At 68.0% G+C, this 53364-nt stretch carries 74 protein-coding genes (2 of these 74 cut by a window edge); 58 read left to right on the top strand and 16 right to left on the bottom strand.

What is annotated here, in order from left to right; all coding sequences use genetic code 11:
* From ACIBKY_RS03300 to ACIBKY_RS03320, 5 genes are all read left to right on the top strand, one after another.
* Nucleotides 1-184: the 3' end of a fibronectin type III domain-containing protein gene (locus ACIBKY_RS03300; RefSeq protein WP_397094000.1), read on the top strand. It extends 2462 nt beyond the left edge of the window; 184 of the gene's 2646 nt are visible here — the last part of the coding sequence; its start codon lies beyond the left edge, outside the window; the stop codon is at nt 182-184.
* A gap of 72 nt (nt 185-256) precedes the next feature.
* Nucleotides 257-2827 (top strand): fibronectin type III domain-containing protein, encoded by a 2571-nt coding sequence (locus ACIBKY_RS03305; protein WP_397094002.1) that lies wholly within the window; start codon nt 257-259, stop codon nt 2825-2827.
* Between the two features lie 11 nt (nt 2828-2838).
* On the top strand, nt 2839-3258 hold the full coding sequence (locus ACIBKY_RS03310; RefSeq protein ID WP_397094004.1) for a hypothetical protein: 420 nt from the start codon (nt 2839-2841) through the stop codon (nt 3256-3258).
* A 458-nt stretch (nt 3259-3716) separates the two neighbouring features.
* Nucleotides 3717-4043 (top strand): hypothetical protein, encoded by a 327-nt coding sequence (locus ACIBKY_RS03315; protein WP_397094006.1) that lies wholly within the window; start codon nt 3717-3719, stop codon nt 4041-4043.
* A gap of 81 nt (nt 4044-4124) precedes the next feature.
* Nucleotides 4125-4472 carry a hypothetical protein gene (locus tag ACIBKY_RS03320; protein WP_397094008.1) on the top strand — a complete coding sequence of 116 codons (348 nt, stop codon included), beginning with the start codon at nt 4125-4127 and terminating at the stop codon, nt 4470-4472.
* Nucleotides 4473-4647: 175 nt separating this feature from the next.
* Here ACIBKY_RS03320 and ACIBKY_RS03325 read toward each other — a convergent pair whose 3' ends face one another.
* Nucleotides 4648-5169, bottom strand: a complete 522-nt coding sequence (locus ACIBKY_RS03325) for a hypothetical protein (protein WP_397094009.1) — start codon at nt 5167-5169, stop codon at nt 4648-4650.
* Between the two features lie 320 nt (nt 5170-5489).
* On the opposite strand from ACIBKY_RS03325, the gene ACIBKY_RS03330 reads away from it, so the two are divergent.
* The 23 genes from ACIBKY_RS03330 to ACIBKY_RS03440 all read left to right on the top strand — a co-directional run bounded on the left by ACIBKY_RS03330 (nt 5490) and on the right by ACIBKY_RS03440 (nt 18676).
* A complete protein-coding gene (locus tag ACIBKY_RS03330; protein WP_397094011.1) occupies nt 5490-6701 on the top strand; it encodes an AAA family ATPase in 1212 nt (403 codons plus the stop codon).
* On the top strand, nt 6698-7288 hold the full coding sequence (locus ACIBKY_RS03335) for a hypothetical protein (RefSeq protein WP_397094012.1): 591 nt from the start codon (nt 6698-6700) through the stop codon (nt 7286-7288). Before ACIBKY_RS03330 ends, ACIBKY_RS03335 begins: the two co-directional genes overlap by 4 nt.
* The gene (locus ACIBKY_RS03340) at nt 7285-7533 is read left to right on the top strand and encodes a WhiB family transcriptional regulator (protein ID WP_397094013.1); all 249 of its coding nucleotides are present in this window, start codon (nt 7285-7287) and stop codon (nt 7531-7533) included. Before ACIBKY_RS03335 ends, ACIBKY_RS03340 begins: the two co-directional genes overlap by 4 nt.
* A complete protein-coding gene (locus tag ACIBKY_RS03345; RefSeq protein WP_397094014.1) occupies nt 7530-7868 on the top strand; it encodes a hypothetical protein in 339 nt (112 codons plus the stop codon). Before ACIBKY_RS03340 ends, ACIBKY_RS03345 begins: the two co-directional genes overlap by 4 nt.
* 458 nt (nt 7869-8326) lie before the next feature.
* The gene (locus ACIBKY_RS03350) at nt 8327-9343 is read left to right on the top strand and encodes a hypothetical protein (protein ID WP_397094015.1); all 1017 of its coding nucleotides are present in this window, start codon (nt 8327-8329) and stop codon (nt 9341-9343) included.
* Entirely contained in the window at nt 9340-10080 is a 741-nt protein-coding gene (locus ACIBKY_RS03355; protein ID WP_397094017.1) for an ATP-binding protein, read from the top strand. Before ACIBKY_RS03350 ends, ACIBKY_RS03355 begins: the two co-directional genes overlap by 4 nt.
* Nucleotides 10074-10646, top strand: coding sequence for an XF1762 family protein (locus ACIBKY_RS03360; protein WP_397094018.1), 573 nt, complete (start codon nt 10074-10076; stop codon nt 10644-10646). Before ACIBKY_RS03355 ends, ACIBKY_RS03360 begins: the two co-directional genes overlap by 7 nt.
* Nucleotides 10643-11215 carry a hypothetical protein gene (locus ACIBKY_RS03365; protein ID WP_397094020.1) on the top strand — a complete coding sequence of 191 codons (573 nt, stop codon included), beginning with the start codon at nt 10643-10645 and terminating at the stop codon, nt 11213-11215. The genes ACIBKY_RS03360 and ACIBKY_RS03365 overlap by 4 nt, the downstream gene beginning before the upstream one ends.
* A complete protein-coding gene (locus ACIBKY_RS03370) occupies nt 11212-11373 on the top strand; it encodes a hypothetical protein (RefSeq protein WP_397094021.1) in 162 nt (53 codons plus the stop codon). The genes ACIBKY_RS03365 and ACIBKY_RS03370 overlap by 4 nt, the downstream gene beginning before the upstream one ends.
* On the top strand, nt 11370-11843 hold the full coding sequence (locus ACIBKY_RS03375; RefSeq protein ID WP_397094023.1) for a hypothetical protein: 474 nt from the start codon (nt 11370-11372) through the stop codon (nt 11841-11843). The genes ACIBKY_RS03370 and ACIBKY_RS03375 overlap by 4 nt, the downstream gene beginning before the upstream one ends.
* A gap of 121 nt (nt 11844-11964) precedes the next feature.
* Entirely contained in the window at nt 11965-12324 is a 360-nt protein-coding gene (locus ACIBKY_RS03380) for a hypothetical protein (RefSeq protein WP_397094024.1), read from the top strand.
* 74 nt (nt 12325-12398) lie between these two features.
* Complete coding sequence (locus ACIBKY_RS03385; RefSeq protein WP_397094026.1) at nt 12399-12779, top strand: hypothetical protein; 381 nt, start codon at nt 12399-12401, stop codon at nt 12777-12779.
* Nucleotides 12780-12781: 2 nt separating this feature from the next.
* Nucleotides 12782-13840, top strand: coding sequence for a phosphoadenosine phosphosulfate reductase family protein (locus ACIBKY_RS03390; protein ID WP_397094027.1), 1059 nt, complete (start codon nt 12782-12784; stop codon nt 13838-13840).
* A gap of 37 nt (nt 13841-13877) precedes the next feature.
* On the top strand, nt 13878-14501 hold the full coding sequence (locus ACIBKY_RS03395) for a hypothetical protein (RefSeq protein ID WP_397094029.1): 624 nt from the start codon (nt 13878-13880) through the stop codon (nt 14499-14501).
* Nucleotides 14502-14560: 59 nt separating this feature from the next.
* The gene (locus ACIBKY_RS03400; protein ID WP_397094031.1) at nt 14561-15259 is read left to right on the top strand and encodes a hypothetical protein; all 699 of its coding nucleotides are present in this window, start codon (nt 14561-14563) and stop codon (nt 15257-15259) included.
* A complete protein-coding gene (locus ACIBKY_RS03405) occupies nt 15226-15576 on the top strand; it encodes a hypothetical protein (RefSeq protein ID WP_397094032.1) in 351 nt (116 codons plus the stop codon). The genes ACIBKY_RS03400 and ACIBKY_RS03405 overlap by 34 nt, the downstream gene beginning before the upstream one ends.
* Nucleotides 15573-16259, top strand: coding sequence for a histone-like nucleoid-structuring protein Lsr2 (locus ACIBKY_RS03410; protein ID WP_397094034.1), 687 nt, complete (start codon nt 15573-15575; stop codon nt 16257-16259). The genes ACIBKY_RS03405 and ACIBKY_RS03410 overlap by 4 nt, the downstream gene beginning before the upstream one ends.
* Before the next feature lie 200 nt (nt 16260-16459).
* Nucleotides 16460-16702: a hypothetical protein gene (locus tag ACIBKY_RS03415; protein ID WP_397094036.1), complete on the top strand. Its 243-nt coding sequence runs from the start codon at nt 16460-16462 to the stop codon at nt 16700-16702.
* Nucleotides 16699-16959 carry a hypothetical protein gene (locus ACIBKY_RS03420; protein WP_397094037.1) on the top strand — a complete coding sequence of 87 codons (261 nt, stop codon included), beginning with the start codon at nt 16699-16701 and terminating at the stop codon, nt 16957-16959. The genes ACIBKY_RS03415 and ACIBKY_RS03420 overlap by 4 nt, the downstream gene beginning before the upstream one ends.
* 80 nt (nt 16960-17039) lie before the next feature.
* A complete protein-coding gene (locus ACIBKY_RS03425; RefSeq protein WP_397094039.1) occupies nt 17040-17636 on the top strand; it encodes a helix-turn-helix domain-containing protein in 597 nt (198 codons plus the stop codon).
* Nucleotides 17637-17649: 13 nt separating this feature from the next.
* Nucleotides 17650-17802: a hypothetical protein gene (locus ACIBKY_RS03430; protein ID WP_397094040.1), complete on the top strand. Its 153-nt coding sequence runs from the start codon at nt 17650-17652 to the stop codon at nt 17800-17802.
* Complete coding sequence (locus tag ACIBKY_RS03435; protein WP_397094041.1) at nt 17799-18134, top strand: hypothetical protein; 336 nt, start codon at nt 17799-17801, stop codon at nt 18132-18134. Before ACIBKY_RS03430 ends, ACIBKY_RS03435 begins: the two co-directional genes overlap by 4 nt.
* A gap of 8 nt (nt 18135-18142) precedes the next feature.
* On the top strand, nt 18143-18676 hold the full coding sequence (locus ACIBKY_RS03440; protein WP_397094042.1) for a hypothetical protein: 534 nt from the start codon (nt 18143-18145) through the stop codon (nt 18674-18676).
* Between the two features lie 434 nt (nt 18677-19110).
* Here ACIBKY_RS03440 and ACIBKY_RS03445 read toward each other — a convergent pair whose 3' ends face one another.
* From ACIBKY_RS03445 to ACIBKY_RS03460, 4 genes are all read right to left on the bottom strand, one after another.
* The gene (locus tag ACIBKY_RS03445; protein ID WP_397094044.1) at nt 19111-19494 is read right to left on the bottom strand and encodes a hypothetical protein; all 384 of its coding nucleotides are present in this window, start codon (nt 19492-19494) and stop codon (nt 19111-19113) included.
* A 102-nt stretch (nt 19495-19596) separates the two neighbouring features.
* Nucleotides 19597-19932, bottom strand: a complete 336-nt coding sequence (locus ACIBKY_RS03450) for a hypothetical protein (RefSeq protein WP_397094046.1) — start codon at nt 19930-19932, stop codon at nt 19597-19599.
* Nucleotides 19933-20018: 86 nt separating this feature from the next.
* Nucleotides 20019-20357: a DUF3846 domain-containing protein gene (locus ACIBKY_RS03455; protein WP_397094048.1), complete on the bottom strand. Its 339-nt coding sequence runs from the start codon at nt 20355-20357 to the stop codon at nt 20019-20021.
* Between the two features lie 68 nt (nt 20358-20425).
* Nucleotides 20426-20986 carry a hypothetical protein gene (locus ACIBKY_RS03460; protein WP_397094050.1) on the bottom strand — a complete coding sequence of 187 codons (561 nt, stop codon included), beginning with the start codon at nt 20984-20986 and terminating at the stop codon, nt 20426-20428.
* A 194-nt stretch (nt 20987-21180) separates the two neighbouring features.
* On the opposite strand from ACIBKY_RS03460, the gene ACIBKY_RS03465 reads away from it, so the two are divergent.
* The 6 genes from ACIBKY_RS03465 to ACIBKY_RS03490 all read left to right on the top strand — a co-directional run bounded on the left by ACIBKY_RS03465 (nt 21181) and on the right by ACIBKY_RS03490 (nt 24573).
* A complete protein-coding gene (locus ACIBKY_RS03465) occupies nt 21181-22068 on the top strand; it encodes a hypothetical protein (RefSeq protein ID WP_397094052.1) in 888 nt (295 codons plus the stop codon).
* 79 nt (nt 22069-22147) lie between these two features.
* Entirely contained in the window at nt 22148-22303 is a 156-nt protein-coding gene (locus ACIBKY_RS03470; protein ID WP_397094054.1) for a hypothetical protein, read from the top strand.
* A 9-nt stretch (nt 22304-22312) separates the two neighbouring features.
* Entirely contained in the window at nt 22313-22564 is a 252-nt protein-coding gene (locus ACIBKY_RS03475) for a hypothetical protein (protein WP_397094056.1), read from the top strand.
* 142 nt (nt 22565-22706) lie between these two features.
* Nucleotides 22707-23315, top strand: coding sequence for a hypothetical protein (locus ACIBKY_RS03480; RefSeq protein ID WP_397094058.1), 609 nt, complete (start codon nt 22707-22709; stop codon nt 23313-23315).
* A 58-nt stretch (nt 23316-23373) separates the two neighbouring features.
* Nucleotides 23374-23667, top strand: coding sequence for a hypothetical protein (locus ACIBKY_RS03485; protein ID WP_397094060.1), 294 nt, complete (start codon nt 23374-23376; stop codon nt 23665-23667).
* A 66-nt stretch (nt 23668-23733) separates the two neighbouring features.
* Nucleotides 23734-24573 (top strand): hypothetical protein, encoded by an 840-nt coding sequence (locus ACIBKY_RS03490; RefSeq protein WP_397094061.1) that lies wholly within the window; start codon nt 23734-23736, stop codon nt 24571-24573.
* A 57-nt stretch (nt 24574-24630) separates the two neighbouring features.
* Here ACIBKY_RS03490 and ACIBKY_RS03495 read toward each other — a convergent pair whose 3' ends face one another.
* Entirely contained in the window at nt 24631-24774 is a 144-nt protein-coding gene (locus ACIBKY_RS03495; RefSeq protein ID WP_397094063.1) for a hypothetical protein, read from the bottom strand.
* Between the two features lie 18 nt (nt 24775-24792).
* Here ACIBKY_RS03495 and ACIBKY_RS03500 point away from each other — a divergent pair, with 18 nt between their 5' ends.
* Nucleotides 24793-26136 carry a hypothetical protein gene (locus ACIBKY_RS03500; protein WP_397094065.1) on the top strand — a complete coding sequence of 448 codons (1344 nt, stop codon included), beginning with the start codon at nt 24793-24795 and terminating at the stop codon, nt 26134-26136.
* A gap of 91 nt (nt 26137-26227) precedes the next feature.
* The gene (locus ACIBKY_RS03505; protein ID WP_397094067.1) at nt 26228-27043 is read left to right on the top strand and encodes an N-acetylmuramoyl-L-alanine amidase; all 816 of its coding nucleotides are present in this window, start codon (nt 26228-26230) and stop codon (nt 27041-27043) included.
* Between the two features lie 76 nt (nt 27044-27119).
* Here ACIBKY_RS03505 and ACIBKY_RS03510 read toward each other — a convergent pair whose 3' ends face one another.
* The 5 genes from ACIBKY_RS03510 to ACIBKY_RS03530 form a co-directional block, all read right to left on the bottom strand.
* On the bottom strand, nt 27120-28718 hold the full coding sequence (locus tag ACIBKY_RS03510) for a helix-turn-helix domain-containing protein (protein ID WP_397094069.1): 1599 nt from the start codon (nt 28716-28718) through the stop codon (nt 27120-27122).
* Nucleotides 28719-28723: 5 nt separating this feature from the next.
* Complete coding sequence (locus tag ACIBKY_RS03515; RefSeq protein ID WP_397094071.1) at nt 28724-29806, bottom strand: DUF917 domain-containing protein; 1083 nt, start codon at nt 29804-29806, stop codon at nt 28724-28726.
* Nucleotides 29807-29810: 4 nt separating this feature from the next.
* Complete coding sequence (locus tag ACIBKY_RS03520; protein WP_397094072.1) at nt 29811-30917, bottom strand: DUF917 domain-containing protein; 1107 nt, start codon at nt 30915-30917, stop codon at nt 29811-29813.
* A complete protein-coding gene (locus ACIBKY_RS03525) occupies nt 30902-32488 on the bottom strand; it encodes a hydantoinase/oxoprolinase N-terminal domain-containing protein (protein WP_397094074.1) in 1587 nt (528 codons plus the stop codon). Before ACIBKY_RS03525 ends, ACIBKY_RS03520 begins: the two co-directional genes overlap by 16 nt.
* 85 nt (nt 32489-32573) lie before the next feature.
* On the bottom strand, nt 32574-33881 hold the full coding sequence (locus tag ACIBKY_RS03530) for a purine-cytosine permease family protein (protein WP_397094076.1): 1308 nt from the start codon (nt 33879-33881) through the stop codon (nt 32574-32576).
* A 598-nt stretch (nt 33882-34479) separates the two neighbouring features.
* Between ACIBKY_RS03530 and ACIBKY_RS03535 the strand changes: the two genes are divergently transcribed.
* From ACIBKY_RS03535 to ACIBKY_RS03585, 11 genes are all read left to right on the top strand, one after another.
* Entirely contained in the window at nt 34480-36009 is a 1530-nt protein-coding gene (locus ACIBKY_RS03535; RefSeq protein WP_397094078.1) for a hypothetical protein, read from the top strand.
* Nucleotides 36010-36296: 287 nt separating this feature from the next.
* Entirely contained in the window at nt 36297-36641 is a 345-nt protein-coding gene (locus tag ACIBKY_RS03540) for a DUF6504 family protein (RefSeq protein WP_397094080.1), read from the top strand.
* A 682-nt stretch (nt 36642-37323) separates the two neighbouring features.
* Nucleotides 37324-37947: a hypothetical protein gene (locus tag ACIBKY_RS03545; protein ID WP_397094081.1), complete on the top strand. Its 624-nt coding sequence runs from the start codon at nt 37324-37326 to the stop codon at nt 37945-37947.
* 118 nt (nt 37948-38065) lie between these two features.
* Nucleotides 38066-38290 carry a hypothetical protein gene (locus ACIBKY_RS03550; RefSeq protein WP_397094082.1) on the top strand — a complete coding sequence of 75 codons (225 nt, stop codon included), beginning with the start codon at nt 38066-38068 and terminating at the stop codon, nt 38288-38290.
* A 110-nt stretch (nt 38291-38400) separates the two neighbouring features.
* A complete protein-coding gene (locus ACIBKY_RS03555) occupies nt 38401-38724 on the top strand; it encodes a hypothetical protein (RefSeq protein ID WP_397094083.1) in 324 nt (107 codons plus the stop codon).
* A gap of 54 nt (nt 38725-38778) precedes the next feature.
* Nucleotides 38779-39255 (top strand): hypothetical protein, encoded by a 477-nt coding sequence (locus ACIBKY_RS03560; protein WP_397094085.1) that lies wholly within the window; start codon nt 38779-38781, stop codon nt 39253-39255.
* A gap of 158 nt (nt 39256-39413) precedes the next feature.
* The gene (locus ACIBKY_RS03565; protein ID WP_397094087.1) at nt 39414-39749 is read left to right on the top strand and encodes a hypothetical protein; all 336 of its coding nucleotides are present in this window, start codon (nt 39414-39416) and stop codon (nt 39747-39749) included.
* A complete protein-coding gene (locus ACIBKY_RS03570; protein ID WP_397094088.1) occupies nt 39749-40081 on the top strand; it encodes a hypothetical protein in 333 nt (110 codons plus the stop codon). The genes ACIBKY_RS03565 and ACIBKY_RS03570 overlap by 1 nt, the downstream gene beginning before the upstream one ends.
* A gap of 594 nt (nt 40082-40675) precedes the next feature.
* On the top strand, nt 40676-41173 hold the full coding sequence (locus ACIBKY_RS03575; RefSeq protein WP_397094089.1) for a hypothetical protein: 498 nt from the start codon (nt 40676-40678) through the stop codon (nt 41171-41173).
* Nucleotides 41173-41634, top strand: coding sequence for a hypothetical protein (locus tag ACIBKY_RS03580; protein WP_397094091.1), 462 nt, complete (start codon nt 41173-41175; stop codon nt 41632-41634). Before ACIBKY_RS03575 ends, ACIBKY_RS03580 begins: the two co-directional genes overlap by 1 nt.
* Nucleotides 41621-42679 carry a tyrosine-type recombinase/integrase gene (locus ACIBKY_RS03585; RefSeq protein ID WP_397094093.1) on the top strand — a complete coding sequence of 353 codons (1059 nt, stop codon included), beginning with the start codon at nt 41621-41623 and terminating at the stop codon, nt 42677-42679. Before ACIBKY_RS03580 ends, ACIBKY_RS03585 begins: the two co-directional genes overlap by 14 nt.
* Nucleotides 42680-42718: 39 nt before the next feature.
* Here the strand turns inward: ACIBKY_RS03585 and ACIBKY_RS03590 are convergent, their stop codons facing one another.
* Both ACIBKY_RS03590 and ACIBKY_RS03595 read right to left on the bottom strand, forming a co-directional pair.
* Nucleotides 42719-43456, bottom strand: a complete 738-nt coding sequence (locus ACIBKY_RS03590; RefSeq protein ID WP_397094095.1) for a hypothetical protein — start codon at nt 43454-43456, stop codon at nt 42719-42721.
* Nucleotides 43453-43806, bottom strand: coding sequence for a PadR family transcriptional regulator (locus ACIBKY_RS03595; RefSeq protein WP_397094096.1), 354 nt, complete (start codon nt 43804-43806; stop codon nt 43453-43455). Before ACIBKY_RS03595 ends, ACIBKY_RS03590 begins: the two co-directional genes overlap by 4 nt.
* A gap of 126 nt (nt 43807-43932) precedes the next feature.
* Here ACIBKY_RS03595 and ACIBKY_RS03600 point away from each other — a divergent pair, with 126 nt between their 5' ends.
* Nucleotides 43933-44121, top strand: a complete 189-nt coding sequence (locus tag ACIBKY_RS03600; RefSeq protein WP_397094098.1) for a hypothetical protein — start codon at nt 43933-43935, stop codon at nt 44119-44121.
* Nucleotides 44122-44134: 13 nt separating this feature from the next.
* On the opposite strand, the gene ACIBKY_RS03605 is transcribed toward ACIBKY_RS03600, so the two are convergent.
* A complete protein-coding gene (locus ACIBKY_RS03605) occupies nt 44135-44926 on the bottom strand; it encodes a helix-turn-helix domain-containing protein (RefSeq protein WP_397094100.1) in 792 nt (263 codons plus the stop codon).
* 236 nt (nt 44927-45162) lie between these two features.
* On the opposite strand from ACIBKY_RS03605, the gene ACIBKY_RS03610 reads away from it, so the two are divergent.
* The 6 genes from ACIBKY_RS03610 to ACIBKY_RS03635 are packed head-to-tail and all read left to right on the top strand — an operon-like array spanning nt 45163 to nt 48627.
* The gene (locus tag ACIBKY_RS03610) at nt 45163-45471 is read left to right on the top strand and encodes a hypothetical protein (protein WP_397094102.1); all 309 of its coding nucleotides are present in this window, start codon (nt 45163-45165) and stop codon (nt 45469-45471) included.
* A complete protein-coding gene (locus tag ACIBKY_RS03615) occupies nt 45468-45776 on the top strand; it encodes a hypothetical protein (RefSeq protein ID WP_397094103.1) in 309 nt (102 codons plus the stop codon). The genes ACIBKY_RS03610 and ACIBKY_RS03615 overlap by 4 nt, the downstream gene beginning before the upstream one ends.
* A complete protein-coding gene (locus tag ACIBKY_RS03620; RefSeq protein ID WP_397094105.1) occupies nt 45773-46318 on the top strand; it encodes a DUF6221 family protein in 546 nt (181 codons plus the stop codon). Before ACIBKY_RS03615 ends, ACIBKY_RS03620 begins: the two co-directional genes overlap by 4 nt.
* On the top strand, nt 46315-46962 hold the full coding sequence (locus ACIBKY_RS03625; RefSeq protein WP_397094107.1) for a hypothetical protein: 648 nt from the start codon (nt 46315-46317) through the stop codon (nt 46960-46962). The genes ACIBKY_RS03620 and ACIBKY_RS03625 overlap by 4 nt, the downstream gene beginning before the upstream one ends.
* A complete protein-coding gene (locus ACIBKY_RS03630; protein WP_397094108.1) occupies nt 46952-47077 on the top strand; it encodes a hypothetical protein in 126 nt (41 codons plus the stop codon). Before ACIBKY_RS03625 ends, ACIBKY_RS03630 begins: the two co-directional genes overlap by 11 nt.
* Complete coding sequence (locus ACIBKY_RS03635; RefSeq protein WP_397094110.1) at nt 47074-48627, top strand: hypothetical protein; 1554 nt, start codon at nt 47074-47076, stop codon at nt 48625-48627. Before ACIBKY_RS03630 ends, ACIBKY_RS03635 begins: the two co-directional genes overlap by 4 nt.
* A gap of 119 nt (nt 48628-48746) precedes the next feature.
* On the opposite strand, the gene ACIBKY_RS03640 is transcribed toward ACIBKY_RS03635, so the two are convergent.
* Nucleotides 48747-49259, bottom strand: coding sequence for a hypothetical protein (locus ACIBKY_RS03640; protein ID WP_397094112.1), 513 nt, complete (start codon nt 49257-49259; stop codon nt 48747-48749).
* 171 nt (nt 49260-49430) lie between these two features.
* Here ACIBKY_RS03640 and ACIBKY_RS03645 point away from each other — a divergent pair, with 171 nt between their 5' ends.
* From ACIBKY_RS03645 to ACIBKY_RS03660, 4 genes are read left to right on the top strand one after another with little or no spacing between them, the layout of a single operon-like run.
* Nucleotides 49431-49799: a hypothetical protein gene (locus tag ACIBKY_RS03645; RefSeq protein WP_397094113.1), complete on the top strand. Its 369-nt coding sequence runs from the start codon at nt 49431-49433 to the stop codon at nt 49797-49799.
* Nucleotides 49796-50182, top strand: a complete 387-nt coding sequence (locus ACIBKY_RS03650) for a hypothetical protein (RefSeq protein WP_397094114.1) — start codon at nt 49796-49798, stop codon at nt 50180-50182. Before ACIBKY_RS03645 ends, ACIBKY_RS03650 begins: the two co-directional genes overlap by 4 nt.
* 20 nt (nt 50183-50202) lie before the next feature.
* A complete protein-coding gene (locus ACIBKY_RS03655; RefSeq protein WP_397094115.1) occupies nt 50203-51369 on the top strand; it encodes a hypothetical protein in 1167 nt (388 codons plus the stop codon).
* A complete protein-coding gene (locus ACIBKY_RS03660; RefSeq protein WP_397094117.1) occupies nt 51369-52376 on the top strand; it encodes a carbohydrate binding domain-containing protein in 1008 nt (335 codons plus the stop codon). The genes ACIBKY_RS03655 and ACIBKY_RS03660 overlap by 1 nt, the downstream gene beginning before the upstream one ends.
* A gap of 249 nt (nt 52377-52625) precedes the next feature.
* Here the strand turns inward: ACIBKY_RS03660 and ACIBKY_RS03665 are convergent, their stop codons facing one another.
* Nucleotides 52626-53364, bottom strand: the 3' portion of a protein-coding gene (locus tag ACIBKY_RS03665; protein ID WP_397094118.1) for a CPBP family intramembrane glutamic endopeptidase. 281 nt of this gene lie beyond the right edge of the window; the window shows 739 of its 1020 coding nt (coding positions 282-1020); the start codon falls outside the window, past its right edge — the gene reads right to left on this strand; the stop codon is at nt 52626-52628.

The following is a 53364-nucleotide window of genomic DNA, read 5'->3' on the forward strand; positions in this document are numbered from 1 at the left end:
CCTGGCGCACGTCCCACCGGAGGTGTGGCCTGGGCCGCGTCCTGGCCGCAGCGCGCTGGCTCACCTGCCGGCCTGGTTCCACCTGATCCCCGGTATCAACACCATCACGCTGACCGGCTCGCCGGTGACGGGGGAGAGCGGCACGCCCCGGCTGGTGATCGAGGCTTTCGACGCCTGGAGTTGACGAGCGCGGACGGTAGCCCCACGGGCCGGGCATGGTGCCGGTCTCATCGCGACGCCGGCCACGGGGGTTTCTATGTCGCTGGTCAGGATGGCGACGCCGTACACGACGCAATCGCCGTCAAATTCGCATACGTACAACTTCGGCAGCGTCAGCTACGGCAACCGCATCGTGCTGATCGTCAACAGCTACGCCAGCGTGCTCACCGTCTCGGGCGACTACTCCCCGCACGAGCATACGATCCACACGCTCGGCATCCGCCTCTACAGCAAGGTCTCTTACGGCGGCGAATCCTCGGTCACCGTGACCACATCCGACTCCACGGACCGGATCTTCATCTGGATGTTCGAACTGTCGGGTGCGGAGGAGTACTACGGCAGCGACACCGGCCTGACCTCCTCGTCTGCGGTCGTCAACGTCTCGTCGCTGCCAGCCGGGTGTACTGCCATCCTCGGCGTGTCGGCGTACCTTCAGGGCAGCGGCTCCGACAACTCGTCCGCGAACTGGCCGCCGGGGTTTGACCACAAGGGCTACACGTTCCGTGACTGGACTGATGGGGCAGCTCGGCGCGCGTGGGCGTCCGCGGCAGTCAAGGACGGCGCAGCCGACTTCGTAGCCTTCACTTGGCCGCTCGTCACGGGATTGCCGTCCACCTGGCCGAACTATGCGTGGGTGGCTGGCGTGTGGGGGCCGACCCCGGACGAGGAACCCCCGAGCGTGCCGGGGAACCTGAGGTTGACGGCCATGACGCCTACGAGCGTGACGGTCACGTGGGATGCGGCCACGGACAGCGGTACTGGCGTGACTGGGTACGGCACGTACAAGAACGGGGTGAAGGATGGCGGCGACCAGTCCGGCCGTACCCGCAAGTTCTCAGGGCTGACGCCCGGGGTGCCGGTCACGATCGACGTGGACGCAGTCGATGGCAAGGACAACCGCAGCGAGAAGGCCAGCATCACTCTGACCCCTGTCAACGACACCACGCCACCCGTGACTCCGGTCGTACGGGTGACGGCACTGGGTGCAGGAACCATCACGGTGGGCTGGGAGCAGCCGTACGACCAGACCCCGATCACCGGGTACGGGGTCTACTTGAACGGGCAGAAGCAAGGAGCAGACCAGACGGCTCGCATCAGGGCCTTTACAGGGCTGACGCCGGGTGGCCTCTACACGGTCGGGGTGGACGCCAAGGACCTCCTCTCCAACAGGTCAGCGATCGGGACGAAGACGGTGAAGGCCCAGGCGGACACAGCGCCGCCGGCCCTGCCCGGGACAGTGCGGCTGGTCGCGGTCACGCAGACCGCGGTCACCGTCACGTGGGATCCGTCGAGCGACGACAACGTGGGCCTCGACGGATACGGGCTCTATCTGGGGGCGGCGCGGATCGCCCAGGTTGGTCCGACGAGTCAGGTGTTCACCTTCACCCAGCTCACCCCAGGGATCACCTACAGCCTGAGCGTGGACGCGGTGGACGAACTCGGCAACCGGTCCGCCAGAGTGCCGTTGTCCGCGACCACTCTGACGGACTCCAGCGGGGCAGCTCCGCCGTACGAGTATGTGTTGTACGACTGGTCCAGCCACCGCCCGCTCGACAGCCTGCCGCTTCAGAACGTGACCTTCGAGCTGGCACTCGGCGGCGCCGGCTCGCTGACCGCCGAGATCCCTTTGTACGACGAGGACTACACGATCGGCCGGGTCGAAGCCGCTACCCGCAGCGAGCGCACGATGCTGCTGATCTACCGCGGGGAACGGTTCGTCGGCGGCGGCCGCGTCGTGGACCCGACCGACTACGACTCCGAGACCGGCATCCTGCGGATCAGCGTCGAGGACGTGATCGGGATCTACAGCCGGCGTTTCATCCCCTTCACGGGGCCGCGCACGGGCACCCTGGCGCACTCGGAAATCGATTGGATCCTCGACCAGACCGGCGCTGCCGCAGACAAGAGATGGCTGGTCACCAGTGGCGTGCCCGGTACGGTGCAGGTGGATCGCGAGTACCGGCAAGAGGACTTCTCCCGGGCCGGGGACACGGTGAGCGATGTCGCCGCGGCGCCGGGGGGATTCGAGTGGTGGACGAAGCCGGCGTGGGACCCTGTGGACGACAGGCCCAGATTCGAGCTCCGCAGGGTCAATCGGGATGCGCCGCCGTCGTCCGCGCTGACGTTGGAGTACCCGGGCAACGTGAAGAGGTTCAGGCGGTCCACGCGGCCGGGCCTTGCCACGGTCGTGTTCGGCAAACTGGCGCTCAGCGAGGGCGGAGTGCTGATCGAGAAGGTTGTGCGTGACGACCTGCACGCGGCTGGCTGGCCCAAGCTGGAGCAGGCGTACACGTTCGAGGGCTTGACGTCACCGCAGGCGCTGAAGAACGAGACGCAGCGGGCGGCGGACGCCTCGAAGGGCGCCAGGATGGTGTTCGAGTTCGAGCTGGTGCCGGGCAACTCGGTCCGCTGGTGGGAATGGGAGCTCGGCGCGAACGTGCCGGTGATCATCCAGCACGACCATCTGTACCCGGAGCGGCCGGATGGGGTGCCGGGCCTTGACCGCGAGATGAAGATCATCAGCGTCCGGGTGCAGCCTGATACGGACGAGGGCGAGCTGGTGACGGTGACGACTGCGGAGCTCACGACCGCGGTGGACGAGCAGTAGGGGGCGGCGCAGTGTCGCAGATCAAGGCGGGTGACCAGCGGCTGCACGACCTGGTCGCCCTGGTGAAGGACCTTCAGGGGCGTGTCAAGAAGCTCGAATTGCAGATCGGGATGCGGGGCGTCACGTTCTCGACGCAGGTCACATCGGTGTCGGGCACGACATTCGAGGTGGTCGCCTGGTCGGTGTTTCCTCGGAGCGGTAGTTCGCTCGCGGTGGATGTGACGGTGGGGGGTGCGCTGGAGGTGCAACTCGCTGTGGACGGTGTGGCGATCGGCACGAGGACGGCGACGGCAGCTGGCACGGTCACCGTGTCGGGTTTCCTGGCGGATGGGTGGAAGTTCGGAGATCGGAAGCGGGTCGAGGTCCGGGCCCGCCGCACGTCAGGCTCTGGTTCGGTGGCGGTGACTGTGCTGGGCGCATGGCACCGCTGATCTGATGCCCAGACAGTGTGAGGAAGGTGCTCGCGTTGCTTAGTCTGGCGCGACCCAACGGCACAAACGCTACCGTCCGCCGTAAGTTGGCGCGCAACACACCTTACAGCGCAAGCTTTTTTGTGTGGTTGGCGAGCGGTCAGCGGACCAGGTCGCGGCGCAAGCCCCAGCGACGGCTGCCGCTCCTAGGAGTACCTGGTGCAGTGCCGGCGCCTCGGTGAAGTTGGAGGCGACGCTGAACAGCATCGTTGCGCCGGACAACGCGATGACTGGGCGGCGACCGTGGTGGAGCATCCGGACCCGTCCCTGCCGAGCTCGCCCTCGCATGGTGAGAGCTTACGTCCCGCCCGTGGGCGGTGTGCGTCACCAGCACATGCGAGCTGGGGTCGGACGGTACTCCATCGGCTACGGCAGCATGCGCGCTCGACAGGCAGAGACGAACGGGTGCGGGGGCAGTCATGGCGGAGCAGGAGCCGACCACGGGGGAACTGTCGCGGCTGATCCAGCGGGTTGAGGGCCGGATCGACGCGCTTGGGACCGAGATTCGCGACCTCGCAGCGGAGTGGCGGGGGCAAATCGCGTCGGGTGCGCTGGTATCTCAGCGGGTGGGGCAACTCGAATCCAGCCAGAGCGATCAGGAGTCGCGGCTGCGGCTGGTTGAGCAGGACCTGTCCGGCCGGCGTGAGGCGGCGGAGAAGAGTCGTCGGGCGAATATGTGGATTGCTACGGGCATCACGGTCTGCGGCCTGATCATCACGCTGATCTTCAACCTGATGGGGAAGTGAACTGGGAGCGGACGGTAGCTCGGTCAGGTCGGCATTCTCCCGGTCGTCGATGAACGACGACCCCCGATGGAGGGCAGAGCGATGTCCGATTTCCTCAAGAGTCACCTGCGCACGTACGTGCCGATCTGGGTGGCCGCGGCCGCGGCGATTCTCGGGTCGAAGGGCCTGGATCTGGACGTGGACGCGGCGACCACGGTCGTCACGGGCCTGGCGATCAGCGGCTACTACACGCTGGCGCGGCTGCTGGAGAAGGTGCCGTCTCTGGCGTGGCTGGGCAAGTTCCTGCTGAGCGTCGGCTTCGTGGCGGGTCCGGCGTACGGCTCGGCGGCGAACTCCGGTTCGGCGCCGGATGGTCCGGCGGAGTCGCCGGCGGCTGAGCGGGAGCCGTACACGGGCTACGAGTATCTGCGGGATGACCGTAAGGGCTAAACTCGGCGGCTGGAAGCTTCGAGGAGGCCCTTGCTGGGTCTCCTGGGTTTCCTTCCGGTGGTACGCCGTCTCTCGGTTCGGGTGGCAGTCGCGTAGAGGCCGCTCCTCGCGCTTGTCGTGAAGCCTGTTTCGGGGGGCGGCGTACTCATGTCCGGGGCTGCCCCGTGCCGGCTGACTATAGGTGGGCTGTGACTGGGTTGGGGGTGGCGGCGCCGGCTGGGTCGCCGGGCTGCCCGGAGGCGTAGGCCTTGTACCAGTCGTCGAGTTCCAGTGCGACTTTTCCGGGGTGGGGGTCGCCTAGCCCGGGGACGGGCGCGACGCAGGTCTCGGCCAGGACTCGCCAGACGCCGTTCTCGCCGTTCGTGTCGGCCAGGTGGGTGAGGTCGCAGTGCTTGAACTGGTCAAGGACCTGAGCGATGGGTAGTCGGAGCTTCCCGGCGATGGTCTCCCACGAGGTGCCGTTCATGCGTTCGACGGTGATCGCGCGGTGGAGGTTCTCCAGTGCCATCCGCTGTGCGTGGAGCGCGTGCTCGATCATGTCCCCGGGGGCGGCGTGGGCGTCGTCCCGGGTGGTGACCTTGCTGGCTGCGTGGTCGGCGATCTCCTTGGCGACGTTGCTGTAGCCGACGCGGGCTGTTTGGCGGCCGTTCAGATCGGGGGCAACGCGTATCGCAAGGTGGTCGGGGTTTTGTGACACGGGGCGGGACCTCCGAGGTTGGGGAAGCTGCGGGGGCTCCTAAGACGGCTCAAGGGTAGAGCCTTCGGCACAACTTTAGGGCCGGGTGTCGGCTTTTCCCAGGGCGCTGTGATCAAACCGGAGGCTTGTGGTGTGCCGCATGGAGGACTAATCTGACTAAAGATGCAGTATTGTTCTTTGATGTGCAGCCGGATTCGGACGGTAAGTCGAGTGGGACGGTTTCATGCGTCCCACCCGCTGGCCGGTCTGGTCGGCACGTCAGCCGCAGTCGGATCAGGGGAGCGGCCCCGGCTTCGACTGCACTTCCGGAAGGACTCACCGTGAGCAACCTCGCTTTCGAGGCTCCACGGCGCGCGGCGTTCAAGTCGCGCGTCGTCGTTCAGGGCCCGCCAGGGTCCGGCCTGACGTGGACCTCGCTGCGAATGGCGCAGGGCATGGGCGGGCTGGTTGGTGTCGTAGACGCCAACCGTGGCGCCGCCGCGCTGTACGCCGAGCACTTCGACTTCGTTCACCTGCCCATGCACTCGGGCAAGCCGAACCTGCTGATCGAGGCGCTCGCCGTGGCCGCTGAGCAGCAGATCGCCACGCTGATCGTGGACTCCGGCACGGCGTTCTGGTCGGGCCGGGGCGGACTGGTGTGGCAGGTGGATCACCTGACCATGACCAAGTACAACGGCAACAACAACCGGGCATGGGGTGAGACGCGCCAGCTTGAGCAGGACCTGTTCGACGCCCTGTTGTCCTTCCCGGGACACCTCATCGTGACGCTGCGCACTCAGACGGACTACCAGGTGCAGGACCTGGGCGAGGGCCGGTTGGCCGTGGTCAAGTACGGCACGAAGCCGGACCAGCGCAACAACTTCGACGCCGATTTCCACTTCACGCTGTCGCTGGACATGGCGCACGCAGGCACCGTGACCAAGTCGCGGGTGCTGGACGTTCCGCCCGGCGTAGTGATCGAGGAGCCGGGTGAGGATCTCGGCAAGGCGATCTCCGAGTGGCTGGGAAGGGGGGAGCCGCTGCCGGACGTGATCGGCATTCGCGACAAGGCGCTCGACCCGTCCATGACCCCTGACGACCTGCGCGAACTTCACCGCCTGGCGGGCGCGGCCAACCTGTTGCGGGCGGCGGTCCTCGACCAGCATGACCAGGTGATGGCGCTCGGTGCGCTGATCTTCCGGGAAGGGGAGCAGGCGGCGAAGGAGAACCGCAGGCCAGCCCGCCGGACGGCCGCTTCGGAGCAGCCCACTTCGCAAGTCGGTGAAGTGGATGACGCCTTGCCGACACCGGAGTACGTGCCTGACGACAAGACGTTCGTGGCGCAATGGGCGCACTGCGTCGCGGTCATCGCCCAGGGCCCAGACGCGGCCGAGGACCTCAACACGGTCGAGGCCAATCTCCGTCAGGAGAAAGCGGACGGACAGGTTAGCCAAACCGACTACGCCCACCTGTACCGGCTGATCGAGCAGCGCCGCGCCAGCCTGGGCCTGCCATACGGGCAGCCCCCGAACGTTACGGCGGGTGCGGCATGACCGGCGTCGAGCAGGCCACAGCCGACACCGCGCCCGCTGTGGAGGACCGTGAGGCCGCGTCCAGCCTGTACTTGGCGGGACGCTTGCTGGAGTCGATCGCCAAGGCACTGATCGTGCTCGGCGACGACGGGCTGACGTCCACCACGTCGGACGGTAAGCCCGTCATGCCGGTCGATGACCGGCAGAGCGGCTACATCGGCGGCACCCGCCTCGGCTTCACCCAGATGAACGACGGCAAGACCACCGCCGAGCTCGCCGCCGACGATCCGCGCCTGGTGGCGTGGGCGTCGAAGTCTCCCCACTACCAGCACAACGTACTGACGTTGCAGATCTTGGCCCCCGCCGTGGTTGCCGAGATCAAGAAGCACGCGCTGAAGGCTGGCGCGCCCGTAGACCGGCACGGGGAGGTAGTGCCCGGTCTGAGCCTCAAGAAGGGCGACCCTACCCCGTTCAAGCATCTCGACAAGCAACTCGTCGCCGAAGTCCTCGCGCCTGAGCGTATCCGCGCTTTGGCGCATGCCCTGCTGACCGGTCTGGCCACCCTGCCGGGCCTGCCGACGACCGACACGGAAGGGACACCGCGATGAGCTGGATGGACCGTGCCGCCTGCCGTGACGTCGATCCGGAGATCTTCTTCCCCCTCTCGGCTCCGGACACCGAGGCCGGGCAGGCAGCGGAGGTCAAGGCCAAGGGCGTCTGCGGAAGCTGCCGCGTCCGGGAAGAGTGCCTGGGCCGGGCGTTCCGCCTCAGCGCCGTTCACGGCGTCTGGGGCGGACTGGGCGAGCGGGAGCGGCGCAAGGGCGGGAGCGCAGTTCAGGAGAGTGCGTCGTGAAGTGGGGGGACCGCATCTCCTTCGTGCGGTGCCTGAAGGTCGGAAAGATCCGATACGCCACGCGACGCGCCGCCCGCCGGGTCGTGCGACGCGCGCACCGAGGGGAGGGCAAGCACACCTATCGGTGTGATTCCTGCGAGGGCATCCACATCGGCGGCGCGATGGACGTCTCCGGCGCTCGCCGGCCGTGGCTGCGTTGCCAGACGGACACCGCTCCGGTGTTCGACGAGCAGAGCGGCGCGCAGGCATACGCCGACCGGCTGGGTGCTGACGAGTGCGTGGTTGCGCCGTGCGCGGACCACTGGCATGTGTGCCCCGCCCCAGCCGTCGCGTGACATAGATCACATCCGTCCTGCTCGGTCGTAGGCAGACGTAAGCGTCCGGCTCTTGGTGGGGTGCGTGATCTCCCCCGGAGGCGTGGTCCGCGACGAGGCCACCGCTCGATCAACGCTTTCTGCGAGCGGGCATGCCCGCGTGGACCGCGCCCCGGGGGATCACCCACCCCCTGGGAGGACTCACGTGACCTCTGACCTCGACTCGCCCCACCTTCACCACCCCAGCGGCTTCGGTGACCATGCCCGCCGTCCTTCACCCACAACGGCGGCCCCGCGCGGAGCCGCCGTCGCAGCCAGGCAGAGCGCGCCAACGCTCTGACGGCCCTGGATGCCCCCTAGCCACCTTCCACAGCAACGCAAGGAGGCGTCATGAGCGTACTCAACGCTGCGCCCCAGTCAGCAGCGCGAGCACTGCTGACGATGCCTCCTCGTCCTTCCGGCCGGGAGGCCCACGCACGATGAGCACCAACCAGAAATCCCCGGGCGCGGCCCAATCCGTCATCCGGCGTGGCCGCATGCGCGCCGACCGCTTCGTCCAGGTATCAAACGATCTCGCCCGTGACCGCAGGCTCTCCCGCCGTGCACGCGGCCTGTTCGTCGAGCTCGCTTCTCACCAGGAGGGATGGCAGACGAGCATCGCCGCGCTCGTCGAACTCGGGCCCGAGGGCGTGCACGCCATCCGCGGCGCCGTCGAGGAGTTGGAAAAGTACGGCTATCTCGTCCGTACCCAGCACCGCGACCCAGCGACCGGGCGGCTCGGCGAGACCGACTATTGGATCACCGACTGCCCGGAGGAGTACCAGGCGGCCAGCGCGGAGCCGTCGTCAGAAAATCGCACAACGGACGACGCCACGGATCTCCCCAGTTCGGAGCCGCCGTCAGGTTTTCCGATGTCGGCTGAGCCGCACGCGGATGAACCGCGTGCGGAAGATCGCACGCATAAGAAGACCAACCCTCAGAAGACCAATGAAAGAAACCAGGAGATGCCTCCTTCGTCGGCATCTCCTGCGGGCAAGGCGCAGCAGCAGGACCTTCTCGGCGTCGAGACGCCGCCAACCGAGTCGCCGAACCAGACCGCGCAGTCGTCGAAGGCGAAGAAGGAACGCACGCCCGAAGAGCAACTCCGGTTCGACCTTGCCAACGAGGTCGCGACCGCCTGGTGGGAGCGCTGCGACACGCTGAACCTGCCCAACATCCGACGCGGCCGCACCAGCGCCTTTCCCGGCCTCCGCCAGATGGTGGAAAGCGCCCTCGCAGGCGGATGCTCCGTCAACGAAATCAAGTGGGCACTCGACGACATACGCGAGCGGTTCCCGACCGTCAAGCGGCTGGAGAACGCCATCGCCCGCCGCCGCGGCGTCGCCGCCCCCCAAAAAGGCGGCGGCCGCCCCGTCAACAATCGCCACCTCCAGGCCGTGCCGGAAGGCTCCGCACAGGCCGAGCAGCAGGACGAACGCAGGGAGATGTTCGGATGAGCGCCATCGCCGTCCCGGTCAAGGACCCCATGGAGCGGATCATGGCCCGCATGCCCGCCAGGGTGCGGGAAGCGTGGGAAGCCGAAGGCCGCCCGACCGCCCGCTACGAGGACGATCCCGCCGACGTTCGCGCCGAAGTCCGCGCCCGCCGCCGCGAGACCTGGCAGAGCAACGTCCCCGCCGAGTTCGCCGACGCCCACATCGACAAGCTCAAACCCACCCAGGACGCGGACGGGCGCGTCTCCGGCTGGCTCTCGTCCGGCGCGTCCAAGCTGCTGCTCGTCGGCGACGTCGGCACCGGCAAGACCTGGACCGGGTTCGCCGTCGCCAACGCCGCCGTCCAGGCGGCCGACCCGGCATGGGTGCAGTACTACCGGGTGCCCGACCTCATCCGCGCACTACAGCCGTCGTCCGGCCGGGAGGACATCACCTACCGGTTCGCCACCGAGTGCGACATGCTCTTTCTCGACGACTTCGGCGCCGAGATGGTCACCGACTGGCGGCTGGAACAGCTCTGGCGGATCATCGACCACCGCACCGCGGAGCGAACGCGGCTGGTCGTCAACACGAACCTGCCCTACGACAGCATGGGCTTCACGGATACGCCCGAGCACCTCCGGCCCGTCCACCCCAACCTCGTAGACACCTACGGCGCGCGCATCATCGATCGCCTCATCCACGGCGCGATCACCGTCCGCTACACGGGCCCCTCCCTCCGCCGGAGCGCACGATGGTGACCGCAACCCCGACCGCCCCCGCCCACCCGGCGGGGGCCGCCCCCACTGAGATCGTGCTGCGCTTCGTGCCCGTCAACTTTCGGCAGGCGTGCGCCTTCGTCAATACCTGGCATCGCCACTTGCGGCCGCCCCGCGGTCACGTGTTCTCGATCGGCGTGGCCGGAACCACTACCCGAACCCTGCACGGCGTCGCCATCGTCGGCAGGCCAGTTGCCCGGATGTACGACAACGGCCACACGCTGGAGATCACCCGCTCGGCCACGGACGGCACCCCCAACGTGGGAAGCATGCTGTTCGGCCGCGCCCGGACAATCACCTACGGCCTCGGCTTCGACCGGCTGATCACCTACAACCACGCCACCATCCACGGCCCCCTCTGCCCGAACTCCTGCACGCACGGCTCCTGCGAAGCGGTCCGGCTCGGCGAGTCCGGCTCCAGCCTGCGCGGGGCCGGATGGCGGATCATCGCCCAGCGCCCACCGCACGCCGGATGGGATCGGCCCTCCCGCCCCCGCGACACCTACGGCAGCGAAGGTGTCGCCCGCACCCTGTGGGAGCCGTCATGACCGGCCGCCGCAAGCACCAGCAGGCCGCCGCCCGGCAACAGCTCGAACACGACATCGCCGCCGGCCGTCTCAAGCCGATCCCGCAACGGATCACCCGGGCCCTCGACTTCCATGGGCTGTACGGCCCTGAGGTGGACCGGGCGCTCGGCGGCGAGGAACCCATGGTGGACGAGTGGGAGGAAGGCACCCGCAGCCCGACCCCGGAACAGATCAAGCTGCTCGCCGAGCTCACCGATTTCCCCCTCCGCTTCTTCTACACCCCCATGCCCGAACTCACGGGAACCACGTTCGTCTGCAGCCGAAGCGGCCCGCAGAAAGGCTGTGAACGCGTGCCACTCCAGACACCCGCCTCGGCGCCCACCGCCCAGCCACCTCGTGGCGTGGCCGTCACCCAGCGCCCTGCCAAGGGGACGCCCGGCTTCTGGTGCCGCATCCCCAGATGCCCCCTGCGCGGCCGCCGCCAGCCCGCACCCACCAACCAAGCAGCCGACGCCGGTTGGTACCGCCACTACCTCGACTTCCACTACTCGCCGCCCACCCCCGCCGCCCCCGACTGGAACGCATCATGACCATCCGGCACTTCACCTTCTGGGCAGGCTGGGCGGTCACCGCCGCCGCCTTCGCCCTCGTCGCCACGACCGGCGCCAGCCCATGGCTGATCCCCTCCGTGATGCTCGCCTGGCTCGCCGCGCTCGCCGCGGCTCGAATCTGCGAGCACCAGCCGTGACCAGCCGACCGGCCTCGCCCCTGTGCCCGGCCTGCGCCGGTCAATACCCGGACGCGATCGACGATCCCAACCTCATCTGCCAGTGCGGCACCCATTGGCAGACCCCCAGCCAGGAGAACACCATGCCGATCATCGACCGCGATACCCGCGACGCGCGGATCATCGAGCTCTACCAGGACGACGACACGCCCGTGAAGGACATCGCCGCCCAGTTCAAGCTCACCACCGCACGTATTTCGCAGATCGCCGCAGCCGCCGAGATCCCTCTCAGGCGTCCCCAGAATCGCCCCAAGAACATCGCCGTATCACAAGTGATCATCGACCACGATGCGGGCCTCACGGTGGCGGAGATCGCTGCGAATCATCACGTCAGCGACTCCACCATTCGCCGCTACCTGAAGCAGCGGGGTTTGCGCGCCAACCCGCCCGTTCGCCGCAGCAGACCACCCGCTTCGCCGATCGCGGCCTAGCGATCCGATCGAGGCGAGACGTAAGCCGTTGCTGTCCGACATCCTCCCGGCCAACCGACACCGCCGGGAGGACTCACGTGTCCGCACCACAGCCAAGCCACTGCCATCCCGAGCCGGCATCGTGACGCCCGGAACCGCGCTGGCCCTCTACGTGCTCGGCACCAACGTCGCGCTGATTCTCTTGCTCCGCTCTCGAATCCGCGCCCGCCGGCGCATCGACGCGCTTCGGGTCGCCCAGGCCGAAGCACGGTTGCAGGCGATCGAGGCAGACCAGGAGACCAAGCGCCTTGCCGGCCAGATGGCACGCCTGCGTCAGGCTCTCGCGCCGATCGCGACCCGCGCACGAACGGGCCAGGATCTCGTCATCGCCCGAAAGGATCTGGCGATTGTGGCTGTGCTTGTCGAGCACGACGGCCAAGAGGCGGACGCTCTCGTCGCGCTGGAGGACTCCTTCAACCAAAACCCTTATAGACATCTCTAAAGATGCTTGCTAATGTACTAATCAAGCAACGGGGAGTGAGCGGCACTTCTAGTTGTTTCGGAAGGAATCCACCTGTGAGCATGGAATTCGCCTATGCGGGACACCTCGCCGCCGAACTTGAGTTCGTCGGCTTCCCGCCCGGCTTCATCGACCCCGGCCACATCGAGACCGGCCACCCGCACCTGCGCACCTACCGGGGCAGACACGCAGAGATCCTCGTCAACGAGGAGACCGGCGACGTGCGTATCTCCCGCCTCGCCGACGACGCCACCGAGGACATCGGCATGCCGTGGGCCTACAGCGCGGAGTTCCCGGGCGACATCAGCGTGTTCGCGATCATCTACCTGTCCCTCCTCGCCGAACACAGGCAGATCAGCCGTCCCAGTGGGGAGGACTACACCGAGATCAGCCCGATCATGCAGCGGTTCCGGGCCGAATTCGTGAGCGCCGCCTAACCATGCAACTCACGCTCGACGCGCCGGAGTTCGCTCCGGCGCCTCCCGCCTTCATCAGCCTGCGCGCCTACGACCTGATCGTCATCAACAGCAGCGCAGGCAAGGACTCCATGGCGCTGCTCGCACACGTAGCCAAGATCATCAATGAGCAGGGCTACGCGGGCCGCGTCGTCGTGCTCCACAACGACCTCGGCAAGACGCCCTCGGGGGAGCCGATCGAGTGGCCAGGTGTGGCCGCGCTAGCCCGCGAGCACGCGGCCAAGTACGGGTTCGAGTTCTATGTCCGCACCCGCGACCTCGGCGGATTGTGGCACCAACTCGTCCACGAGCGGCTCAACTGGCCGTCTAGTTCGGCGCGCTGGTGCACCTCCGACCAGAAGACGTCCCAAGGGATGAAGCTCGTTACCGAACTAGTCACTGAAGTGCGCAACCACTTGGGCATCATCCACCGGCCGGTCCAGGTGCTGTATGCGCTCGGCATCCGAGGAGAGGAATCCGACCGGCGCGCAGGCATGGACGTCCTGGCCGTGGACACCTCGCACTCCAGCGGCAACCGCACCATCCACCGCTGGCACCCGATCCGCGACTGGACGATCACGCAGGTGTGGGCCCAGATCAAGGAGGCAGGGCTGCGTCCCCACGCCGCCTACTCCTGGGGGATGAGCCGGTTGTCCTGCTCATTCTGCGTCCTCGCCTCCACTGAGGACCTGCTCATCGCCACCACCCGCCGCCCCGAATTGCACGCCGAACTGGCACAGGCCGAGAAGCGGATTGGACACAGCTTCAAGACGGACCTGTCCCTCGCCGAGATGCGGGCCGCGCTCGACGCTGCCGAACTCGAAACCGCCGCCCCGGCCGACGCCGAGCAGGCCCGCCAGAAGGTCTACCAGCTCGCCTACGCCCGCATCGAGATCATCCAGCGTCGCCGCCACGAAAAGAGCCTCTCCAAGGAGAAGCCCGTCCCCATGTGGTCGCCCGAGCGCATCGCCGCCAAGGCCACCGCCGAGACCAGCCGCACCATGGCCGCCGCACGCCGCGCGCTGCTGGCTCTGGCCGCCTAACCCACCTGCCTGCCCCGCCCCGCCCGGAGAATCCGCCGTGATCGACACCCGCCCCATCACCCTCACGGACGCCCAATGGGATCTCGTCCTCACCACCGCCAACCTCGCCCCGAACTTCTCCGTCCAGGAGTTCGACGACGTCCAGGCGGTCCTTATCCGCGCCCACAACGCGCTCCGCCACGACCTGCCCGAAGACGACGAGCGCCGCATCGACGCCATCACCAACGTGTCCCTCTGGTGCGTCGCCGACTCCCGCAACGACGACTTCCTCCTCAGCGTGACCCTCGCCCCTGGCTGCACCCTCCAGTCCGACCTCATCGACCTGGTGGACCTCAAGGAGACCACCAGCACCACCACCGGCTGGGCCGCCATCCGCGCAGTCCTCACCCGGTTGATCACCGACCGCAACGCGATCTGCGAGGCGTTCGCGAACGTCGCCCTCGAATTCGATGGCCTGACCGGCTACGCCGAGCACCGTGGGGTCGATGCGGAAGACCTGTTCGAGGTCCTCCACGACACCGCCGCCGCGCATGCCAGCGACATGAACAACAGCGGCCTCGACTCCCAGATCCCGTACCTGATCGAGCAGAACGGGCGCAGGGCCACCCGCGACCTCATCGACGAACTCGCCGACAGCCACGCCGACGACGCAACCAACTGACAGCTCGCCCGGGGCGGCACCACCTGCCGCCCCGCCGCCCTTACCCCGGAGAACACCCCGTGACCATCACCGTCACCGGCCCGGCCGCGCTGCTCCACACCAGCGGAGCACGCTTCAAGGCCCTGACCCGCGCCGTCCTCGCCTTCGTCGCCGAACGCGAGGACGCCACCGCCCCGGCCCCCATCACGCATCTGCACATCGAGGCCGTCAACAACGAACTCCTGCTCATTGGCACTGACCGCAAAACTCTCGCCATCGTCCGGCAGCCGCTCACCGCCGCGTCTGCGAAATTCGCCGCCCGCGTTGCCGTGCCCGCCGATACGATCGCCTGCCATCTCGACGACATCGAGGACAAGACACGCGTCTCCCTCGCCATCGAACCGACAAAGATCACACTCGCCTACGCGCGCACCGAGGCCCACATCCCGGCCCACCCCAGCGAACTGCCCTGGCGCAGCGCAATCACCGACAGCCTGACGTCAGAAGACGTCCTCACCGACCGCCTCATGATCGACGCATCCCATCTGGCGAAGCTCGGACCCGCAAAGGCCCTCGCCAAGCCCCGCAAGCCGATGAACATCCACCTGCGTGGTGCCGAGCACCCCATCATCGCCACCGCAGGCGGCACGTTCCTCGCCCTCATCACGCCCCGACAGATCCCCGGCCACCCCGGCGCAACCCTGCCCGACCAGCCATTCGACTCCTGGCTCGGCCTCCTCGACCGATGCGCGGCCACCACATGGACTGGTTCGACCTGACCGACCAGGACCAGGTCTGGATCGACACAGACGGGAACCAGCACCAGATCGCCGACATGGACCCGGCGTACTGCCGCCGGGTCCTGGCCTGGCTCCACCACAACGCTGGCGACGTCGTCAACGAGACCGCCCGGGTCATCGACCGGGCGCCACTGCCCGACGTGGACACCGCCGCCTACGACCTCGTGGCCTTCTCCACCGAGACTGACGCCATGCGCGACAAGCCGCGCGCGTGGCTCGTCACCACCCCACTCATCACCGCCCTACGCATCCGCGCAGGGTGGCTCACGCCACATCGACAGGACATCCACCCATGACCGGCGCCCTGGCCGAACGGCCGACCACCCAGCAGGGCATCACACCCGCCTACGCCCGCGCCCTGTTCCTCCTGACACAAGGCCACGAGGCCAAGGACGCCGCCACCGCGACGGGCGTCACCCTCGGACGGCTCGTCTCCCTCGCCCGCCTCCAGGGGTGGACAATCCACCCCGCCAACCAGCGCACCACCGACCCCAGCCGCGAAGACTTCACACCCGTCCTCGCCCCCGAACTCCAGGCCCTTTCCGAAACCTGGACCGGCCGACCTCGCATCGCCAACGACGCTGACGAGCAGTACAACGCCAGCGAACTGCTCGCCGCCGCCGCCGACTGCGACCACCGTCACGTTCAAACCGCCCTCGACCGCGCCCGCAAAGCCCTCGACAAGCTCCACACCATCCACACGGAAGTGACCGAGCGGATACGCGCCGCCGCGCAACTCGAAGCCGCCAAGCAGGCCGCCGCCGAGCAGGTCGCCGAACTGGAGCAGAAACTCGCCGCCGCCCGCGAGAAGGCCAAGGCGCTCGGCACGAACACCATCCGCACCACATCCAATGACCGCGAGCGCGACCGCGCCATCCGCACCTGGGCCAAGGCCCGGGGCTTCGACATCAGCGAGCGCGGCCGCATCCCCGGCCACCTCCGAGACCGCTACGACGCCGCCCACCATCCCGCCGCCTGACCATAAAGGGAGCGGTGAAGCCGTGCAACGCCCACCACTGACTCGGCCACGAGCCGGGCGGCAACAGAGGAGCCAGCCGACAGAAAGCGCCCCGAGCACGCCCCGCCGCCCGCCAAGGGCTGCGGGGCGTTCCGCTGCGGCTGCGCGCGTCCCGAATCGGAGCCAGACGTTAACCCCATCCGCCCGGGATGCTCCCGCGCATGATCGCCCACACCGCACCCCCGAGCACTCCGCCCACGCTGGCCGACGCCGGCACACCCATCTACGACCAACTCCTCTCTGAGCACGCCGGCCTGTTCGACCGGGAGCCCTGGAGCGCGGTCAGGCACCGGGACCAAGCCGCGCAGCCCGACCAGACAGACATCGACACCGCTGTGATTCCGCGCATCACCGCGGCGAATCCGTGGTTCACCCCGCGGCTCCCCGCAGGCGCCGCCGCATGAACACCCACAACCTGGACGATGACGGCGTCGCCCTTCTCGCTGGCTGCGGCGCGCTCGTCGGCGCGCTCATCCGGAACCTCATCATCGCCGCCCTGCTCATCGCATCCATGGCCACCACCGGCGTGATGTCCGGCGTGCTGTGGAGCATCACCGCCGCCTTCATCGCCTTCTCCGCCGTCAGCGCAGCCAACCGCACCTACCGCGCTCGCCACCCCCGACCTGCGCCCACCCGCCTCGACGTCAACACCAGCCGCTAAGACGCCTCATGTTCACCGCACACCTCATCCAACCGCGGCACCTCCGCATGAGCGCGCGACACCCACACTAGGAGAAAGACGTGACCTACCCACGCCGCGGCCCCGGCCGGCCAACGAAGCTCACACCCGACCTGCAAGGCCGCCTCATCGCCCTGCTCGGCAACGGCTACTCGGCGGCCGAAGCTGCCCGCGAGGTCAACATCTCTCCGTCCACCATCTACCTCTGGCGTCGCCGCCACCCAGCCTTCAGCACCGCAGCGGACCGAGCCCGCACACAACAGCAGCCTGCCCCCGACCCCCATAAGCCATCCACACAAACCTCCGCACAGCCGACCACAGACGAGACCGGCCTGATCCGCGAGATCATCCGCCAGCATCCAGACGGTGTGATCGAAATCGAACGCCACTACGCAGCTACCGTGCCGGCCCCGGCACCCACCGCGTCTCAACCGGCCGCGGCCAAGCCGGTCGCCCACGCCAACGACCACCAGCAGATCCTCGCCAGCCTCCAACGCATTCACCCGCGCAGCGTCGCCAGGGTGCAACTCGACCACCTCACCGGCAGCCGAGACCGGACTCTGCAGGCCCTGCGCGCCCTGGAGACGCTCCACCTCGTCGAGCGGCAAATCCACAGCAACAACACCAGATGGCGCGCTACTGCGCGCTCCAGCCACTGAGAGGAGTCCACCAGTGACCTACCTCGACCCGCCCCAGCCAATCGACGAGATCCGCCTCCAAGCACTCAAGCTGTCCGCCGAGTACGTCGGCTCCCACGAGAGCACCGCCGACGACATCGTGGCCGGCGCTCGCGTCTTCGAGACCTACATCCTGGAGGGCAAATGACCGGTATCGGCGGGCGCCGGACACCCCTTACCGCCCTCGCGGGCCGGGCATCGAGGCCGGTACCTACCATCGACCAGATCACGGTCACCGTCACGGTGTCGGACGGCAGCACGATCACCCTCGACATCTCCAAGCCGCTCAACGCCGAACTCGACCACCGCCCCAAGCATGGCAACTGCGCCCACAACCACTACGTCGGCATGCCCACCCACTTCCCGTGCAGTTGCCAGGACGAGCAGGAATTCGTCCTGGCCGTGGACCTCAACCCGTGGCGTGACGACGGCGAACCCACATTCACGGTCACCACCACCCACGGCACAACTTCGGACTGAGGCAGGTCATGACCGAAGAAGGCAAGCAGCCCGGCGGCCGCCGAACCAAGCTCACCCCCGAGCTCCAAGAACGGCTGTGCGACCACGTCCGCGAAGGGCTCTATCTGGCCACCGCCTGCGCGCTCACCAACGTGGGCGAGTCCACCATCTACCGATGGCTGTCCGACGCCGCCAAGGAGGACGCTCCCCAGGAACTTCGCGACTTCGCCGAGGCGGTCGAGCAAGCGCGCGCCGAGGCCGAGGTCGCCGCGGTGAACGTCATCTTCCAGGACTTCAAGGGCGGAGTGCTGATCAAGCGGTCGGAGCGGCCAGACGGCAGCGTCGAGGAGCAGTGGACACCGCCGAATGGCAAGCTCGCCCTGGAGTACCTCGCCCGTACCAGGCGCGACCGATACCAGCCCGTCAAGGCTCTGGAGATCACCGGCAAGGATGGCGGACCCGTCGCCATGTCCCACGGCATAGATCTCACCGGCCTGGCAGACCGTGTTGCCCAAGCCGCCAGAGAAGCCCAGGCCGACGACGGGGGAGAGGTCATCCATTGACCACCAGAACGCATGCCCATCTCGCCATCGCCACGGCCATGGTCCCCCCGCCGTGACAGGTGCCGACCGGGTGATCGAGCACGCCCTCCGTCCGGGGGGACACCCCGAACGGATCCTGCGCGGCCATCATCGGCGCCCCCGATCACTCAGTGGCCGGCGGCGGCCCTCCTGCTCGGGGTACGGCGCCCACCACGGCTTCCGGCGCCCGAAGCGGATCGCGCCGGGTATCCGGGAACTGCCTGCGGGGGCCAGTTCCTAGCCACTGGCGCGGCGGCCACCGCCACGAAGGGCCGTTGCTTCATCAACGCGGAAAAGGCCCGCCAGCGTGGACGCTGGTGGGCCTTCGGCATGTCGGACGCTGGACGAGCGGAAACTCCACCGTGCCGAGCAGCGCGGTACTGGTGGCTATCCGATCCCGCCGCGCCTCTCCCAGGTCAGGCAGGGATAGCGGGATGCAACGGCGGAGTCGGAAGCAGCCGCGCTGGAACCGGCTCGGCGGGACCGGGGAACCAGCGCTGCGAGATCTGCGCCGTGCGATCGGCAGGGTCGCCATGCGCGAGCAGCACGTCCAGTTCCCACGCACCTTCCAAGTGGGGGGCGATCACGTCGAAGTAGGCGCGGGCCAGGTCCGGGCGCGGCTCGCTGGTCCAGATGAACACTCGGATGACCTGCTTGTCCTCGTCCATCTCGGCGATGCGGCCGGGGTCGAGGTCACCCATCGCCACCGGGGGGACGCGGTTCAGCGCGGGCTGGGGGATAGCACCGCGCCTTTGTGCGTCGAACAGGATGCGCATCAGGTCGATGTGGGTCAGCGTCATGAGGGAGTTCCTTCCGGTCAGGCAGTGGGCCCGCCCGCCGCTCGGGCGGGCCCAGAAGATTGGTTCAGGAGGTGAGGACCGTCGTGTGGCGGGTCCGAAGGGCTAGGTGATACGGAGCAGGTAGGGAAGGAGTTCGCGGATCTGGCCAACGGTGAGATCGTGGCTGCGGCCCTGCTCATCGATGCCGCACAGCAGGACAGGCCCGTAGTACGGCTTCCACACGCCGCCGTACCGGACGCTCAACTTGGTTGCGGGCATGTTGGCCTCCCGCAGGCCGTGCCCTCCCGCGTCGATCCACATGACTACCTGCGGGCGAAGGGAACGGCGCTCGGCGGCGAAGCAGTCGAGCAGGTCCAGCGTCAGGGGCAGGGTGTCGGCTGCGGGAAGGTTGACGTGCCGCATCTGGCCGTTCGGCAACAGCACGATCGACATACTCATGGATTCGGAACTCCTTACTGGAGCCTGAGCGGGGTTAGGCGCGTTCGCGCTGACGAAGGCCAGCGCGCCCGAACCCATCTGGATGGTTAGACGACGTCGAGCAGGTGCGTCAGAAGGGCACGGACCTGGTCAGTGGTGAGGTCGATGCTGTTGCCCTCGTCGTCCACGCTGCACAGGAGCGCGTTGCCGAAGTATGGCTGGTGGACGTAGCCATGCTGTTGAGCCAACGCGGTTGCGAAGGGGTTGACCGGCTGGGTGTAGATCCCTTCGTCGTCCAACCACATGTCCAGGCGCGAGGTAAGGCGGACGACGTCCACAGACCGGCACCCGATTTCGCGATACATGACGGGCAGGCTGTTCTCGGTCGCTGGCAGGCTGACTTCGCGGACCTCGCCCGTGGGGGACAGAACGATCGCGGTGCTCACAGGGGTGATTCCTTCCGATGGTGCTGGTGGGGCCCGCCCGCCGCTCGGGCGGACCCGGGGATGGACTGTCAGGCGGCGATCACAACGACCGAGCCGTCGAACAGGGCCTCAGCCAAGGCCAACGCCGGGTAGCGCTCGACGAACCTCTCGTCCGCCTTGTTCTGCACCCGCTGCTTGGCGGGCGTCTCCGGCGCATACACAGGCGTGAGCACGATCACGAGCGCGGGGTCGCGTCCCTCCTCGTGCGACTCCTCGGTCAGATGCGGATTCCTGAACCCGTCGTAGGCGGCGAGCTGTACGCGCTGCGAGTGGGTGAGGCTGACGAGGTAGGACCGGCAGAGTTCCCGCGCTTGGACGAACGAGTCCTCCACCTGAGTGAAGTCGTTGTGTATTGCGGTAATCCGGCCCATGTAGGCGAGCGCGTCCATGACGTTGGCGCGGACCTGGATCCATGCGGTGTGGTCGCCCGTGTATCGCTCGGCGATCTGGCGGGCCAGGGCCAGCGACTCCGTCACCCGCTGGGCGGACTCGCAGGAGTTGGCGGAGGCGAGCGGGGAGATCACCGTGATCGCCAGCCGCATGAGCCAGTTCAGGTGGGTCTGGTGGGATGACTCGCGGGTCTTGGCCATTGGGTGTTCCTTCCGGTTGCGGGAGCGCCGCTCGCCCCTGCCGACTCCTCAAACATTAGCAGGCTTCTTTAAAGTTGTCTATGGCGGCGATTCGATTTATCCTGCATAGACGTCGTTAAAGATAGCTGCTAGTGTTTGTTCTGTTCGACGGGAGCGAGCGGCGCTCCTGTAGGAATCACACCGGAAGGAAACGCATGCGTTTCAGGAGCCTCTTCGCTGTGCTGGCGGTCCTCCTCGGCACAGCCGTGGCCAGCCTCCTATTCCTCGTCGATGCCGCCCGTGCGAGCGTCGCCGAGACCGGACAGATCACCACCCCCACCTCGGGCACCGCCCTCACCACAGGCAAGCTGGTCACGGTCAAGGCGGTCATCACCAACGCCTGCACCGGAATCATCACCCTGCGAAACCCCGCAGGCGGAAAGACCAGCCTCGCCACGGAGTCGGGCAACCCGAACTGTCTCGGTGACCTTGCCCTCACCGGAACCTTCACCCCTGACACTCCCGGCGACTACACCCTCACGCTGATCGGGAGCGTGCCCATCAGCGAGGTCAGCGTCACCGCCGCCGCGCCCACCCCGGCCGCGACGCCAACGGATACCGAAACCATCACGGCCACCCCGACGCCCAGCGCGAGCGCCTCCACCGCCACCCCGACGCCCACCACCACCGTGACCAAGACGGTTACGCCGAAGCCCAGCGCCACCCCAACAAAGTCGGCCACGGCCAAGCCCCGCCCGACCATCACCACAACGAAGATCGTCCCCGGCGCTCCGATCACCACAGGCCAGCAGCCCACCGTGATCAACAACATCCCCGCCATGCTCGCCACCGACCCCCCCGGCACCGACCCCAACACGGTCACCTTCCCGACCGCAGCCGCCCCCGTCACCACCGTGACCGCCCAGCCTGACTACACGGCGGCATGGATCGCCTTCCAGAACATGTCCACTGCCAACAAGGACGACGGCAGCATCTGGGACGCCATCCTCCGCGTGATCGGAATCCTGGCCATCCTCGCCGGGATCTCCGTCGCCGCCTGGTTCGGCTTCAAGACCTACCGCAAGCGCGGCAACCACCACTGAGCCCAGACCTAAACCCGCCTGCCCCGACACCATCCAGCCGGGGCAGGCACCTCAAACCCCTGCGCCCAGTGGAGGACCCATGCGCACCCTCACCCGCCTCTTCGGGGACCTGATCTTCCCGCCCCGGTGCGACGACGAGCCCGCCTCGCCCCCCGCCTACTGCCGGACCTGTGACGCCCCCGCCGTGACCTTCGCCCCCGGCTTCGGCTGGGTTTGCGCCAATACCGGCCACTAGGAGCCATCCATGCACCCCGCCGCTGAACTCTGGCTCGCCAAGCTCGCCCTCAGCGCGGCCCACCGCAATGTCACTCGCTGGGGCCGCTGCCTCCGCATCGTGGTGCGCGTCCCCCTGGCCACCCCCATCGACCTCGCCCACGCGCTCGCCATTCGCGACGCCGAGACCCGCCCCTTCGTCGCCAAGGTCCTGGACCGCTACGAACGCGCCCACGGCGACCTCCTGGCCGCCCGCACCGACCTGGCCGACCTCACCCAATAGCTGATCATTGCGGGCCCGTACGAGCGGCGCACGGGCCACGCCCCCGGAAGGAACCCCAGACCTCATGCCCCGCACAGATATCCTGCACAGGCCGGACGACCCCACCAACAGCGACCGCGCCTCCAGCGGAGTGATCGCAGTGATGGCGTACGTCAACGACGCCTACATGCCCGGCAACCGCCGCCTCGCCCATGACGAAGACCTCGACCAAGCCTCCCGAGACGCGATCGGCGACATCCTCCACCGGCTCGAACGCGCCCGCGTCCACCCCGGCGTCATCCTTCGCCAGGCGTACGAGCGATACCGCGTCGAGGCCTGCGACGATGAGCCAGGCGACCGGCCATCCATCGCCTACGCGTACGGCTGCCAGCATTGCCACGCCGAGCGAGGCCAGCCCTGCTACTGGAATTGTGAATCGTGGGGGCTGTACGGCCACACCCGACTGACCGAGCCTGAGCAACTCGACGACGAGCCAACGCCCGTTTCGGCACCGGCCGGGCAGCCTGAGCGCTGCTACGAGTTCGGCCTCTCAGCCAGCGCCACAGCGAAGGTGTACGCCACCAACGCCGACATCGCGCAGGAGCGGCTCGACGCCATCAACGGCATCACAGTCACCATCCCGTGGGAGGACGGCGTCGTCCAATTCACAAGCCAAGCCATCAGCCGTGACCGCGAACTCCTCAACGTCACCCCGCCCGACCCCAATCTGAAGCCCGCCCCCGAGACCACCATCACCGAGATCCCCCTCTGACTCGTCCAGCCGGAGCCGCTCCCACACGGAGCGGCTCCCCGCACTCAGGAATCGACCAGTGAGCAACCTCCCCGTGACCAACTTCGAGCTCGACGCCAAGACGTTCATCAGCGGCGCGGTGACCGCCCGCCCCCGCAGCGAGGCCCGCGCCAAGCTGCGCGACGCCATCGAGAGCCTCAACCTGGCCAGCACCGACCCCGACGTCACCATCAAAGGGCTCACCATCGAAGGCGACATCGACGTCATCGACGAGACCCCCGCCGACGCACCGGCGGACAGCGGCGACCCTGGGCAGGGCGCGGCCGGCCCGCGCCTCCATGAAGGCCTCGACATCTTCCTGCCCCAACCCTGACCCAACCCCGGCGGAGCCATCGAGCGGCGTACGGCCCGCCCAGCACCACCCGAAGGAACACCACCCGTGATACAGCCCCACACGTTCTTCGCATCCGACGAGCTTGACGCGCTCGTCCACGTGGCCGCCGCGTTCGCCGCAGGTCATGACGCTGGAGACGTCACCGCAAGGCAGCGCGAACTCGCCGAGCTCGCCTGCCGAATGTTCCTCGACCCAGACCGCGAGGACTACCAGCTGCCGCCCGCCACCGACCCCGGCCTCAGCCGTGTCCTTGTCACCCTGGAGACGTCCGCGCACCTCTTCCGCACGGTTACCGTTGCCGTGGACGTCCCCTACGCCATCGCCGCCGACCCTGACGCCATCAGTGACCACCTCAACGAGGGCGGAGTCCGCTGGCTGGAGCTCGCCGAGCACTACCGTGCAGATGAAGATGAGGAAGTCACGGCCGTTCGGCTCGGAGCGTCGCCCGAGGCTGCCGCCCTGCACAATTACGCGCTCGACATCGAACTGGACGCGGTGGCCCGTATCAAGGCCCACACGCTGGAAGACGCCAAGCGGATCCTCGCCGAGACGCTGGAAGCCACCCCGCTCGGAGAGGTCGGCCTGGTCCGCATCACCGAGGCCACCATGAACCATCCCCCTCACGTCTTCGAGATCGACGGCCGCGATGTGGAGAGCACCCGCATGTACACCGTGACCGGACTGCTCCACCTCGACAAGTCGCCGTCCCCGCTGTACATCGCCGGAGTCGTCGAGGGCGAGCGTCCGACCTGCGACAGCGACAGCAACAGCGGCGAGTTCGGTGAGTACCAGCGCTACGCCGTGACCGTGGAAGCTCTCAACGCCGACGAAGCGGCCGCCACCGCCGAATCCCTCGCCCTCATCAAGGAAAAGGCCCCCGACTAGGACCTGCCAGACGCCGCCTGACCCTCCAGCCTGAGCGAGCGCCCCGCCGCTTCCGCACTAGGTCGTGGTGATCGTGCTGGCGGGCACGGTCTGGGTACGCCGCTGGATGCGCCCGCCGTACACCGGAATGTCGTGATGATCGACTAGGGTGAGGCGCTCGTATCCCTGCTCACCCCCTGGAACGGTGTTGTGCGTCGCCATCGGTTAGACATCCCCGCCATGCTCCTCGCCGGCGGATACGCGCTGGCGGTCGTGGCCGCCGCCGTGTTCGCGCTGGTAGGTGAGGACATCGGGCCCCTGTGGCGGCTGACGCTGTTCTACGAGCCGGAGACGGACGCCGAGCCGACGCTGTCGCAGATCCTGGCCGGCGTGGACTCCTCGGCGGTGTCGCCGAAGGTGCCCCTGCTGCTCGCGGCCGGCGGCCTGTGGGCCTGGGCGCTCTGGCAGAGCCTGCGGGGCCCGGTGAAGGGGGCGCGGCCGCCCGCGGAGCGCGGCGCGCGCCTGCTGCGGGTGGCGCTGTACGCGGCCGCGGCGTTCTGGATGGTCTATCTCGTGGCGCCCGAGTGGCCCTGGTGGGCGTCGGTGCTCGAACTGCTCGTGACGCTCGGGCTCGTCCTGGCCTTCCACCCCGTGCTGCGACCGGTCATGGGCGCGGCCTCGCTGGTGCTCTTCACAGGTGTCGCGGCCCACGTGGTCATGATCGCCGAAGAGGTGTTCTCCGCGCTCGGCTGGCGCGCGGCCCGGGGGACGCTCGACTTCAGCCTCTACGGCGGGGCGGCGCAGCTCCTCTGGACGATTCTGGTGATCCGGGCCCAGTCGCGCGACGGCCGCTGGCGGCGCGCGACCATCCGGTACGGCGCAGCCGCCCTGATCGTGCCGTTCGCCCTGATCCTCATCGGGATCCCGCTGATGGCCGTCCTCGACCTCGACGACGTGACCGGCGAGGTCATCGGCGGGGTCGCCGGCGCCCTGACGATGATCTGGCTGGTCAGGTCCGCCAACGATCTCGCCGACCCCGGCTGCCGGCCGGTCCCGGCGCCGGTCCGGCTGTACCCGCTCGCCATGACGGCACGCGCGGTCGTGGCCGCCCGGCTGGGGGCGTGCGCGCTGCCGCTGATCCCGGCGCTGGCCAACCTGGGCAACGGCCACGTGCTGTGGATCAGCCCGCACGTGCCGATCTGGCACCTGACCCGCCGGATGGGGGAGGTTCTGCCCGCGATCTGGTGGACCGCGGAGGCCGCCGCCGGGGTCGGCGGCGTGACCGTCCTGGTGCTGATCGCGGCGCACCGGGGGACGCGGCGCACGTTCCGGCTGGCGATGGGCGGCCTGTTCCTTCACGCCGCGGCCGGGTTCACCGTGGTCGTCGGGGTGGTCGCCCTTGTCTGGATGCGCGACGGCTCCCTCGACAACCGCACCGGCCTGAGCGGGGACATCTACGGCGACATCGCGTTCTACAGCCGTGGGACAGAGACGGCGCCCGTGTCCCCGCTCTGGTTCACCGCCGCCTGCCTCGTCTCGGCCGCCCTGCTGTGGTGGGCCCACACCATGCGCGCCGAGGCCTAGTTGGCGCTGGCTGCACGCTCGGGCCCAGACACAAGCCGGCCTCGCCCGCCACTCTCCCTCCCCAACCACCAGGACGTCGAGGACCTGGACCGTGGAAGTGGAGGCACCGGTGCAGACGATCACTTCGCCGAACAAGCATGAGGGCCGCGTCGCGGCGATCCGCGTCATCGTGGTGCACACCATGGAGACGGGCGAAAGCTCGAACGTCGCCGAGAACGTTGCCCAATACTTCGCCAAGCGCTCCACGAAGGCCTCCGCCCACTTGTGCGTGGACAACAACAGCGTCGTCCGCTGCGTCGCTGACAACGACACGGCGTGGGCCGCCCCCGGCTGCAACTCAGACGGACTCCAGATCGAACTCGCCGGGCGCGCCGGTCAGAACGACGCCCAATGGGCTGACGACTACAGCAGCGACCTGCTCAACCTGGCCGCCCGGGAAGTCGCCGCATGGTGCCGGAAGCACAACATCCCGGCCCGGCGGCTTACCCGCGCCCAGCTCAGGGCTGGCCAGCGCGGCATTGTCGGCCACCAGGATGTCAGCGCCGTGTACAAGCGGTCGGACCACTGGGATCCAGGCGGCAACTTCCCGTGGGACGACTTCGTCCGCAAGGTCCGCCGCTACAGCGACGGCGGCAGTCCAGCACAGCCGCCCAAGCCGCCCACCGGCCGGCCAACCGACTGGCCTGCCTTCCCCGGCCGGCACCTCACCTACCAGCCTGGCCAGCCGCTCATGAGCGGCGCGGACGTTACCACCTGGCAGAACCGCATGAAGGCCCTGAAGTACACGATCGTGGTGGACGGCCGCTACGGACCTATGAGCGCGGCCACGACCAAGGTCTTTCAGCGCGCCAAGGGCCTCGATCCAGACGGCATCGTCGGCCCGAACACCTGGCGCGCCGCCGCGTAAGCAGGGCGCCCGCGATATCGGCAGTGTGGGCGCCAACGCCCGACCGTCGTCCATGCGGGGTAAATCCAGCCCGGCCTTACCCCGCTCCAGTCGGTCGGCTGGCTCGCAAAGCCGCGGTGACCGTCCGGCAGGCCAGGTGAAGAGTCAGCCGGTCCACGTCCGCCAGCGACGCCCCAAGATGCCGTTCAACAGCCGCAATCCGCAGTGCCACTGTGTTGCGGTGGAGGTCTAGCCGCCGGGCCGTCTCCGTTGGCGATGAGCCGCAGGCCAAATACGCTTCCAGCGTCTCCAGGAGCGCGAGGCTGTCCGGCGCGGCCAGTACGGGCTCCAGCAGGGAACGCGCGTGCGCCTGAAATGACTCATCGCGGAACCACGCCAGCAACAGCCGTTCAGGGCCGAGTTCACTGATCGACTCAACCGAACCCGGTCCGTCGCTACCTGCGACCATGGCCGCCTGCTGCGCCTGGGCCAGGGTGCCAGCAATCGCCGCAGGTCCTGTCGCCGGTCGGCCTACTCCGCCCACCAGTGGCACATACGCCTGATGATCCACGTAAGTGGTGTTGAACCACTCCACTGCCGTCCTCAACCTGGCCGCAATCGCGGTCGTCTCCGGGTATGAGGGCCGCTCAGGGATTGTCACCCACGACGACCAGCCGTCTACCCGCTCGAACAGCGGCACGCCGAATCCATGTTCAGCCAGCGCGGACGTCAACTGCGGCGTCAGCTCCATGTAGGCCGCGGTGTCGTCAACCGGGGTCAGCCACGTGAGATGGACGCCAACGTGCCAGCCATCGAGCACGATGCCTGCCCGGCCAGCACGAGCGGCCACATGTCCCGGGATCTGGTTCGTCTGCTCCACCTGCAACAGCTCGGAGAGTAGCCCGGTCAGGCGTCCTCGCTCCCGCTCGGCCTGAAGCCGATCCCGCGCCACCCATGCAGCGACCGCAGGAGCTGCGACCTGAAGCACAGCACGGGCCGCCTCCTGCCACGCGGGCCCGCCGTTGGGGACCTCGGACAGAAGCCACAACTGGTGGTCGGTCCACGGCACTGGGCACGATGCCATCACGTGATCGGCGTACCTCTCTGACACCACGCTCGGGTGCCGAGTCGCCTCCTCTGGGGGCGTCCAACGCACCATCCCCGCCATGATCCGCCCATCGGCGGTCACCAGCGCCGCCGTCCCCTTCAACGCCTCGGTGATCACGCCAAGGATTCGGTCGATGGTGCCCGCCTTGGCCAACTTTGGCGCGACGGAGGCAACCGCCCGCGCGTACAGCGTGTCGGGATTCTGCACCAGACCAAGCACTCTGGCGGTCAACGCGTGCGCCGACCCTGGAACCGACTCAGGTCTGACGGCGACGACAGGTAGGGAGAACCGGTCAGCGAGCCGCACTGTGGACCGCGAGACCGCCTCAAGCCGACCGACGATCACGAGCAGGCGCCCACCGCGGCCATGGAGCCGCCGGGTGAACGCCTCCACTAGATGCTGGCTGCTGACGCCCTTCTGGTCGGCCACATCCATGATGGCCACCGAACTGGGCGGGACGCGGCTCAGGTCATGGCCGGTGTGGACGAGGGCCGCGTTCCGGACGACCTGGTCCAAGCCGGCACCGCCGCCCAGCAACTGGTGGCCAAGGAAGGCGTCGTCATTGAGGAGATCGCGGACTGTGATCACGGTCGTCATACTGTGGGGCTCTGGGGCGGGAGCGTTCCAGGGCCGTCGAGGACCCGCAGCCCGAACGCCTCGGGCGTCACGAGCGGCAGTGCCTCGGGAGCCAGCCACGCGGCAGGCGCGGGAATCCGCAGCACGTTCACGTGCCGGCCGGGCGCGATCGTCTCGGCCAGCACCGGCTCCCACGTCCTGCTGTCGAGCACGCAGATGATGTCGGGCACCTGAGCCTTGATCTCTCCACCGTCGATCGCGAGTAGAAATTCATCCGCCATCTCCAGCCGCATCGTCCGCTCGGCCGCGCCCTGGTGCTCAATGGTCAAGGCGCCGCCCGTTCGCGGCCGCGGGTGGCGTACGACCTCGACGACGCCTCCCGAGAACAGCAGGTCTGCGCCGAAGTCGGCCAGCATACCGACGCGGCCGCGCGGGTTCCGCTGGCTGTCCCGGAGCCGCTGCCCCAGCGTGATCGCACCGGAGATGGATCCGGTAATCCCGCACTCCGCGGCCTGCCTGGCAGACATTGGGTAGATCGCTGTCGCAGCCCAGCCGCCCAACGCCGGCAGCGCCGCACGTAGGAGACGCTCGGCATCCGCGTTGTCGCGGGCCACGCTGATGGACACCAGGTTGCCGCTCGTGTCGGCCAGCACCGCGGGCGCGGCTGCGATCCCGCCGGGGTTGAAAGTGACCTGATCAACCCTAGGAAACGCGCGTCCCATACCGTCCGCGTCGATCAACGGCAAGCCCGTCCACGCTGCGGCGGCGCACGCAAACAGGCTGTTCGCGCCACCCACTTCGAACCCATGGATGGCAGCCACGGGTCGCCGAGCCAGGCGGCCTATCTCCGCAACAGCATTCACGAAGCACCCGCCGGCGGGCAACCGCTCGATCATCACGGTGATGCTGCCCGTCGCTGCGATAGGGACGACCAGCGCGTCAGGCCGGAGGTCGCTCGCGCTGATCAGCGGTACCGGCCCGTACTGGGACAGCGCGTGCCGCAGCATCCGCGCCGCCATCCCCGTGTCACCGCCGCCGCCGGACCCCAGCAGGGTCGCGCCGGCGGCAAGGTCATCGACAAGATCAACCGTGATCTCCACGAGGTCAGTTCCGCCCGCCACCGAGCTGCTCGACCGGCACGTAGGGCTCGTCCAGACCGAACCCGGCGGGCCCGAAGCACGCCAGCGCTTCCGGCGAGCGCATGATCTGCGGCGTAGAGATCGCGTACACCGTCAACCGCTGGCCGAAGGACAGCGCCTCGGTGGTGACGGGCGCTCCCGTCTCGCTGTTGAGCGTGCAGATCAGATCCGGGACGATCGCCACCACTTGCCCGTTGCGCCGCGCCACAAGATGCTCGTTCTGGAAGACGATCTCCATCCGGTCGGCCGGATCGTTCATCTCCTCCAGCGTGACCCGGCCGCGGGCGAACCCATCCACCGTCCGGCGGTCGATATCCGCCACCTTGCCCCTGAACAACTGCACGCCATGACTGTAGATGGTGTCGGCCAGCATCGCTGTCAGCGCCTCAAACGGATCCTGATGATGCTCGCGGGCCTCCCGCAGTGTGGCCCCAATCCGGGTCGCCAGCGTGAGCGTTCCCGGCACAGCGGTACGGCGCACCGTGGCTGCGTCCATCGGATAGTCGCAGATGTACGCGGAGCCGCCCATCTGCACCGTCATCGCGCGAGCGATCAACTCCATCCGCTGGTTCGTCACCGCGTCGATAATCCCGGCGTCGCCGTGATCGGACGCGATCGACATGGGCGACCCGGGCACGCCCATCACAGCGAACGTCTCCATCTGGAGCTCAGGGAAGGCCCGCCCCATCCCGTCAGCATCCACAACGGGCAGGCCGGCCTCCGCCCCGAGAAGAAGCGGGATCATCGAATTGAAGCCGCCGCACTCGATCGGCATGGTCGCGGCCGCCCTACGGCCGAGCCGACCCTCAAGGGTCCGCATCGCGGTAACGATGCCGTCCGGGCCAGGCAGCTTTTCCCAGAAGACGGTCGGTGCTCCCATGAGGGCGCACGGCAGCACGAGCGCGTCGTCAGGCAGTTCGTCCACTCCGATGATGCGGATCGTCCGGCCGGCGCGCAGTTGCTGCTCGACCAGGAGCCTGCCCACGTAGGGGTCGCCGCCGCCTCCGGTGCCGAGGACCGCCGCGCCTTCCGCGAGATCGCGCAGCGCCCACATGGTCAGTTCCATGCCCATTCGTCTTCCTTCCCGGTCGCCTCACCGGTGAGATCGAGCTCTCCAACTGCCTTGACCCGGACGCGCACCGCGTTGCCGGGCAGATAGGCGACTGCAACCTCGTCGATCTCCGTGATCTGTACGGTGCCCGGGGCGGCACCAGCTGAGATGGCGCGATCGATCGCCTCGGCGCGCGCCTCCTCCAGCACCTCCTCCCTCGTACGAGAAGCGGTGATGGCGAACAGCCGGTCCACGTCCCCGCCAATCTGCCCGATGGCAGCCCCGATGGCGTTGGCCACGGCGTGGTGCTCAGGCCGGTGCACGGACGGGATACCCGGCAGGCTCGCCGGGATGAGGATGCTTCCGCCCCCAACGAGCACCACGGGCAGTGGTGTCGCCGACACCCTCATACGATCCACCAGGTCGGTGATCCGCTGAGTCATCCAGGCGATCCCGCGGTTGACGAGATTGCGGTCCAGGTGCCGGACAAGGGAGGCGTCGCCGATATCGGCCAGGCCCGCGGCGACGGCCAGATCGGTAGCCGTCAGGACCTGGCCGCCGAAGACGAGAGCCTCCTGGGTCAGCTGATAGCCGACAGAATCCGGGCCCACTTCAAGCTGAGGCGGGCGCGTGACCCGGCTTCCACCGCCGAGCCCCACGGAGAGCACGTCGGGCATTCTGAAGTTCACTCGCACCCCGCCAATGTCCACCTCGCCAGTGGCCTGCCGCGGATAGCCGCCGGTCAGAACGCCTACGTCCGTGGTGGTGCCCCCGATATCCACCACGGCGCAGTCAGGTTGATCAGCGAGGAACGCCGCGCCGCGAGCGCTGTTCGTCGGGCCCGACGCGAACGTCCGCACCGGATACATGCGAGTGAACTCCGAATCCATCAGGGTGCCGTCGTTCTGCGAGAGGTACAGAGGAGCGGACACGCCCACGGCCAACAGGGCTGCGGCGAAGGCCTCGACGATGTCATCAGCCAGGTTGCGCAGGCAGGCGTTCACGATGGTCGCGTTCTCGCGCTCCAAGAGCCCGACGCGGCCAATCTGGTGCGACATGCTGATGTGCAAGTTCGGCAGCTCGGCCAGCAGGATGTCAGCCGCCTCTTCCTCCATCTCGGCATTGACAGGGGAGAACACAGACGAAATAGCGACGCTGCCGATCCCCGACTTCTCCAACTGCGCGGCGACTCGTTTCAGCTCGTCCGGCCGGAGCGGGGAGATGGGGCGCCCGTCGAACTCATTGCCGCCATGGCAGAGATGGACGCTAGCCTGGATCGCGTTTGCTAGCCGCTGCGGCCAATCCACCATCGGCGGCAACGCGGATGTGGCCGGCAGCCCAAGCCGAACTACTCCGGTGGGCGCCAGGCTTCGCCCGGTGACCAGGGCATTAGTGAAATGCGTTGTCCCGATCATGACGCCGTCGATGGCCGAGCGGTCCACGCCAGGTGAGGCGAGGAGTTGCTCAAGGGCGGCCACGATGCCGCCCATAACATCAGGGGTGGTGGCGGTCTTGATGGATGCGAGGACGGTGGTCCCGTCCATCAAAACAGCGTCGGTGTGGGTGCCGCCGACGTCGATCCCTACTCGCAAGGGATGGGCTCCTGTTCGTGTAACTGGGGCAAGTTGCAGCAGGCTGCCGCGGTCCGCCGAATGGCTGGGACCGCGGCAGCGGATACTAGGCGGAGGGTTTGCCACGGCTGGGGGACCCGGTCAGGCCCAACTTGCCCGCGACCACGTACAAGACGAACGCGGCCAGCAGGGCGTTGAGCGCAGGGATTCCCCATTCGAGGTACTTACCGATGGCGGCGGCCGCGACCCAGATGACGAGCGCGGCAGGCACCCAGTTGGGAGCAGACGTGGGGACGCTGCCAGTCGCGCGGGACTCCTCCAGGAGGCTGCTCCAGCGGCGCACCACGTAGTACTCAGCGACCATGATTCCGGCAATGGGGGGAATGGCGACGCCGAGCAAGATCAGAAAGTCCACCAGGTGATCGGCGATCCCGAGCGCGGCCAATGTCGTGCCGACGACACCCAGAATGATCGTGACCACAGCTCGTCCGGCGCGGACGCCGAAGGTGGTGTGCAGGACGTTGGTGATGCCGAGCCCCGCGGCATAGAGATTCCAGTCGTTCGTCTTCAACGTTGCGGCAACCAACACGATGGTGCCGATGACGCCAGAGGTCGTGGTGACGATGGTGACGATGTCGCCAGTCCGCAAAGCATGAGCCAGGAGCACACCGACCAGCGCCAGCACATACTCGCCGAGCGTGATCCCCACGACGGTCTGCTTGACCACGTCACGAGCGGTGCGGTTGAAACGGCACATGTCCGGCGAGATGACCGCGCCGACAATGAAGCCGCCGGCGACCAGGGTGGCGCCCTGGGCGAGGCTGAGTGCCGGGCCGGGCGGGGCGGAGGCGATGAGGTCGCCCAAGGGCTGTTTACCAAGCTCGACGACGATGGCCCAACCCGCAAGAACGAGGAAGGCAGGAACTGTGATCCACGCGGTCCAGGCCATTCCCGCGAAACCGGGCACCACGATCGCGGTGATCGCCAGACCGCCTACGATCGCCCAGACCCACGCGGGGCCGCCCAGAAGTGAAGAGAGGCCCTGCCCGAGCACCGCGGACTGGACACCGAACCAGCCGAGGAGCGCCGTGGCGATGACCAAGCTCACCAAGCCCGATCCGTGGCGGCCGAACCCTGTCCAGCGCGCCAGCACGCTGGTCGATAGGCCCTCACGCATGCCAGCGATGCCGATCGCGATGGCGACGATCTCCAGGATGACGGCGCCGAGCGTGACGGCGAGGACAGCCGACCAGAACGTCATCCCCATGCCGAGTGTTGCGCCGAGCAGGAACTGCGACAGGGCTGACAACAGGCCGAAGCGTTGAATCGCGACGGTTGGCCAGCCGTACCTGGCCGCCGCCGGCACGCGTTCGAGAGCGTAGTCGTCGCGAGCTAATCCGTCATCGGTCGCCATAGGCGACGCGGTTGAGGTCATAGGCACCGTCCCTTCGTTCTGTGCGTGGGGGAGACGCTAGAGCTCACCTGAGAGCTCTGTGAAGAGGCGATCCGCCCAGAATGGAAGCCATGAAAAGGCGATTTGCCTATGAGGTTGAACGCTCAAGCATGCGTGGTTACGACACGTAGCCCAACAGGCTGGACAGTTGCCGCGGACCAGGTCGGCCACGTTGCCCGCTGTAACGAGAGTCACGGAATCGCAGCATGACCTAGCCCGATCTACTCCAACAGGGGATCCCCACAACCCAAGGTCCTCTCCGGAGCTGGTAGGTGCGCTTTCCCTATTGGCGGAGCTGGAGGTCGAAGTGCACTCCCGCAGCACGCGGGCCATGCGAACCGCCCATTTCGATGTCGGGATCTTCGGGTCATAGTGACCCCTCCAGCCAATTGCTCCCGCTCCCGTGGAGCACCCACAGTCCATCCGTCCAGGCCCCGCCTGCTGTTCGACGAAAGCAACCACCATGCCCGCGTTCCGCGACGCGACCGCTCCCGCCAGGCGCACCACCTGCCCCTGGCCGTAGGTGCTCGCAACGGACTTTCCCCTAGGACCGCCAGACGTGACCATTCCGCCCAGCGATCACGACTACCTCTTCAGCCTCTACCTGCGCGCCCTTCAACGCCCCAGCACCGAGCAGCCCGACAGGTTCGCGCTAGTCAACGCGCTCGCCGCCGAACTGACCCTCTCCGACGAGCGCGAGAAAGTCCTGCTCGCGCTGCTGTCGCTGGAATGCGAGCGCCTCGTCACCGAGGAAGACCTAGAACCCAAGAAGATCATTAGCCATCTTCGCCAGAACACGACCCTCACCCGCGGAAAGACCTTCATCTACGACTTGCTGAAGAAGGCGCCCGAGGCGAGCCAGGTCATCGGCGCCGTGCTCGAACGGGAGGAAGACCTCCTGAAGCTTGCCGTCGCCGACCCCTCTACAGGCCACACGTACCGCCTACTCGCCCAGGTACGGATCATCCAAATCCGCGACGCCGCCAGGCGCATTCTGGGGAGATTTACGCGCCTCGACGCCGCCGCGATCGTTCCTGCCGGCGTGGCCGGCTTCCTCGGAGGGAAGTCCCTCGCAACGTCGGGCAGCGCAACGGGAGCCGCTGCCGCAGGCACAGCAGGGGTAGGGACCGCCGGCACCACCGCGGCGCTAAGCGGCGCCAGCGCCGCCGTGGCCACCTCCAGCACCGTCACCGCAGGCGGCTCCGGCCTGCTCAGCATCGCCAGCGGCGCCATCGCCCAGGTCGCCACCGCAACCGGTGTCACCCTCACCCAGGCCGCCACCGTTGTAGCCGCCGGCGGGCTCCTCGCCACGGCGCCCCTTCTGGCCACCGGCCCGCCGCCAGAGCCGCCCGCGGCCGTCGCCGAAGCCGCCCCGAGTTCGCCACCCACGGACGAGCCCGCGGCGCTGCCCGACCAATCGTCACCTACACCGGATGTCCTCACGACCGGTTCCTCCGGAACGTTCCCAGCCACCCCAACCCCCGCAGCGATGAGCACCGCCACGTCGCCGCCAGCGCAGCCAGCAACCACCGCCCCACCTACACACCCCGCGACCGCGACAGCCGCGACCTCCGCCCCGCCAACGAAGGCGACCACGGCCCACACGGCAACAACGAAGGCAACCAGCACGCCGACAGCCCCAGTCCCAGCGACAACGGAACCCCCCATCCACACGACAAGCACCGCCACGGCAGCACCCCCGCAGCCGAGCTCCTCGCCCGAGCAGTCGTCAACCCCTCAACCGTCCACAACCCCCTCCGGCCTGCCCACCCAGACACCCATCACGACTCCTGAGCCATCCACAACGCCCGAGCCATCCGAGACGCCAGAACCAACGCCCACCCCAAGCCCAACGGCGACAGGCACCCCGCCACCAACCTCGACGGCCACGCCCAACTCGGCGGCGTGGGGCAAGGATGCCGACAACGAGCGTGATCCCCGCCCCTTCGACACCTCGCCAACCCGCGGAGAACACACCGTCACCCCGAACGTCGGCCTTGACCTCAACAGCAACCTGTCGCAGACCCTGCCCACCCCGGCATCAGGCTTCTGGTACGGCGGCACGACCAACACCCTGGGGTGGCAATGAGCGCAAGCCCGCGACACCCACTGCCGTGGTGGGAAGACCCGCTGATCGCCCCCACCGGACACGCCCCAACACGCCACCTCGACCCGATCCTCTCCGCGACAGCCGGCCGCGACATGCATCGAGCGGGCTGCGAATGCGGCGACTTCTCCGGACCCGTGGTCGCCAACGGCGAAGAACTCTGGAACGCGTTCGGCAGGCACATGCTCTGCGTACAGCATGAAGCGCACCGCGCCGCGTCGTGACCGTCCTACGCCCCTGGCCTGAACTCGGGGGCGTACCCTCGCCCCATGAAGGGGGAGCACTTCGACCCGGCAGACCTCGCGCACCTGGTTAACCAGACCATCGACGTCCAGACCCAGGACGATGACGACGTGTCCTTCCCGCTAGGCCGCCCCACCCGCTTTCACTGGCCAGCGCGAAACCGCACCTACGAGATCATTGGGTGGGAACGCGACCCCTGGTGCGAATCCCGCCCGTGGTGGACTGAGAACGACCTGCCGCCCGACGCGCCCGGCGACGACTGGTACTACAAGGTCCGCGCCAAGTCCGCCCACATCGATCGCGACGGTGTCCTCGTCATCAAACTTGACACGGCCCGGCGCACATGGACCCTCATCGGCTTCGAAGACTGATGCAGCGGCGCTCAGATCACCCGATGCTGGCCTACCTGGTTTCGCCGAAGGGCGGAGCCTTGAACAAGCCCTTAGGCGTGCGAGTAGAACAGACACCCACCCGTAGGAGGGGAGACGCTCTCCAGGGTGGTGCTGTACCCACACCGCAAGATCGTTAGGGGAGGGGACAGGGTTCGACTTGGACGCCTACTGTGGGTCTAGGGCCCCCTGTCCGCAGGAGTGCGAAGCCCGGCCGACAGGGGGCCCAGCCACCTCGGACTAGCCGGGGTGACGCGGATCGAACCAGATCCACAAGATCCACAACAGCAGTTTCAGTACCGCCACCGCTATGTGAATCCCCTTGCGTGGCTTCTTCCGCTCGCCGTCGTCGCTGTCCACTCGGGACCCTCCTCTCCACCGGACCTTCCGGTATCGCAGTCCGGACGGGCCGAGAAGAGCAACGGCGCCCGCTCATGATGACGCAGAACGGTGAACCGTACATCCAGTGCTCTGCACTACAAGGAGCGACCTTGTCCCTCGTGGGCTGAAAGAAGCAGTCCAGGGGAGGACGATCCGCACCCGGAGGCGCTCAACAGCACGTTCCGTGAACGCGGGCCCAAGCGACGCTGCGGTCCGTACCGCTCTACCACCTGCTGCGATACTCTCTGAATCGAAAGAGTCTTCGATTCGCTAGGCGTCACCGATGTCCACCGACAAACCCGCCCCGCAGCCCGTCGAACTCCCGCGCAATGCTGCCAAGGCCGGGTACCTTCACGCACTTCGGGAGCACCTCGATGGCACCCGCGAGGCTTGCATCTCCTGGGTGGAATACGTGCCCGGCTACCGCGGCGGGCTGGAAGAGCGTGGCCCTGTGTGGGTGCCTGAGGATGAGGTCGTCCGCATGCGCGACGTCCGCTACGACGAGATCGACATTGCCATTGAGAGCGTCGCTGCGGCGGTGCCGGAGGTCGTTCACGCTCCAGCACCGCCAGGCTGGCCCGCGGTGCTGCCGCCGCCCAGCGTGTCGGTGGGGGAGGAGCGCCTGGCCGCCTGGCTCCTAGACGCCATCCCGCCCGGCTATCGCGCCCACGAGACGCTCGTCGCGCAGCCGCTCGTTCTTGCCTGGATGGCCGCCGAACACACCCGCCAGGCGATCGACGCGCACACGAAGGGCTACCGCTCGGCGGCTGTCGAGCTCAAGCAGTACGAGGAACCGGAGACCATCCAGGAGCTGCTGGAGGTCTACTCGGTCGAACTCGACAGGCTGCATCGCCTGTTGAAGGAGGTCTACGCGGTTAGCCGGTACCTCATCAACGCCCACTCCTGAGGATGATTCGCCTTGTCGAGAGCCCCTATAGACAACTTTAAAGAAGCTTGCTAAGGTTTTGATCTGTGAGCGGCAGGCAGCCGCGACCGGCTACAGGGCCCTTCCTCGGGAGTTGCAGATGACCGCCATCCAGATCGCCTCCATCGTCATCCCGTTCACGCTCAAGGGCGGCACGCTCCTCTTCGCGTACCTCGCGCGCCGCAACCAACTCCGCAACGTCGCCGAGAGTGCTACCTACCCGCGCGTCTGCGTCGGCACCGGCGCTGACGGCACCCCGATCTACCTGACCGCCCCCGCCGACCTCACGGCCGACGTGATCCGCCAGCGTCGCGGCGACGCCTAAAACCTCCCGCGAGTGCCCGCCTCGCCATCCTCAGCCGCCCCAAGGCATTAGTAGCTGGAATGAAACTTCCAGGAACTAATCGTGCAAGGGGTCACGAAAGGAAGCAGCCCGTGACGTTCAGCGAGGACCTCGCAGAGAACTACCCCCGCCCCAAACTCCTCGCCATCGACCCCTGGGACTGCGCCTGCACCGAATGCCTCATCGGCGAGTACAAACCCCTCCGGTACGCCACCCCCGAAGACATCGCCCAGATGCTCACCGACCACCTCGGCAACAACACCGGCATCACCTTCAGCGTCACCGCCGCCATCGCCGCCGACATCCGAGACGGCGAGACGCTCGCCACCGCCGAAATCACACACCAAGTGATCGTCGCCTGCCGGTACAAATCCTGGACCGTGGAACCCCACCTCCTCGGCTTCTCCACCAAGTAGCCCCCCGCCGCCAGGCGCCCCCGCCCGGCGGACCCAGCCCTCCCGGAGCAGCCCATGTCATCCAGCGACGCGATCCTCGCCTACGGCTACAACCTCGGAGACAGCGGCTCGTGGGACATCCACGAGCTCGAAGACGACTACGACAAGCTCGTCACCCTCGCCTGGTACGACGAGGACAGCGACGACGACCTCGAAGACCAGGCCATGCGCCACCTCCTGAACGCGTCCGGCTTCACCGAGACGTCCGCGACCCGCCGTGATGACGACTACTGGACCCGCGAGCAAGAGGCCATGCAACGCATCGGCGTCCAATTCGACACGTACTGCAACCACGTCGAACCCATGCAGGTCATCGCCGCCCACATCATCACCGTCAACCGCGGCTCCACCCTCCTCATCGAGCCCGACCGGCTCGCCACCGGCCCTCAGCGCCACGACTGGGACACCAAACTCGCCGCCGCCCTGGCCACCCTCGCCATCACCCCCAAGCAGCCCGCCCCCGCCTGGATCCTCTGCTCATACGGAGACTGACCACCCCGGCCGCCGAGCGTCCGGCGCCCCGATACCTGGAGCCGACAGCCACATCACCGCCCACCGCCACGGTCGAGCTCAAGTTCGACGAGTGAGCATCCGTCCTGCCCCGTCGCATGCACCGGCGACCACAACGAAGCCCACACAGAGGAGACAAGGTGAACGAAACTGACGGCTTCAAGGGCATGGCGCTCACCTCATGGGGAGCGACCAACTACATCCGGCGCGTCCAGGGCGGCCAAGCCGCACTCATGGCCACGCACGCCCCCGCAAACTGGGACGCCCCGGACACCTGGTCCGAGATACCCAAGTGCCCGACATGCCGCAACCACAGGGGCAAACAGCTCGCCTGGCCATGCCCGACGTACGTGCTCATCCTGCACGGGCTGGGCTACGACACCAGCCCGGCGATCCGGCTGATGACCGCGCTGGGCATCAAGCCGCCGAAGCTGCCCGACGTCTGGGAACTGATCCACCAGCAGAGGAGCACCTGATGGCGGAGAAGACCGACATCGCACACGTCACCCTCCAAGACCTCCAGCCCGGCCGCCTCGTCTACATCCCCGCCGGCGCCGCCCTCTCCCGCGAACGCCCCCTCGCCCTCATCATCGGCGAAGCCACCCCAGCCAAGGGACTCCCCGGAGACGTGCGGCTCGACGGCCAGGTCCTCCGCGCGGACGGCTCCAACCCCTACCGCTACAAAACCGCCTGGTTCATCGCCACCATCGACAAACTCCGCATCGCCCCGCCGGGCATCCGCCGATGCGCCGCCGCGCACTGCCCCGCCTCCTACCACACCATCGCTATGCGCAAGGCGAACCCATAGCCCCCGGCTGGCGCATGCTCCAGAAAGGCATCCTCGGCGGAACCAACCTCTGCCCCCGCCACGCACCCACCGCCACCCCAGACGGCACCGCCCACCTCCACGTACCGGAAACCATGGACCGTGACACCGGCGTCATCACCTGCACCTGCGGAGTCCCCATCCACCCCCTCGTGGCCCGCAAGGACGCCCCCATAGTCCGGGGAGCCTGCGTACTCGCCTACGGCTCCCACATCGCCGCCATGACCTCACGGAGAGCCTCATGACCACCACCACTGAGAACCCTTTGACCAGAGGGCAGACCCCGCCCCGGGAGTTTCGGGAGGCTAACGCGCGCGTACGCGCGAGGCGTTGGTGGGAGGGCTGGGATGGCAGGTCGCAGGCGGAGTATGTGCGCCGCTACCACGGGGTGCCGACGTATCGGGGGGATCGGGTGGTCGTGGACGGGCGGCCGGGCCGGATCGCGTCGTTCGTGGGGGGTGGTCTGCGTGTGCGGTTCGACGGCGGCTCGGGGTGGAGCGTGCCGTGTCACCCGCCGTGGCGGGTGATGTACGTGGACGGGTCGGCGCGGCCTGCCAGGCAAGGAGGGCAGGGCGAGTGAGCGGCTTTAATGCTGCCGTCGTCGTACCCGGGCCTGGTGGCGGGGATGCCGAGGCAACCTACTACCGGCATCGCAACCACGACTTCCGGCAGGAGATCGTGGTGCGGGCATGGCGGCCGGGCGTCGGCACCCTGTGGGGGTTGACGGTGACCGGTGATGAGGGCGGGTTCGAGCCGCAGGTCGCCGTCCACGTCCGCGCCGGCGCGTTCTCGATCTACACGCGGTTCCCTGCGTTCTGGTCGGCGCTGGCCGAGCGGCAGCCCGGCACGCTGGACGAGGTCGCGCGCATCCTCGACGAGCTCGGCGTGGCCGATGAGACTGCCGACGTCGAGCGGTCCCGGGCGGTGACGTCGGCGCTGCTGGCCGAGGAGTTCGACACCTGGCGGGACGGCTGGGAGGCCGACCCCGATGAGGAGCCGCTACCGCCCGACCCGCACCCTGACGACTACGAGCCCGACCCCGGGGAGACTACTCAGCCGGAAGAGGCCCGCTGATGGACCGCCCGTCACCGCCCAAGATCGACCTGCGCACCGCCGAGGAGAACGCCGCCGCCGGGCACCGGCAAGCGGCGCGCGACGCCTACTACGGGGTACGGCGCCGCCTCGCCCGCCGGGCATTCCACGACGAGACGGCGTCGCCGTACGACCTGGTCGCTGACGCGCTGTTCCACGCGTTCGCCGACGAGATGTACGCGGCGCTGTCCAGCCCGGACTTTACGCACCGGCTCCAGGAGCGCGGCCTACGGATCGGACCCGCCCTGGACGAGGGCGTGCCGCCCGAGGCGCCTGACGAGTGGGCGCACGAGGTGCTCGGCTTCGGCGATCCGGACGGAACGCCTGTCGAGCCGATAGAGCTGATCGACAGCCTGTACGCAGCGGCGTGGCGCGCCGGGTGGGAAGCCCACGCCGCGGCGCTCCCGGCCGGAGAAGAGGAGAACGAGCGTGACGACTGCTGACCGGCTGCCCGCCGTGGCCGCTCCCGCCGGCGAGCTGCTCGCCGACGACGTCGTGGTGCGAGTGGACCCGATCCGGAACCCGTACCGGTCGTATCTGGACAACCTGCGGTCGCCCGGGTCGAAGACGGCTATGAGCGGCTGCCTGGACCGGCTCGCCCGCATCATCCGCGGCAAGCCGCTCGACGACCGCGCTGTGACGGGGGAGGACTTCCCCTGGCACGTTCTCCGCTACGAGCACACCACCCGGCTGCGCGCGGAGATCCTCAAGCAGGGCTGGTCAGCCGCCTACATCAACAAGCACCTCGTCGCCTTACGCCGGGTGCTAAAGGAGGCGTGGCGGCTGCGCCTCCTGCCCGCCGAGGAGTACCAGCGCGCCATCGACCTCGAACAGGAGAAGGCGTCCACGCTCCCGGCCGGGCGGCATATCCCGTCCGAGGCGCTGGCCGTCCTCCTGGCGGTGTGCGACCACCCCAGGCCGGCCGACGTGCGTGACCGCGCCATGCTCGCAACCCTGTACACGTCCGGGGTACGGCGCGAGGAACTCGTCACCCGCGACCTGGCCGACTGGGATGCCGAGACCAACGGGATCCGCGTGCTCGGCAAACGCAGCAAGGAGCGCATGGCGTACGTGCCCGACGACACCGCCGCCCTCATCGAGGAGTGGATCACCGTGCGCGGCCGTACCCCCGGCGCCCTCTTCCCCGCCCTGTGGAAGGGCGGACGCCCGCGCGCTGACGACCACGGTCGGCCCGCCCGCATGACCGGGCAGGCGCTCCGAAAGATGCTGACAAAGCGCGTCGGCCAGGCCGCCAAGTTCGACCCAGCGATCGGCAAGCAGCCGATCAGAGCGCACGACTTCCGCCGCACCTTCATCGGCGAGCTCCTCGACGCCGGCGTGGACCTGGCCACGGCGCAGGCCCTCGTCGGACACTCCTCCCCAGCAACTACCGCACGGTACGACCGGCGGCCGGAGAAGACCCGCCGTGCTGCGGTCAACCGGCTTCGCCTTCCTGGCGAGTCACTGGTCAACCAAAGCCCGGGTTGACATACAGGGCAGTGGCTCTGTCGAGATCGCCGAAGCCTCTCAGACGGTGCCATCGTCATCAGCTCGTGGAAGATCGGGATCGCCTTCCTCGCTGCTGATTTCAGTTGTCGGGTCGTCAGCCCAAGGCCTCTGAACGGCTGAGGTAGCCCATTCGCGGGTTATCCAATGCACTTCGTCATTGTCAATCATGTGAATTGTGGTGTCGTTAAGCCAGACATTCCCAAGACCTGCGGCGAACCGAACGTCGGCTATCCGACGCTTCAGATCTTCATCCAAGCCGAGGCCGGCGGGAGCGAGGATTACAGCTCCGACGGAGCGCTTCCACTCACATACAAGGAACTCCCTGTCGCGCACGTAATCTTGGATTCGTGATTTGAGGAACGACTCCAGTTCGTCGGTGTCCTGGCCCAGAGTCGAGGTTTGCCTTCGATGTGGCTTGACCATCTTCCCAATTGCGGCAGCGGGGCTGCCCATGAGGTTGGTTGCGTGTCTCACGCCGCGGACGACTCGGGTGATCGGCAATCCCTCGGTGTCCCGCGTCATGTGGAGCAGGTCAGGGATCCACTCCTCGTTCAGGACCTGCTCACGGATCTCCTCTGGAAGATCTTGTGCAGCGCGGTGAAGCAGCCACAGGGGGAGGCGCTCCAAACGGGTGGCGGCTTCCTGCTTGATGAGGTCGCTGCATGTAGTGCACACCACGGTTACCAGCACCCCGAGGAGGGTGACCAGGGCGCCTAGCGTGAACAGGAAGGCTGTGGCGAGCAGGTCGTAGATCAACGGCAGCCGCCTCGGATGATGACGGCCTCGGCGTCGGCGGACCTGGGCGGACGGTACTGGTTGCTGATCTCCGTGAGCTGGTAGGTGGCCTGGAGTCGGCCGATCTCGGTAAGTAGGTAGCCGCGCCGGCGAGGTCGCCCCGCCTGGGACGGGTCGATGTCTTCCTGGTGACCCTCAATCCACCCGGCTCGCTTCAGTTGGGCGAGGATCGGGTAGAGCGTGCCGCTTGGCTGGCCCGTGGCCTGCATCAAGTCGTAGCCATAGCGTGCCTGCGAGGGGTCTTCCAGGAACTGTTTCAGGATCTGCGCCACCTTGGGTGTGACGCTGACCGGAGTCTCCTCAGGTTCCATGTAGGAGATCCTACATAGGGGTAGCCCAGGGTGAGCGTGATTGGCCGGACGAAGTCAGAACGGTGCTACAACCCACCTCGAAACAGCACCTCTTGACTGCTTTGTCCGTTTTTGTAGTGTGGGGGCGTGGCGGTCTGGCGAGGCCCGAAAGGCATCGAAGTCGAGGCGATCATCCTCAATGACGCCCCCACCCTGCGCGCCGTCCAGCGCTTCGGCGACCGCGCCGTACTGCTCGGGTATTGCCGCTCGGTCGCCGATTTGAAGAAGCTGGGCATCGACCTGGCCGACCTCGAAGAGGCCGACAGCGCGCCCTAGCTGGCGACCGCGTCTACCGACGCCGACGTACGCGCCGTCGCGACACCCCCTCCACATCACGTAGCCACGCGCCGTGCTGCCGCCTGCGCTCGTAGGTGACCGCAAGACCAAACCGGCGAGCCTCCCCGCTCCGCTGGCATCCCTCGCGCCGCCGCGCCCACTGCTCCTGCTGGTGCGGGCGCCCTACGCGGTCCCACACCTCCAGCCAGCTATCGACCTGGCGCATGGCCGTGTCGGCGCGGGAGACGGCACCGGTCTCCACCTGCCAGGCGTAAACGATGTCGGCGAGGAGGCCCCGGTGGAGACTCCGCGTGCCGCGCAGCGCCGCGCTGAGGGTAGAGAGCGGCATCCCGATCCGGGCCGCGATCCGAGTCTGCGTGACGTGGCTCGTCCGCAGGAGCCGCCGCACCGCGTCGAGCAGGTCGCTGTAGCTGCCGACAGCGGGCGGCCAGCCGCCACGCTCGGCGATGCGGTGCTCCCGCCGGCGGGCGCGATGCACCTCGGCCGCCGAGTTCCACATGCGCGAGCTCTCGTCTCGGCCGACGCCGAGCACAGCAGAGATCGCGAGGACGGCAGCCTGCGAGGGCAGGACGCGACCCGATAGCGCCCGCGAGATCACCGTAGGCGAGTATCCCGTCCTCCGTGCGAGCCAGGCCTGCGTCTGCTCAGACTCCTCCAGCCGCGCGCGGAGTAGACCGGCCAGCCTCAGCACCGCCCGGCGCACATCGCCGTTACTGCTGACCACACTCCAGCCCATGATGATCACCCTCCCTGCCGTGTCGCTGGCTGCCTGCCAGCAGGTCATGGCCCGAGGATGCACCTGCTCGCCGACTTCCGCGACCCCTTGCACCGGCCCCGCTACAAACATCCCTTGCACCCGACCACCTTCCTAAAGATGCAGGTCAGGAGGCACGTGAGGTGTCTATTCATGATCTTTAGGAGCTCTTGCCGAGTTCGCGTCCACCCACCCGGATCGTAGGCAGACGCTAGCCACAGCCGCTTCATACGGTCCTCTCCTCACGATGGAGAGGACCGTTTCTCATGCCCCGCTTGTTCCCCCGCCAGAAGACCCGCGCCCCTGACCGGCTGGAGATCCGGCTCCCGCCCCCGCGGCTCACTGTCCCCTGGCACGTGATCGTGCTCCGGTACTCGCCGACGTCCCGCCGCACCTTCCGCCGCGTCCTTCTCGCCGCCCAAGCCCACGGCATCACCGTCAAGGTCCAGCACGACCACGGCATGCTGTTCCGGCTTCATCTGCTCACCCTTACCGGCACCCCGGCCGCTCTGGCGAGCTTCCGCAAGCGCCTGGACCAGCTGCACCCCCTGCTCGCCCCCTGGTGGGCCCGATGAATGGCCTGTCCCTCCGGCGCGGCCGGCTCCTCGTTGCGCCGGTCGGCACCAGCCCGGCCAGCCGAGACGGCTGGCAGGAGGTCAGTGCCACCGACAACGTGAACTACGCGCCGCACCTCATCGAGCGGATGCTGGCGGTGCCGCAGCGGCTCCCGGCCCGCGTCACGTTCACCATGCCGTTCCGGATGACCCGCTGCTCCTGGCGTGTGCACCGCCTCGTCTTCGGCAAGCCCCACCCCAGGCAGCAGCAGGCCAAGGCGCGCTACCGGCAGCGAGCCCGCCGCCGGGCAAGAGGACGCCGATGAGCCGCCCCTACGACGAGCTCAGTTCCCGCGACCCCGGCACCGCCACGCCCAGCTTCGATGTGCAGCAGGCCCGCGACATGGTGGCGTGGCTCCGCGCCACCATCACCGGGACCCGGGTCCTGGCCGAACGCGCTGAAGGCGGCGCTGTCGTCTGGCACATCCAGGCCAGCGACCACCAGTTCGTAGACCTCGCGTTCCGCCTGCCTGGCGGGACCGTCATGCCGGTCACGTACGGCGGCGACGAGGGCGCCATGATGCGGCGCGACGCCGAGCACACCGTACGCCACAACCCCCTGCACGAGTACCAGATCGCCAAATACCACCTGAGCCTGCTCGACCAGCACGCCATCCGAGAAGACAAGATCCACCGCTACGACGACGACGGCGGCCGCCACCTCGTCCCGTTCGCGACCTGCACCTACTGCGACACCGGCAACCCGTACGAGGCGCCGCACATGGGCTACCCGTGCCCCACCATCCGCGGACTCCTCGCCGCCCACCACGCCCTGCCCGGCTTCAACCCCGAATGGACCGAACAATGACCATGGCCGTAGACCTGATCGCCGCCGCCCGCCAGAACCTCACCGAGACGGAGCGGATGGTCCACGCCGTCCTCGCCGACCCCGGCTACGTCACCGACAGTCCCGCCGCCGCAAGCATCTTCATGCAGGACGGCCCCGGCGTGCTGCTTCGCATGGTGGCCGCCCACCACGAACTGCTCGACCAGCTCGAAACCGCCAAAGCGCGGAACAAGATCTCCGCGATGAACTACGCCGATTGGATCGACGGCAGCCGCTACGAGCGGCCGCTCTCGGACGGGCCCGATGCCGACGTCATTCCCGGGCTGGAAGCCGCTGTGGGCACGCTGTCTGCCGGAGAGCGGGACCCGGCACCTGGGGTGAGGCTCTGGCTGGAGCAGCTCGCAGACCACTGGCAGCACGACACCGACGAACCGCCCGTCCTCCCGTCGCACCTACGCGTCATGATCGTCGAGTCGTGGGTGTCCTGGGCCGCCCGCGCTGACATGGACATCCGCACATCCGGCTCCGAAGCGGGGAAACTCCACACGACCGGGCCCATGAAGGTCATGTTCCACGCCCGCCTCTGGGACGGCCGCCAGATCGACAGCAGCGAACACGAAGCCTCCATCTACGCCGAGCCGCAGGCGGCTGCCGATGCTCGCTGACCAGCCCACCCTCGCCGACCTGCTCGCCGCCAACGTAGAACGCCTTGAGATCGCGTACGGGGACCGCCAGCCGGCCGCGGAGGAGCACCTCGTGCCGTCGCGAGATCGGCCATGACGCACTCCCCTCAGACGCATCCGGTGTCCGAGGAGGGCCCTGACGACTTCGACATCGGCCAGCACGTGGAGCGCACCCTCCTGGCCGACGTCACACGGTACGAGCACCGGCTGTTCGTCTCCCGGGCGGAGCTCGACGCCGCCGCCGCCGGGAATCCGACCGGCCTCGCCCCATTCCTGCGGAACATCGAACTCTTCGACGCCCAGCTCACCATTGCCACCCACCTGCGCAAGCTGCGCGCACGACCCCGCCGGCACATCCCGCCAGCCCTGTTCCCCACCCTCGCCGCCCAGGAGACTTTCATGGATCCGCAGGACACGCTGACCATCATCTGCGCCTACGACAACGCCGAGACCCACACCGTCCGGCGCGCTCTCGGCATCGCCACCAACCAGATACTCGAAGCCGCCGACGCCGAGCGGCTGGCTGGCGTCTGTGTGCTGGACTTGCACATTGTGGAGACGCCCCGCTTTCTCCAGCGGCCGGACGCCGGGAGCATCCGCAAGGTCCTCCACGCCGTGAGCCAGGTGTGCCGGAACGTCACCCGCGCCACCCACGACGGCGAAGGCCAGCCGGCTCCACACCTGCGCGGCGGCCCGCAAACACTCCTGAACGGCGCCGTCGTCGCCCAGGGCAGCAATAGCAGGGAGGCCGCGTTCACCAGGGAGACACTCCGCGAGCTCCTCGACAGCCAGAAGCCCGAAGAGGCCGCCGCCACGGTGCACGAGCACATGCACCTCGGGTTCGGAGACCACCCCGTCGTCAAGGAAATCATCCAGCGCCGCTACGCCGCCCTGGAGGCCTACCTGACCAGGGATGAAGGGGAAGCCGCCGAGCAGTCCATCAGCGAGGAGGACGCGCACGCCCTCGTCGCGCACATCGCTGCCACCAGAGAACGGCTCGCCAGCCGCCCGCACCTGACCGTCCGCCTGCCCCCGCTCCCCGAGCAGGTCGTCCCAGGCCAATACCTGGCCACCATCTACGGCGTCCGCATCGTCGTCGCCAACCCGGCACCCGTCATCACCGAACAGCACGGCAACCCCGCCGAGCACGCCACCTACCAGGAGCTCGTCGATCGTTCCGTCCCCACCGGGACACGACCCCACAAGATCGGCCAGTACCTCATCCCCAACATGGACAACGATGAGCCGGCGCGCCAGCACGCGGAGAAGCTCGCCAAGAGGCACGTTGCCGAGCAGCTCGCCGAGCCGCACGTCCTCATCCTCCTCCGCCGCGGCGACCTGCCCTTCGGGCAGTGGCCGCTGCCCGAAGAACCGGGAGCGGGCGTCGTGCTCGTGCTGGGCGTGACCGTCCGCGCCCTCCCCGGCGTTATCCCGTCCATCGTGCTTCGCCCGGCTCCCGGCCTGCCGCTCCGTTGGCTGGGGAAGGAGGAAGGCCGCTGGAGAGACCGTCCGCCATACTCCGACGAGCTCATGCTCGCCTACCAGCGTGACCTGTTCGAGGACGTGCAGATGGCGCACGCGCGCCCCACCGGCCGGATCGAGGTCAACGCCAGCGGCGCCATGGCCGAAGTCTGGGAGGTCAGCTAGCTACCTCGCTGACCGCCGAACAGGCCGCCGAGTACCTCGGCATCCTGCCAGCGCAGCGGGACCGGTCGTGCCCTTGCGCAAGAGGAATCGTTATCAGGCGGGTTGTTCGGACAGCATCTCTACTTGGGTTCTGCAGCCTTCGTGATCGCTGCTTCGCGTGCCTCGAATCGGGCATTCGCCAGGTCCAGGATGATTCTCAACTGCTCAGGCGAAGCGGAAGCCACCATCACAGCCATGAGTTCTTCGCCGATTCGGGGGGCGAGTTCGGCGGAGTAATCGGGTCTCAGCATGGCCGTCACCGCCTTACTCACCAACTCGGCTCGCGCCGCGTCGTCGTCGGCTGACGCCTGGAGCGTCTGAGCCACTTGCACGTGCCACGCCACTTCCTTGGCCAGCGCCGTCGGGTCTTTGGCCCCTTGCACGTCGAATTCAACGACAGTGCCGTCCTTGGACGTGACCTTGAGCGTGGCGCGTGATTTTCGGTGCCGCAGCCAGGTGACAAGGATGGTGGCGATGCCAGCGGGACCCCCTACCGCGGCTAGCAGGTCTACCACGTGGATAGCCACGTTCCCGCCAGAGACAATGATCCCATTGCCATGGTGGGTGGTCTGTTTCGTACTTTCGTCACCCATGCCATACCTCACAATGGACGGCTCTAGGAAAGACGCTAGCACCGACGCCACTGCCTCGTCCTTAGACGTTGTCAGCGCCGGGCCGGGCGTGTGCTTCGCGCCTACATCCTGGTATGGCCCCGCTTACCGCACTCATTTGGGTGCTGACGCAAACCGACATCCATCGCCACCATGTCGCACATGGCCGCGGCGACCTACGACCTGCTGATCGAGCAAGGCACTCCCTACGAACGTGTCCTCGTCCTGCGCTCCCAAGTCGAAGGGCGGCCGCCGCTCGATCTGACAGGCTGCAGCGTCCGCGCGCAGGTGCGCGCCCATCACGGGGCTGGCGCCGCGCTCCTGTACGACCTGGCCACTGGTGGCGGGCTTACCATCACCGATCCGGCCGCGGGGAAGGTCGCACTGCACGTCCCCGCCGCAACCTCAGCCTCCTGGGGGTGGCGGGTCGGCGTGTATGACCTCGAACTCGTGGCCGCCGGCGGGCAGCCGCTGCGCCTACTCCAGGGCACCGTCCGCGTGACCGGCGAGGTGACCCGATGAGCAACCCTGACATCGAGCTCGTCGTCCAGCAGACCGCAGGGCCCGACCTGAGCTTGCAGCACGACGGTGGCATCTCGCTGACGATCGAGCAGCACGACCACGTGGTGGAACTCGACCTCGCCATCCCCGGCGTCCAGGGGCCGCCGGGAGCCCGCGGCGAGCAGGGACCGGCCGGGCCTGAGGGCGGCGCCTTCCAGCGCGAGTACCAGTTCGCCATCCCCTCCCTGGTGTGGGAAGCCGAGCACGGCCAGTCCCGGCAGCCGAACCACACCTGCTTCGCCCCGGGAGGGGAGCGGATCGAGGGCGATCCGTCCTACCCGGACGCGCGCACTATCCGCATCACCTGGGCCGTGCCGATGTCGGGCGCGCTCCGCCTCACCTGAACCCATCGGGGGACACCACCATGCCGAACTGGTACAGCCAGCACAGGTTCAACCAGATCCCGCCCACGGGCCTGGTCCTGCCATCGTCGTCCACGGAGCCGAACTCGCCCGTCGCGTTCGAGCTGTGGGCCAGCCCCGCCAGCGGGAAAGCCTTCTGGCGCACCCCGGGCGGCACGTGGATGGCTCTGGACGACGTCGCGGACGGCACGATCACCAACGCCAAGGTCGCCGCCAACGCGGCCATCAGCCTGTCCAAATTGGCGACCAACCCGCTCGACCGCGCCCAGCACACCGGCACCCAGCCCGCGGCCACCATCGCGGACTTCGTCACGCAGGTGCGCGCCAATCGGCTCGACCAGCTCGCCGCGCCCGGCGCCGACATCGCCTTGGCCGGGTACCGGCTAACCAACCTCGGCGCGCCCGTCAACGCCAACGACGCCGCACGCCTGGCCGACGTGCACGCCGCGGCCGCCGGTATCAGCGTGAAGCCCGCCGTACGCGTAGCCACCACCGCCACCATCACGCTCAGCGGATTGCAAACGATCGACGGGGTGAGCGTCCAGGCCGGCGACCGAGTGCTCGTCAAGAACCAGACCACGACGACGCAGAACGGCCTCTACACCGCGGCATCCGGCGCGTGGACGCGCACCACCGACGCCCTCAACCCCAATACGTTCGTGTTCGTGTCCGAGGGCACCAGCCTCGCGGAGACCGGGTGGGCCATCTCCACCAACGGCGCCATCGTGGTCGGCACCACGGCGATCGCGTGGGCGCAGTTCGCGGGCGGCGGCGGGGGAGGCGGAGCCGGGGCGGGCCTCGTCCAGAACGGTGGCAACACCGACATCGTCGCCGCGGACGGCAGCATCATCGTCCAGCCCGACTCCATCTCCGTGGGTCTCGTCCCCATCGGCAAGGGCGGCACCGGCGCCACCACCGCCACGGCCGCCCGGACCGCGCTCGGCATCGGCGGCTCCTTCAGCGCGGACCTGCCCGCGCTCACCCCCGGCGCGTGGCACAACGTCACCCACAGCCTCGGCTCGCTCGACGTAGCCGAGCCGAGCTTCCGCGAGGTCGCTACCGGGGAGTTCGTCGAAATGGACTCGAAGGTGATCGACGCGAACACCGTGGCGGTCCGCTCCGCCCTCGCAGTCACAGCCGCCACGATCCGAATCAAGGTGACGTCCTGATGCGCCTTCTCACCCCCCTCCACCTGCCCGCACTCACCACCCCGCCTGCCCCTCCGGCCGCAGGGCACGTCGCCATCCACTCCAGACAGGACGGTTCCCTCCAGACCGTGGACGCCGCCGGCGCCGCCCGGCGTATCCCAGCCGCACAGCGCGCCGAGCTCGCCACCGACTACGTGCTGGGCACACCCGGCCTGTGGGAGACGGTCCTTACCCACCAGGTGACGCCGGGCGCCTACCGACTGGCCTTCCACAGGCGCGCCCAGGTCACGCGCGGTCAGTGGCAGTACACGCGGCTCACCGGTACGGCCAACGCCGCGCTGTCACCGCTGCTGCTGGTCGGCATGCGCGACAGCAACCCGTACGGCGACCTCCGGCACAATGTCCAACTCGGCGACGTGTTCCTCGGCGGCGATGACAAGGTGGCCAGCTTCGATGAGCTGGCCGAGGGGCTGCTCGTCGTCACCACGCCGGGCAATCTGCGCGTTCAGGCCGCCCTCATCGGATTCCGTGACGAGATCGACTTCGAATCGGGTGGGCCGATCAACCACTGGGGCCAGGATGGCGCTGACGTGCTCGACCAAACCGACGAGGTCACCGCGCACGGCGGCGACCTCTCGGCCAAGCTCACCGCCTCGGGCGCCGACCGGGCGGTCGTGTACCGGTGGTGGCGGACAGAGCCTGGCATCATCTGGACGATGCGCGGCTGGCTGTACTCCCCCACCGGGCACCCAGCAGGCACCGTCCGGCTCAGCTACTACGACGACGGCGGCAACAACCTGGCCTACACGGACGACACGCAGCCCATCCCAGCCGGCGTGTGGACCGAGGTCGAGGTGAGCACGACCGCGCCGGCCAACACCTTCGAGGTGTACGCCCACATCGGGATGGCGGCCGAGGCAGGTCACGCCGCCGGCAGCATCGTCTACGTGGACGACATGGCGTGGACGGCCTCTCCAGGGGTCGCCCGGATGCTGGCCGGGACCTCCCTCCAGTTCACCCCCGCCTGACCTGGGGTACCCAGAGGTCCGGACAAGCCTGCATGTTTAATTGCCCGAGAACCCTGCCGGAGCACGCGCGCGGCCGCGACGGCGTCCCACAGCGCTACAGCAGGAGAGTGTGGATCAGGTGCACGGCTAGGGAAGAGACGGCGGCACGCGCCAGTCTGCTCAATAGGACGTTCGTGCAGATCAGCGGCCTGGTCGGTAGCGATACGTTGCACAGCTTGATGACGGCGCGAGCCCACCGCTGCCGGGGCGTCATGACGTCACCTGGCCGGAGGAGGACGCAGGAGCGTCGAGGTTGGAACGCTCGGCTGAAGGGCGACCGAAACGTGTGGTCATGCGGCTTTTGGCCCGCAGCCACACCCAGCGCACACCTGGTCGGGCACAGAACCCCACGATGATCAACAGGCCCACCCCAACCAGGACCATGAGAGTCCACGGGTAGTGCCGTGCGAGCGCGTCCCACAGCGCGTGAGCGGCTATCAGTGGCAGCATCCGCTCCCAGCGCCGCCACAGGTAGACCATGCCAACGCCCAAAATGACGAGTGCGACTGCGGACCAGGAGTACGACGCGTGGTAGCTGGCGCGGACTATCGCGGGGATCAGGTAGACCAGCACGACGGGCACGCGACGGCGGGCCAGAGCGATCACCAGCAGCACCGCGGCTACCTCCTCGCCGACCCCTGTCCAGAGGGAGCGGATCAGCAGCTCGGGGTAGGTGTCGATGCGCGCTATCGTGCCGACGAGGCCCTCGGCCGCGGACTGCGTTGTCTGCCCCGGTGTGCGCTGGATCCCCATCCATGTCGCGAGCGCGACGCTCGCGCCCGTGCTTGTGAGGATGAGGGGGAGAGGCACGAGTGTCAGCGGCAGGTCGCGGCCCCGTGGCCACAGCGGTACCCGGCCTACCTGCTGGATGGCCACGAAGCCGCACATCACGGCCGTGGCCAGGTAGTACGCGCAGTTCGTGATCGTGCTCGGGGCGGTGAGCGCGAGC

This window comes from Nonomuraea sp. NPDC050394 (assembly GCF_044459065.1).
Lineage (GTDB): Bacteria > Actinomycetota > Actinomycetes > Streptosporangiales > Streptosporangiaceae > Nonomuraea.

Coding starts and splice junctions, on each gene's coding strand:
- ACIBKY_RS03415 (WP_397094036.1), top strand. CDS start 16,460: ATGATCGCCCACACCGCACCCCCGAGCACTCCGCCCACGCTGGCCGAC.
- ACIBKY_RS03435 (WP_397094041.1), top strand. CDS start 17,799: ATGACCGGTATCGGCGGGCGCCGGACACCCCTTACCGCCCTCGCGGGC.
- ACIBKY_RS03390 (WP_397094027.1), top strand. CDS start 12,782: ATGCAACTCACGCTCGACGCGCCGGAGTTCGCTCCGGCGCCTCCCGCC.
- ACIBKY_RS03540 (WP_397094080.1), top strand. CDS start 36,297: ATGAAGGGGGAGCACTTCGACCCGGCAGACCTCGCGCACCTGGTTAAC.
- ACIBKY_RS03580 (WP_397094091.1), top strand. CDS start 41,173: ATGGACCGCCCGTCACCGCCCAAGATCGACCTGCGCACCGCCGAGGAG.
- ACIBKY_RS03595 (WP_397094096.1), bottom strand. CDS start 43,806: ATGGAACCTGAGGAGACTCCGGTCAGCGTCACACCCAAGGTGGCGCAG.
- ACIBKY_RS03440 (WP_397094042.1), top strand. CDS start 18,143: ATGACCGAAGAAGGCAAGCAGCCCGGCGGCCGCCGAACCAAGCTCACC.
- ACIBKY_RS03355 (WP_397094017.1), top strand. CDS start 9,340: ATGAGCGCCATCGCCGTCCCGGTCAAGGACCCCATGGAGCGGATCATG.
- ACIBKY_RS03640 (WP_397094112.1), bottom strand. CDS start 49,259: ATGGGTGACGAAAGTACGAAACAGACCACCCACCATGGCAATGGGATC.
- ACIBKY_RS03480 (WP_397094058.1), top strand. CDS start 22,707: ATGGCGTACGTCAACGACGCCTACATGCCCGGCAACCGCCGCCTCGCC.
- ACIBKY_RS03445 (WP_397094044.1), bottom strand. CDS start 19,494: ATGACGCTGACCCACATCGACCTGATGCGCATCCTGTTCGACGCACAA.
- ACIBKY_RS03635 (WP_397094110.1), top strand. CDS start 47,074: ATGACGCACTCCCCTCAGACGCATCCGGTGTCCGAGGAGGGCCCTGAC.
- ACIBKY_RS03335 (WP_397094012.1), top strand. CDS start 6,698: ATGACCGGCGTCGAGCAGGCCACAGCCGACACCGCGCCCGCTGTGGAG.
- ACIBKY_RS03365 (WP_397094020.1), top strand. CDS start 10,643: ATGACCGGCCGCCGCAAGCACCAGCAGGCCGCCGCCCGGCAACAGCTC.
- ACIBKY_RS03645 (WP_397094113.1), top strand. CDS start 49,431: ATGTCGCACATGGCCGCGGCGACCTACGACCTGCTGATCGAGCAAGGC.
- ACIBKY_RS03550 (WP_397094082.1), top strand. CDS start 38,066: ATGACCGCCATCCAGATCGCCTCCATCGTCATCCCGTTCACGCTCAAG.
- ACIBKY_RS03570 (WP_397094088.1), top strand. CDS start 39,749: ATGGCGGAGAAGACCGACATCGCACACGTCACCCTCCAAGACCTCCAG.
- ACIBKY_RS03315 (WP_397094006.1), top strand. CDS start 3,717: ATGGCGGAGCAGGAGCCGACCACGGGGGAACTGTCGCGGCTGATCCAG.
- ACIBKY_RS03405 (WP_397094032.1), top strand. CDS start 15,226: ATGCGCGGCCACCACATGGACTGGTTCGACCTGACCGACCAGGACCAG.
- ACIBKY_RS03610 (WP_397094102.1), top strand. CDS start 45,163: ATGCCCCGCTTGTTCCCCCGCCAGAAGACCCGCGCCCCTGACCGGCTG.
- ACIBKY_RS03625 (WP_397094107.1), top strand. CDS start 46,315: ATGACCATGGCCGTAGACCTGATCGCCGCCGCCCGCCAGAACCTCACC.
- ACIBKY_RS03470 (WP_397094054.1), top strand. CDS start 22,148: ATGCGCACCCTCACCCGCCTCTTCGGGGACCTGATCTTCCCGCCCCGG.
- ACIBKY_RS03460 (WP_397094050.1), bottom strand. CDS start 20,986: ATGGCCAAGACCCGCGAGTCATCCCACCAGACCCACCTGAACTGGCTC.
- ACIBKY_RS03530 (WP_397094076.1), bottom strand. CDS start 33,881: ATGGCGACCGATGACGGATTAGCTCGCGACGACTACGCTCTCGAACGC.
- ACIBKY_RS03495 (WP_397094063.1), bottom strand. CDS start 24,774: ATGGCGACGCACAACACCGTTCCAGGGGGTGAGCAGGGATACGAGCGC.
- ACIBKY_RS03320 (WP_397094008.1), top strand. CDS start 4,125: ATGTCCGATTTCCTCAAGAGTCACCTGCGCACGTACGTGCCGATCTGG.
- ACIBKY_RS03650 (WP_397094114.1), top strand. CDS start 49,796: ATGAGCAACCCTGACATCGAGCTCGTCGTCCAGCAGACCGCAGGGCCC.
- ACIBKY_RS03520 (WP_397094072.1), bottom strand. CDS start 30,917: ATGGGCATGGAACTGACCATGTGGGCGCTGCGCGATCTCGCGGAAGGC.
- ACIBKY_RS03370 (WP_397094021.1), top strand. CDS start 11,212: ATGACCATCCGGCACTTCACCTTCTGGGCAGGCTGGGCGGTCACCGCC.
- ACIBKY_RS03545 (WP_397094081.1), top strand. CDS start 37,324: ATGTCCACCGACAAACCCGCCCCGCAGCCCGTCGAACTCCCGCGCAAT.
- ACIBKY_RS03615 (WP_397094103.1), top strand. CDS start 45,468: ATGAATGGCCTGTCCCTCCGGCGCGGCCGGCTCCTCGTTGCGCCGGTC.
- ACIBKY_RS03340 (WP_397094013.1), top strand. CDS start 7,285: ATGAGCTGGATGGACCGTGCCGCCTGCCGTGACGTCGATCCGGAGATC.
- ACIBKY_RS03560 (WP_397094085.1), top strand. CDS start 38,779: ATGTCATCCAGCGACGCGATCCTCGCCTACGGCTACAACCTCGGAGAC.
- ACIBKY_RS03350 (WP_397094015.1), top strand. CDS start 8,327: ATGAGCACCAACCAGAAATCCCCGGGCGCGGCCCAATCCGTCATCCGG.
- ACIBKY_RS03620 (WP_397094105.1), top strand. CDS start 45,773: ATGAGCCGCCCCTACGACGAGCTCAGTTCCCGCGACCCCGGCACCGCC.
- ACIBKY_RS03660 (WP_397094117.1), top strand. CDS start 51,369: ATGCGCCTTCTCACCCCCCTCCACCTGCCCGCACTCACCACCCCGCCT.
- ACIBKY_RS03450 (WP_397094046.1), bottom strand. CDS start 19,932: ATGAGTATGTCGATCGTGCTGTTGCCGAACGGCCAGATGCGGCACGTC.
- ACIBKY_RS03475 (WP_397094056.1), top strand. CDS start 22,313: ATGCACCCCGCCGCTGAACTCTGGCTCGCCAAGCTCGCCCTCAGCGCG.
- ACIBKY_RS03420 (WP_397094037.1), top strand. CDS start 16,699: ATGAACACCCACAACCTGGACGATGACGGCGTCGCCCTTCTCGCTGGC.
- ACIBKY_RS03630 (WP_397094108.1), top strand. CDS start 46,952: ATGCTCGCTGACCAGCCCACCCTCGCCGACCTGCTCGCCGCCAACGTA.
- ACIBKY_RS03305 (WP_397094002.1), top strand. CDS start 257: ATGTCGCTGGTCAGGATGGCGACGCCGTACACGACGCAATCGCCGTCA.
- ACIBKY_RS03655 (WP_397094115.1), top strand. CDS start 50,203: ATGCCGAACTGGTACAGCCAGCACAGGTTCAACCAGATCCCGCCCACG.
- ACIBKY_RS03360 (WP_397094018.1), top strand. CDS start 10,074: ATGGTGACCGCAACCCCGACCGCCCCCGCCCACCCGGCGGGGGCCGCC.
- ACIBKY_RS03605 (WP_397094100.1), bottom strand. CDS start 44,926: ATGACCTGCTGGCAGGCAGCCAGCGACACGGCAGGGAGGGTGATCATC.
- ACIBKY_RS03465 (WP_397094052.1), top strand. CDS start 21,181: ATGCGTTTCAGGAGCCTCTTCGCTGTGCTGGCGGTCCTCCTCGGCACA.
- ACIBKY_RS03500 (WP_397094065.1), top strand. CDS start 24,793: ATGCTCCTCGCCGGCGGATACGCGCTGGCGGTCGTGGCCGCCGCCGTG.
- ACIBKY_RS03410 (WP_397094034.1), top strand. CDS start 15,573: ATGACCGGCGCCCTGGCCGAACGGCCGACCACCCAGCAGGGCATCACA.